General features: G+C 54.4%; 56 protein-coding genes (1 of these 56 running past the window's edge). 40 read left to right on the forward strand and 16 right to left on the reverse strand.

The window, feature by feature from the left end; translation table 11 throughout:
- Together PLD04_09800 and PLD04_09805 are read left to right on the forward strand one after the other, a co-directional pair.
- Positions 1 to 3,167, forward strand: a 3,167-nt coding sequence (locus PLD04_09800) for a type I restriction endonuclease subunit R (protein ID HXK68625.1), incomplete at its 5' end; no start/stop codon positions are given.
- A gap of 111 nt (positions 3,168 to 3,278) precedes the next feature.
- Complete coding sequence (locus PLD04_09805; GenBank protein HXK68626.1) at positions 3,279 to 4,997, forward strand: hypothetical protein; 1,719 nt, start codon at positions 3,279 to 3,281, stop codon at positions 4,995 to 4,997.
- 103 nt (positions 4,998 to 5,100) lie between these two features.
- Here PLD04_09805 and PLD04_09810 read toward each other — a convergent pair whose 3' ends face one another.
- Positions 5,101 to 5,463, reverse strand: a complete 363-nt coding sequence (locus PLD04_09810; protein HXK68627.1) for a helix-turn-helix transcriptional regulator — start codon at positions 5,461 to 5,463, stop codon at positions 5,101 to 5,103.
- Positions 5,464 to 5,611: 148 nt separating this feature from the next.
- Positions 5,612 to 6,709 (reverse strand): FtsX-like permease family protein, encoded by a 1,098-nt coding sequence (locus PLD04_09815; protein ID HXK68628.1) that lies wholly within the window; start codon positions 6,707 to 6,709, stop codon positions 5,612 to 5,614.
- 38 nt (positions 6,710 to 6,747) lie between these two features.
- Between PLD04_09815 and PLD04_09820 the strand changes: the two genes are divergently transcribed.
- Together PLD04_09820 and PLD04_09825 are read left to right on the forward strand one after the other, a co-directional pair.
- A complete protein-coding gene (locus PLD04_09820; GenBank protein HXK68629.1) occupies positions 6,748 to 7,491 on the forward strand; it encodes a hypothetical protein in 744 nt (247 codons plus the stop codon).
- Positions 7,491 to 8,150, forward strand: a complete 660-nt coding sequence (locus PLD04_09825) for a hypothetical protein (GenBank protein ID HXK68630.1) — start codon at positions 7,491 to 7,493, stop codon at positions 8,148 to 8,150. The genes PLD04_09820 and PLD04_09825 overlap by 1 nt, the downstream gene beginning before the upstream one ends.
- Before the next feature lie 7 nt (positions 8,151 to 8,157).
- Here PLD04_09825 and PLD04_09830 read toward each other — a convergent pair whose 3' ends face one another.
- The 6 genes from PLD04_09830 to PLD04_09855 are packed head-to-tail and all read right to left on the reverse strand — an operon-like array spanning position 8,158 to position 12,477.
- The gene (locus PLD04_09830) at positions 8,158 to 8,793 is read right to left on the reverse strand and encodes a DUF3108 domain-containing protein (GenBank protein HXK68631.1); all 636 of its coding nucleotides are present in this window, start codon (positions 8,791 to 8,793) and stop codon (positions 8,158 to 8,160) included.
- An 11-nt stretch (positions 8,794 to 8,804) separates the two neighbouring features.
- On the reverse strand, positions 8,805 to 9,689 hold the full coding sequence (locus PLD04_09835; protein HXK68632.1) for a glycosyltransferase family 9 protein: 885 nt from the start codon (positions 9,687 to 9,689) through the stop codon (positions 8,805 to 8,807).
- Entirely contained in the window at positions 9,686 to 10,159 is a 474-nt protein-coding gene (locus PLD04_09840) for an adenylyltransferase/cytidyltransferase family protein (GenBank protein ID HXK68633.1), read from the reverse strand. The genes PLD04_09835 and PLD04_09840 overlap by 4 nt, the downstream gene beginning before the upstream one ends.
- Positions 10,149 to 11,123, reverse strand: coding sequence for a PfkB family carbohydrate kinase (locus PLD04_09845; GenBank protein HXK68634.1), 975 nt, complete (start codon positions 11,121 to 11,123; stop codon positions 10,149 to 10,151). The genes PLD04_09840 and PLD04_09845 overlap by 11 nt, the downstream gene beginning before the upstream one ends.
- Positions 11,124 to 11,127: 4 nt before the next feature.
- On the reverse strand, positions 11,128 to 12,279 hold the full coding sequence (locus tag PLD04_09850; protein HXK68635.1) for a hypothetical protein: 1,152 nt from the start codon (positions 12,277 to 12,279) through the stop codon (positions 11,128 to 11,130).
- A 6-nt stretch (positions 12,280 to 12,285) separates the two neighbouring features.
- On the reverse strand, positions 12,286 to 12,477 hold the full coding sequence (locus PLD04_09855) for a hypothetical protein (protein HXK68636.1): 192 nt from the start codon (positions 12,475 to 12,477) through the stop codon (positions 12,286 to 12,288).
- 19 nt (positions 12,478 to 12,496) lie between these two features.
- On the opposite strand from PLD04_09855, the gene tatA reads away from it, so the two are divergent.
- From tatA to PLD04_09910, 11 genes are all read left to right on the forward strand, one after another.
- On the forward strand, positions 12,497 to 12,712 hold the full coding sequence (gene tatA / locus PLD04_09860) for a twin-arginine translocase TatA/TatE family subunit (GenBank protein HXK68637.1): 216 nt from the start codon (positions 12,497 to 12,499) through the stop codon (positions 12,710 to 12,712).
- Positions 12,713 to 12,731: 19 nt separating this feature from the next.
- Positions 12,732 to 13,460: a twin-arginine translocase subunit TatC gene (gene tatC / locus PLD04_09865; GenBank protein ID HXK68638.1), complete on the forward strand. Its 729-nt coding sequence runs from the start codon at positions 12,732 to 12,734 to the stop codon at positions 13,458 to 13,460.
- 269 nt (positions 13,461 to 13,729) lie between these two features.
- Positions 13,730 to 17,653: an FG-GAP-like repeat-containing protein gene (locus tag PLD04_09870; protein ID HXK68639.1), complete on the forward strand. Its 3,924-nt coding sequence runs from the start codon at positions 13,730 to 13,732 to the stop codon at positions 17,651 to 17,653.
- Between the two features lie 141 nt (positions 17,654 to 17,794).
- Positions 17,795 to 19,504, forward strand: coding sequence for an HD domain-containing protein (locus PLD04_09875; GenBank protein HXK68640.1), 1,710 nt, complete (start codon positions 17,795 to 17,797; stop codon positions 19,502 to 19,504).
- Positions 19,482 to 20,255, forward strand: coding sequence for a tetratricopeptide repeat protein (locus PLD04_09880; GenBank protein ID HXK68641.1), 774 nt, complete (start codon positions 19,482 to 19,484; stop codon positions 20,253 to 20,255). The genes PLD04_09875 and PLD04_09880 overlap by 23 nt, the downstream gene beginning before the upstream one ends.
- Before the next feature lies 1 nt (position 20,256).
- Positions 20,257 to 20,607 (forward strand): hypothetical protein, encoded by a 351-nt coding sequence (locus tag PLD04_09885; GenBank protein HXK68642.1) that lies wholly within the window; start codon positions 20,257 to 20,259, stop codon positions 20,605 to 20,607.
- Positions 20,604 to 21,500 carry a signal recognition particle-docking protein FtsY gene (gene ftsY / locus PLD04_09890; GenBank protein ID HXK68643.1) on the forward strand — a complete coding sequence of 299 codons (897 nt, stop codon included), beginning with the start codon at positions 20,604 to 20,606 and terminating at the stop codon, positions 21,498 to 21,500. The genes PLD04_09885 and ftsY overlap by 4 nt, the downstream gene beginning before the upstream one ends.
- Positions 21,478 to 22,581 carry a bifunctional diaminohydroxyphosphoribosylaminopyrimidine deaminase/5-amino-6-(5-phosphoribosylamino)uracil reductase RibD gene (gene ribD, locus PLD04_09895; protein ID HXK68644.1) on the forward strand — a complete coding sequence of 368 codons (1,104 nt, stop codon included), beginning with the start codon at positions 21,478 to 21,480 and terminating at the stop codon, positions 22,579 to 22,581. Before ftsY ends, ribD begins: the two co-directional genes overlap by 23 nt.
- The gene (locus tag PLD04_09900) at positions 22,566 to 23,156 is read left to right on the forward strand and encodes a riboflavin synthase (GenBank protein HXK68645.1); all 591 of its coding nucleotides are present in this window, start codon (positions 22,566 to 22,568) and stop codon (positions 23,154 to 23,156) included. Before ribD ends, PLD04_09900 begins: the two co-directional genes overlap by 16 nt.
- The gene (locus PLD04_09905; protein HXK68646.1) at positions 23,143 to 24,180 is read left to right on the forward strand and encodes a hypothetical protein; all 1,038 of its coding nucleotides are present in this window, start codon (positions 23,143 to 23,145) and stop codon (positions 24,178 to 24,180) included. The genes PLD04_09900 and PLD04_09905 overlap by 14 nt, the downstream gene beginning before the upstream one ends.
- Positions 24,168 to 25,277, forward strand: a complete 1,110-nt coding sequence (locus PLD04_09910) for a coproporphyrinogen-III oxidase family protein (protein HXK68647.1) — start codon at positions 24,168 to 24,170, stop codon at positions 25,275 to 25,277. Before PLD04_09905 ends, PLD04_09910 begins: the two co-directional genes overlap by 13 nt.
- On the opposite strand, the gene PLD04_09915 is transcribed toward PLD04_09910, so the two are convergent.
- On the reverse strand, positions 25,186 to 25,812 hold the full coding sequence (locus tag PLD04_09915) for a dual specificity protein phosphatase family protein (GenBank protein HXK68648.1): 627 nt from the start codon (positions 25,810 to 25,812) through the stop codon (positions 25,186 to 25,188). The genes PLD04_09910 and PLD04_09915 overlap by 92 nt on opposite strands.
- A gap of 69 nt (positions 25,813 to 25,881) precedes the next feature.
- On the opposite strand from PLD04_09915, the gene PLD04_09920 reads away from it, so the two are divergent.
- Complete coding sequence (locus PLD04_09920; GenBank protein ID HXK68649.1) at positions 25,882 to 26,706, forward strand: hypothetical protein; 825 nt, start codon at positions 25,882 to 25,884, stop codon at positions 26,704 to 26,706.
- 21 nt (positions 26,707 to 26,727) lie between these two features.
- Here PLD04_09920 and PLD04_09925 read toward each other — a convergent pair whose 3' ends face one another.
- Positions 26,728 to 27,024: a DUF3467 domain-containing protein gene (locus PLD04_09925; GenBank protein ID HXK68650.1), complete on the reverse strand. Its 297-nt coding sequence runs from the start codon at positions 27,022 to 27,024 to the stop codon at positions 26,728 to 26,730.
- A 30-nt stretch (positions 27,025 to 27,054) separates the two neighbouring features.
- On the opposite strand from PLD04_09925, the gene PLD04_09930 reads away from it, so the two are divergent.
- Positions 27,055 to 27,891, forward strand: a complete 837-nt coding sequence (locus PLD04_09930; protein HXK68651.1) for a tetratricopeptide repeat protein — start codon at positions 27,055 to 27,057, stop codon at positions 27,889 to 27,891.
- A gap of 14 nt (positions 27,892 to 27,905) precedes the next feature.
- On the opposite strand, the gene folK is transcribed toward PLD04_09930, so the two are convergent.
- Both folK and PLD04_09940 read right to left on the reverse strand, forming a co-directional pair.
- Positions 27,906 to 28,430 (reverse strand): 2-amino-4-hydroxy-6-hydroxymethyldihydropteridine diphosphokinase, encoded by a 525-nt coding sequence (gene folK, locus PLD04_09935; protein ID HXK68652.1) that lies wholly within the window; start codon positions 28,428 to 28,430, stop codon positions 27,906 to 27,908.
- 2 nt (positions 28,431 to 28,432) lie between these two features.
- The gene (locus PLD04_09940; GenBank protein ID HXK68653.1) at positions 28,433 to 28,699 is read right to left on the reverse strand and encodes an FYDLN acid domain-containing protein; all 267 of its coding nucleotides are present in this window, start codon (positions 28,697 to 28,699) and stop codon (positions 28,433 to 28,435) included.
- Positions 28,700 to 28,784: 85 nt separating this feature from the next.
- Here PLD04_09940 and PLD04_09945 point away from each other — a divergent pair, with 85 nt between their 5' ends.
- From PLD04_09945 to PLD04_09970, 6 genes are all read left to right on the forward strand, one after another.
- Positions 28,785 to 29,441: an outer membrane lipoprotein carrier protein LolA gene (locus PLD04_09945; protein ID HXK68654.1), complete on the forward strand. Its 657-nt coding sequence runs from the start codon at positions 28,785 to 28,787 to the stop codon at positions 29,439 to 29,441.
- Positions 29,438 to 30,658: a tRNA guanosine(34) transglycosylase Tgt gene (gene tgt, locus PLD04_09950; protein HXK68655.1), complete on the forward strand. Its 1,221-nt coding sequence runs from the start codon at positions 29,438 to 29,440 to the stop codon at positions 30,656 to 30,658. Before PLD04_09945 ends, tgt begins: the two co-directional genes overlap by 4 nt.
- Entirely contained in the window at positions 30,552 to 30,809 is a 258-nt protein-coding gene (gene yajC / locus PLD04_09955; GenBank protein HXK68656.1) for a preprotein translocase subunit YajC, read from the forward strand. Before tgt ends, yajC begins: the two co-directional genes overlap by 107 nt.
- Positions 30,802 to 32,364: a protein translocase subunit SecD gene (secD, locus tag PLD04_09960; GenBank protein ID HXK68657.1), complete on the forward strand. Its 1,563-nt coding sequence runs from the start codon at positions 30,802 to 30,804 to the stop codon at positions 32,362 to 32,364. Before yajC ends, secD begins: the two co-directional genes overlap by 8 nt.
- Before the next feature lie 10 nt (positions 32,365 to 32,374).
- Positions 32,375 to 33,517, forward strand: coding sequence for a protein translocase subunit SecF (secF, locus tag PLD04_09965; protein ID HXK68658.1), 1,143 nt, complete (start codon positions 32,375 to 32,377; stop codon positions 33,515 to 33,517).
- Positions 33,518 to 33,591: 74 nt separating this feature from the next.
- On the forward strand, positions 33,592 to 35,661 hold the full coding sequence (locus PLD04_09970) for a RelA/SpoT family protein (protein HXK68659.1): 2,070 nt from the start codon (positions 33,592 to 33,594) through the stop codon (positions 35,659 to 35,661).
- Here PLD04_09970 and rpmB read toward each other — a convergent pair.
- On the reverse strand, positions 35,642 to 35,836 hold the full coding sequence (gene rpmB, locus PLD04_09975; GenBank protein ID HXK68660.1) for a 50S ribosomal protein L28: 195 nt from the start codon (positions 35,834 to 35,836) through the stop codon (positions 35,642 to 35,644). The two genes, PLD04_09970 and rpmB, sit on opposite strands and share 20 nt — an antisense overlap.
- Before the next feature lie 513 nt (positions 35,837 to 36,349).
- Between rpmB and pilM the strand changes: the two genes are divergently transcribed.
- From pilM to PLD04_10060, 17 genes are all read left to right on the forward strand, one after another.
- Positions 36,350 to 37,405 carry a type IV pilus assembly protein PilM gene (gene pilM, locus PLD04_09980; protein HXK68661.1) on the forward strand — a complete coding sequence of 352 codons (1,056 nt, stop codon included), beginning with the start codon at positions 36,350 to 36,352 and terminating at the stop codon, positions 37,403 to 37,405.
- Between the two features lie 3 nt (positions 37,406 to 37,408).
- Positions 37,409 to 38,008 carry a PilN domain-containing protein gene (locus tag PLD04_09985; GenBank protein HXK68662.1) on the forward strand — a complete coding sequence of 200 codons (600 nt, stop codon included), beginning with the start codon at positions 37,409 to 37,411 and terminating at the stop codon, positions 38,006 to 38,008.
- Positions 37,998 to 38,612, forward strand: a complete 615-nt coding sequence (pilO, locus tag PLD04_09990; GenBank protein ID HXK68663.1) for a type 4a pilus biogenesis protein PilO — start codon at positions 37,998 to 38,000, stop codon at positions 38,610 to 38,612. Before PLD04_09985 ends, pilO begins: the two co-directional genes overlap by 11 nt.
- Positions 38,609 to 39,082, forward strand: coding sequence for a hypothetical protein (locus PLD04_09995; GenBank protein HXK68664.1), 474 nt, complete (start codon positions 38,609 to 38,611; stop codon positions 39,080 to 39,082). The genes pilO and PLD04_09995 overlap by 4 nt, the downstream gene beginning before the upstream one ends.
- The gene (pilQ, locus tag PLD04_10000; protein HXK68665.1) at positions 39,079 to 41,079 is read left to right on the forward strand and encodes a type IV pilus secretin PilQ; all 2,001 of its coding nucleotides are present in this window, start codon (positions 39,079 to 39,081) and stop codon (positions 41,077 to 41,079) included. Before PLD04_09995 ends, pilQ begins: the two co-directional genes overlap by 4 nt.
- A 9-nt stretch (positions 41,080 to 41,088) precedes the next feature.
- Positions 41,089 to 41,646 (forward strand): hypothetical protein, encoded by a 558-nt coding sequence (locus PLD04_10005; GenBank protein ID HXK68666.1) that lies wholly within the window; start codon positions 41,089 to 41,091, stop codon positions 41,644 to 41,646.
- Positions 41,647 to 41,655: 9 nt separating this feature from the next.
- Positions 41,656 to 43,473 carry an IPT/TIG domain-containing protein gene (locus PLD04_10010; GenBank protein HXK68667.1) on the forward strand — a complete coding sequence of 606 codons (1,818 nt, stop codon included), beginning with the start codon at positions 41,656 to 41,658 and terminating at the stop codon, positions 43,471 to 43,473.
- A gap of 68 nt (positions 43,474 to 43,541) precedes the next feature.
- Positions 43,542 to 44,018: a tetratricopeptide repeat protein gene (locus PLD04_10015; protein HXK68668.1), complete on the forward strand. Its 477-nt coding sequence runs from the start codon at positions 43,542 to 43,544 to the stop codon at positions 44,016 to 44,018.
- Between the two features lie 3 nt (positions 44,019 to 44,021).
- Positions 44,022 to 44,381, forward strand: a complete 360-nt coding sequence (locus tag PLD04_10020) for a roadblock/LC7 domain-containing protein (protein HXK68669.1) — start codon at positions 44,022 to 44,024, stop codon at positions 44,379 to 44,381.
- Complete coding sequence (accB, locus tag PLD04_10025; protein ID HXK68670.1) at positions 44,378 to 44,827, forward strand: acetyl-CoA carboxylase biotin carboxyl carrier protein; 450 nt, start codon at positions 44,378 to 44,380, stop codon at positions 44,825 to 44,827. Before PLD04_10020 ends, accB begins: the two co-directional genes overlap by 4 nt.
- Positions 44,828 to 46,162, forward strand: a complete 1,335-nt coding sequence (gene accC / locus PLD04_10030) for an acetyl-CoA carboxylase biotin carboxylase subunit (GenBank protein ID HXK68671.1) — start codon at positions 44,828 to 44,830, stop codon at positions 46,160 to 46,162.
- A complete protein-coding gene (thiE, locus tag PLD04_10035; GenBank protein ID HXK68672.1) occupies positions 46,110 to 46,721 on the forward strand; it encodes a thiamine phosphate synthase in 612 nt (203 codons plus the stop codon). The genes accC and thiE overlap by 53 nt, the downstream gene beginning before the upstream one ends.
- The gene (locus PLD04_10040) at positions 46,718 to 48,163 is read left to right on the forward strand and encodes a sodium-dependent transporter (protein HXK68673.1); all 1,446 of its coding nucleotides are present in this window, start codon (positions 46,718 to 46,720) and stop codon (positions 48,161 to 48,163) included. Before thiE ends, PLD04_10040 begins: the two co-directional genes overlap by 4 nt.
- A gap of 99 nt (positions 48,164 to 48,262) precedes the next feature.
- On the forward strand, positions 48,263 to 49,006 hold the full coding sequence (locus PLD04_10045) for a metallophosphoesterase family protein (protein HXK68674.1): 744 nt from the start codon (positions 48,263 to 48,265) through the stop codon (positions 49,004 to 49,006).
- Positions 49,006 to 49,494: a hypothetical protein gene (locus PLD04_10050; GenBank protein ID HXK68675.1), complete on the forward strand. Its 489-nt coding sequence runs from the start codon at positions 49,006 to 49,008 to the stop codon at positions 49,492 to 49,494. Before PLD04_10045 ends, PLD04_10050 begins: the two co-directional genes overlap by 1 nt.
- Entirely contained in the window at positions 49,422 to 50,384 is a 963-nt protein-coding gene (locus PLD04_10055) for a D-glycerate dehydrogenase (GenBank protein HXK68676.1), read from the forward strand. The genes PLD04_10050 and PLD04_10055 overlap by 73 nt, the downstream gene beginning before the upstream one ends.
- A 53-nt stretch (positions 50,385 to 50,437) precedes the next feature.
- Positions 50,438 to 51,754: a hypothetical protein gene (locus tag PLD04_10060; GenBank protein HXK68677.1), complete on the forward strand. Its 1,317-nt coding sequence runs from the start codon at positions 50,438 to 50,440 to the stop codon at positions 51,752 to 51,754.
- Between the two features lie 97 nt (positions 51,755 to 51,851).
- On the opposite strand, the gene PLD04_10065 is transcribed toward PLD04_10060, so the two are convergent.
- The 3 genes from PLD04_10065 to PLD04_10075 all read right to left on the reverse strand — a co-directional run.
- Complete coding sequence (locus PLD04_10065; GenBank protein ID HXK68678.1) at positions 51,852 to 54,155, reverse strand: TIGR03960 family B12-binding radical SAM protein; 2,304 nt, start codon at positions 54,153 to 54,155, stop codon at positions 51,852 to 51,854.
- Between the two features lie 79 nt (positions 54,156 to 54,234).
- Positions 54,235 to 56,058, reverse strand: coding sequence for a phosphoenolpyruvate carboxykinase (ATP) (locus PLD04_10070; GenBank protein HXK68679.1), 1,824 nt, complete (start codon positions 56,056 to 56,058; stop codon positions 54,235 to 54,237).
- A gap of 2 nt (positions 56,059 to 56,060) precedes the next feature.
- Positions 56,061 to 57,671: the 3' portion of a pyridoxal phosphate-dependent aminotransferase gene (locus PLD04_10075; GenBank protein HXK68680.1), read on the reverse strand. It continues 744 nt past the right edge of the window; 1,611 of the gene's 2,355 nt are visible here — the last part of the coding sequence; the start codon falls outside the window, past its right edge; its stop codon occupies positions 56,061 to 56,063.

Consider the following 57,671-nt stretch of genomic DNA (forward strand, 5'->3'; position numbering starts at 1 on the left):
CACACTCCGAATCCGCCCTGGAGGAACAGACGATCCGGCTCTTTGAGTCGCTGGGTTGGGAGTCGTACCACACCCAGAACGAGTTCGAGACGGCCGGGGGGAGCCCCCTGGGCCGGGAGAATATGGGCGAAGTGGTTCTCACTGCCCGGCTCCGCCCTGCCATGGAGCGCCTGAACCCGAACCATCCTCCGGAGGCCTTTGACCGGGCGATCGAGGAACTGCTCCGGGACCGGAGCGCCATGAGCCTTGCGGCGGCGAACCGGGAAGTCTATTCCCTTTTGAAGAACGGGATCAAGGTTCCGGTGGGGGATCCGGTGGACGGCGGAGAGCGGATCGAGACGGTGAAGGTGATGGACTGGGACGATCCTTCCTCGAACGACTTTCTCCTCTGCTCCCAGCTCTGGGTGGTCGGGGAGATGTACAAGCGGCGGGCGGACCTCGTGGGGTTCGTCAACGGCATTCCGCTGGTTTTTGTGGAGCTCAAGGCGTCCCACAAGCAGATGAAGGATGCCTATACCGGGAACTTCACGGACTACAAGGACACGATCCCCCACCTGTTCCGCTACAACGGTCTGGTGATCTTAAGCAACGGGAGCGAAAGCAGGGCCGGGACGATCACGGCCTCCTGGGGCCACTTTGTGACCTGGCCGAAGATCTCCGATGAGGAGGAGCCGGGAGTCATTTCCCTTGAAACGATGATCCGGGGAACCTGCGAACCTGCCCGGCTCCTCGACCTGGTGGAAAACTACTCGCTCTTCATGGAAGTGGGAAGCCGGGAGGATGAAAAGGGCCTGATCAAGATCCTGGCCAAGAATCATCAGTACCTTGGGGTGCGGAATGCCATGGAGGCCCTGTCGAACCTGCGGGACCGGAAGGGCAGGCTCGGTGTCTTCTGGCATACCCAGGGGAGCGGAAAATCCCTCTCGATGATCTTCTTCGCCCAGAAGGTCCTGCGGAAGGTGCCGGGGAACTGGACCTTCGTGATCGTGACCGACCGGATCGAGCTGGATAAGCAGATCTATAACAATTTCGCCAATGTCGGGGCCGTGACGGAGGGGGAGGCCCATGCGGAGAGCTCGGCCCATCTGCGCCAGCTTCTCCGGGAGGACCACCGGTACGTCTTCACGCTCATCCACAAGTTCCGTACTGAACCGGGGCAGGCGCACCCCGTCCTGTCGGAGAGGGATGACATCATCGTCATCACGGACGAGGCCCATCGCTCCCAGTACGACACCCTGGCCCTGAACATGCGGACCGCGCTTCCCAACGCCTCGTTCCTTGCGTTCACCGGGACGCCGCTCATCGTCGGGGAAGAGAAGACGCGGGAGGTGTTCGGCGAGTACATCAGCGTCTACAATTTCCGGCAGTCGGTGGAGGAGAAGGCCACCGTGCCCCTCTACTACGAGAACCGGATTCCTGAGCTTCAGCTCACCAATGCCGAGCTGAACGACGATATGGCCCGCCTGCTGGAAGACGCGGAGCTGGATGAAGACCAGGAGAAGAAGCTGGAGCGGGAGTTCGCCCGGCAGTACCATCTCATCACACGGGAGGACCGCCTGGAGGCCGTGGCGGAGGACATTGTCCGGCACTTCACGGCCCGGGGGTTCAGGGGAAAGGGGATGGTGGTCTGCATCGACAAGGCCACGACGGTGCGGATGTACGACAAGGTGAGGTCGCACTGGGAAAGGGAGCTGGCGGTTCTCCGGGAGCAGGTGAAGGTTTCCATGGAGGACTACAAGCCCGCCCTGGAGGAAAAGATCCAGTACATGGAGGCAACGGACATGGCCGTCGTTGTCTCCCAGGGTCAGAACGAGATCAGGGAAATGAAAGAGAAGGGCCTGGACATCGCTCCCCACCGGAAGAGGATGGTGGAGGAGGACCTGGAGAAGAAGTTCAAGGATGAGAACGATCCCTTCCGCCTGGTCTTCGTCTGCGCGATGTGGATGGTGGGGTTTGACGTGCCTTCGTGCTCCACGATCTACCTGGACAAGCCGATGCGGAACCATACCCTAATGCAGACGATCGCCCGGGCCAACCGGGTGTTCAAGGAGAAGAAGAACGGGCTTATCGTGGATTATGTGGGCGTGTTCCGGGACCTGAAGAAGGCCCTGGCCATCTACGGAACCGGGCCGGACGGCAGGGCGAGGGAAGGGGACATGCCGGTGAAGGACAAGTCCGCCCTGGTGGAGGAACTGCGCAGTGCCGCGGATGCGGTCCTGACCTTCTGCACCGACCGGGAGATCGACCTGAGAAGCCTGCAGGGTGTTGATACGTTCCACTTCATCGCCGAGCGGGACAAAATCGCGGACAGGATCCTGGAAACCGAAGAGTCAAAGAAGGAATATCTCTCCCTTGCCGGGAATGTCCATACCCTGTTCAAGGCCGTGGCACCGGACCCCGTGCTGAAAGAGATGGGCCCGGTCTGTTCCCTGATCTATAACGTGGAGATGAAAATCCGTTCACTGACGCCGCAGGCAGATATTTCCGATGTGATGCAGGACGTGGAGAACCTCCTGGACCGCTCGATTCACCCGGATGAAGGGTACCTGATCCGGACGCCCATTGAACCCTGGGGCGGGGACCACATGGTGGATCTGAGCAAGGTGGATTTTGAGGCCCTGAAAGCGAAGCTCAGGACCGGGCAGAAGCATATCGAGGCGGAGAAGCTCAAGGGGCAGGTGAATGCGAAGCTGAACAAGATGGTCCGGGAAAACAGGACCCGGATGGATTTCTACGAGCAGTTCCTGAAGATGATCGAGGATTACAACACGGGCCGGAACATCGACCATTATCTGGAAGAGCTGATTAAATTTATCGAGAAGCTGAACAGGGAGGAGAAGCGGGCGGTCGCGGAGGAACTGACGGAAGAGGAGCTGACAGTCTTTGACCTGCTGACCCGGCCGGACATGATGCTCACAAGGGAAGAGGAAAAGCAGGTGAAACGGACGGCCAGGGATCTGCTGAAGACTCTGAAAACCGAGAAGCTGGTCCTGGACTGGCGGAAGCATCAGCAGTCCCGTGCCCAGGTGCGTGTGGCCATTGAGACGGTCCTGGACGAAGGGCTTCCCCGCACCTACACACCCGAGATCTACGAACAGAAGTGCGAAGCCATCTATCAGCACGTTTACGAGTCATACTACAGTGGGGAAAAGAGTGTGTATGGGTGATTACTCGACCATGTTTTTATTCTCAAAGAGTGATATCTTCCTCTCCATGGATGGTAACAATCTCAGTCGCGAAAGCAGATGTGGAAGGAACTTTCTATTTAGGAGGGGAGTATGAGAACAAACGGTAATTATCGTAGAGGTTTATTCATTCTTGTTTTCACTTTCATTGTCTGCACTTCGTCTTTCGCAGATGAAGCTGGGTGGATCAAAGCAAACAATAATAAGAAATGCAAAATATGGAATCCCAATCCAGTTCCAAATGAATACGTAACATGGGACGGTGCCTGCGAGGATGGCTACGCTCATGGAAAAGGAGTCGCGACCTGGTACAAGAATGGCAAAATAAACGAGATTTATGAGGGTGAGATGTTCAAAGGTATGTACCGTGGACAAGGTAAATGCACATATTTAAGTGGTAACTCGTACACAGGGGAATGGCTGAATTCAGAGAAACATGGTCATGGGGAGTATCGCTGGGCTAATGGTACTATTTACGTTGGCAATTTTTTGGATAGCCATAGTGCTGGTAACGGGGTGTATTTCTATAAGGATGGCAGTATAACAATAGGTGGATGGTATAAGGGCAAACTTGACGGAATCTGCATTGCTTACGATAAAGAGGGAAAAGTCATAAGATCTGGAAAGTGGGAAAAAGGTACCTTTCGAGAAAAGTTTGATATTGATCCATTTGATGTGCGTCTTGGACCGCCTGAGGTACTTAAAGAAGTCAACGTAAAAGTCTTGCAATTAAATGAGAAAGCAGCACAAGAGGAACAAGAAAGACAACAGAAGGAAGAGGAAAGTCATTGGATTACGGATCCAAACACAGGATGCAGGGCTTGGAATCCTTATCCCGCACCAGATAAGAGTATTATCTGGTCAGGTGATTGTGTTAATGGGCTCATGGAGGGAGAGGGGACCCTTGTCTGGTACAACAAACTTGGATTACCAACTGATAAGTATATTGGATCGATGAAAACGGGCAGATATGAGGGAAAGGGGAGTTATCATTATGAAAGTGGTATTGTCTACGAAGGTGAATTCTTAAACGGAAAATATCATGGAAAAGGTATTCATCATTTCCCCAATGGACATAGGTACGAAGGTGAGTTTCAAAAAGGTAAACGCCATGGGAAAGGCACATATTATTATGAGGAAGGTAGATATCACAAAGGGCAATATGTCGATGGTGACCTCAATGGATATGGTGTCTATGTGAAATTCGGTACTATTGTTAAATCCGGTCGTTGGAAAAACGACGAACTGGTTGAATCATTCCCTCTGGATCTTCATGACCCAAGAATCACATCTGAGGAAGAGTACCAGGCGTACCGGAAGCAACAAGAGAGAGAGCATCAGGCATACCTGAAGCAACAGGAGGAAGCTGAAAAGGCCAGGGCGGCCAATATTAAAAAAGTCAAAGCGACCAACAACGCGAATCAACTCTATATTCTTGGCTACAGATTTGAAGAGACGGATTTGGAGAGCGCGAAACTGGCATATAACAAGATCTTAGACAATTATCCCAGTTCAGACTTAATCGCAAAAGTGATTGACCGGCTGGAGGCATTGACTGATTCACCATCAACATCCACAGCAGCCTCTTCTGCCAAATTTAGAGCCGGGGATACTGTCTGTATGGATGCAGAAACTCTTTTATCATCGCAGACCATTAAAGGGTTTGTTGAGAATGTCTCCGGCGACAGAATACAAATTCGGATCGGAAGCATTAGTGGTGGTCTATGGAGTACCTTGAACTATAAGGGTGTGGTGATAGAGGAAGGTACAGTAATCTGGGATGAGGATGTCAATTGGTATAGTTGCAATTAAACAGCTGGGATCCCACCTTCGCCGAAGGCTAAGGAGGACAAGCAGGTCTTGAATTGCAACATTTGGACACGTCAATCCTGCAACAGGGTTTATCGCACTTCAGCTACTTTTTCTCTCCCCCGCTCAAATCTGTCAGAAGTTCTTCACGGAAGACAAACGCTTTCAAAAAACGTTTGACGAGATCTCTGGATTCCCCTCCCAGGGTGCAGAGGGCTTCAAAGAGCCTCAATAGCTCCAGATCGGGGACGTCGACCCTGCCGTCGCGGGGGACATTGTCGAAGAGGAGATAATCCGAGGTTACTTCGAAGGTCTTTGCCAGGTTGATGATATCGTCGGAGTCGGGTTTGGACTTCTGCCGCTCCCACCGGCCCAGTGTCTGGATGTGAACCCCGATTTTGTCCGCCAGTTCGCCCTGTGTCCAGCCCCGTTCGTCCCGCAGTTCCGCAATTCTCGTGTGAATGGCCATGGGACATCCTAGCATGAATTCTATCAGTTGTGGTGTGTAACGCATAGCATTGTTGATATATTTTGTCGGGAATAGATGCCTTTTTTTATGGAAACACTTTACTGATTTGTTGTTTTTATCTGCGCGGGGTTGATCCTGGCTGAACCGGTTATTCGTACCGGATGGCGGTGAGGACGGGGACCCTGCGTGCTCTCAGGGCGGGGAGGAGGCTGGCTACGGTCACGATGATCCCGGCATAGAGGGCGATCCCGAGGATATGAATCCAGGTGGGGGAAATGGGAATCGAATCCACGCCGTAGACTTCTGAAAGGGCTCCCGTGAAGTGAAGGATCGGCGTGGCGTTGATGAGAATTCCCAGCGAGGCTCCCAGGAAGAGCCCGAAGAGAATCCCGAAAATGCCGACGACCAGGCCATAGATGAAAAATACACCGGTTACCTGGCGGGTCGTAAACCCCAGGGCACGGAGAATTCCGACCGTTTTTCTTCTTTCTTCCGTATCCATGAGGAGGCGGGCCAGAAGGAAGAGTCCGGCTACGGCAGTAATCAGCCCCAGGACGACGGCCATGATCCATTCCTGAAATTTCAAGGTGCCGAAAAGGTCCCGGTTGGCTTCCTCAAGGGTGATCAGGCTGGCTTCACGGGGTAGATGAGCGCGGATATCCTGAAGGAGCTGAGGGTCACCGAGACCCTTCACGGGATAGATCTCGAAGGTCTTTCGCGTGGTGAGACCTTCCATCCCGGCCAGGGGAAGAAAGGCCCATCCATCGTCCAGAGACGTCATGCCAAAGGTGCGGATTTCTGAAACGGTAAAGGTCTTTACCCTGGGAAGGCCGGATGTGGACTGCACGACGAGACGGACACACCCTCCTCTCTCCGTGCCCAGAGACCGCGCGGCTCCCGATCCCAGGATGAGCCCCTGTTCATCCTCCGAAGCCTTGATGGAGAGAAATTGTCCGGTGGATGCCGTGCAGGCGAGAAAAAGTCCCTGGCTGTATTGCACTTCCCGGATCTCGACCCGCTTTTCAATGTGCGACGGCAGATCCAGGCGTGGAGCATCGAGAATGACCTGGTAGGGTGCGAAGGTCATCCGGAGAATTCGTTCCAGCTGTCCCCTGTATCCATCCATGATGCCGAGGGTCACGTAGAGAACGGCTACGCCGAGCGCGATACCGGAAACGGAAAGGAGGACGCGGGACTGGATTTTTTTCCCACGGAGCAATAAGCGACTTGCTATGAAGAAGTACATCGACACGTGAGGTATAATGTACCATGAAAGGAGGCGTTATGAAGCAGTTGACACTGCTTGTGCTGGTCTTTTTCTTCTGCGTGTCCCTCTTCGGTTATGTGGTCTATCTGAAGGATGGTTCGACCTACATGGCCCGGGAAAAGTACATGGTGGAGGGAGATTACGCCATCATCACTCTGCAGAACGGCAGTGTGATCAAGGTGAAGATGAATCTGATCGACGTGAAAAAGACCGACGATTATAACGCGAAGGGTCTCACATCCGGTGAGGTCATCGAACTGGGGACATCCGGTTCCTCCTCGACCACGACAGACAAGCCCCGCGTGTCACCCTTGAGCGATCTGGCAAAGAGGAAACCCGCCAAGGACATGTTCGGTTCCGGATCCTCCGATTCCGTGGATATCCGGGAGGGCTCGGGACAGGCCGAAGGTTCCAAAGTTCCCTTCCGCGATGAAGGGATCAGCCGGTCTTTTGTGGTTCTTTTCGAAAACCAGAACCTCTTCCAGTACCGGATCTACCAGGGACGAAAGTCCACCAGCATGCGGGTGGAGATGACCACGGACAATGAAAACGAAGTTTTTCGAACGGTCTCCTCGGTGGCGAAAAAGCTGAACGAATATGTCAAAACCAGCAACAAAAAGCTCGATCAGGTCGAACTCTTCATGGCCACAAGCGCGGGTGCACCGGCCGGCCGGTTTATCATTACCCCGGAAAGTGCGTCGGAGCTCGCAAATGGAAAGGTTACTGTCGAAGCCTTCTTCGTTCAGAACGTCATTTTTTAATGCGGATTCTCTTTAAGGCCACCCTCCCCATGGCGTGGCATGAGGTCAGTCCCGGACTTCCGACCTGTGCCGCCATCGTCCACAATTTGTCCCTTCAGGGCTTATGGGGCGTCTGTCTGACGATGAATGACCGCCTCCAGGAGGAGACCGGCCTGATCCGTCAGCTGGCTCCGGTCCATATCAACTACATGGTGAATGCCATACCCGAGCAGATCCGTTCCGCCCTCGACGGGAAGCCCGATTCTGTGACCATCTGGAACGACAAGCGGGAAGATCGATGCTACGACCCTCAGCTCTTCGCACGTCAGCTGGACGATGCGGTACAGCCTCTGAAGCTGGAACGTACGCGGGTCCGTCTCTATATCGAACCGGAGCCCGATCTGGTGAAAGAGACGCACCGCCAGGGAATCGGAAGCATCTTTCTCCATTTCACAAAGGATACGGACAAAATCACCCGATCGATTCAGACGGGTCAGAAGCTGGGTATGTCCATCTACATCGCCGGGATTGAGGACTGGGAATCTCTCCACATCATCAGCCGGTTCGATTCCCTGACCGGTATCGTCCTGGATGTTTCGATTCTGCGCTATATCATGGAACTGGGTTCACGGGAGGCGCTTTCTTCTTTGACTGCCGTCTTTCCCTGGATGGGAGCCTGATTCCTGTCTACTCGCAGTAGGGATCAAGGGTCGCCGTAAGACTGCCCAGGGCGGCCGAAAACTTCATTTTCAACGGCACATGAGCCTCCGATGTGGAAAACCATATCGTCATGTCGGCATCCCTGTCCCGGGATGGATCGATGGCCCGTGGCTCCACGCGCAGGGCCCGGACTTCTCTCCCTGCGATGGAGATCTTTTCCGGAACCGCCCGGCTCACCAGAATTTCATAGGATTTTCCTCGATCGTGAACGGTGAGCTTGCGAGGGAGGCGGTCCAGAGAGGCCCGTAGGACGTAGATGGACGCCAGGGTATCAACCGCTCCTGCAGGGAGGGGATAGAACTTTCCCCGGGACCAGCTGACCCCCTCTTCCCACCAGAAAAAGGTGGTCGTAATTTCATTTTTCTTCTTTTCACGGATGTGCTTCACAAAGAGCAGGGAACGCTCCTCTTTGACATCCAGGTAGGAGAGAAAGACATCCTCCATGGGAAAGATGGCCTTTACGAATCCCGTGCTCCAGGTCTTTTGTTCGATCAGGACGTTGTCTCCCAGGTTTTCTGTCCTGAGGATCATCTCCCCGGCTTTGATTCCGGACCACCGGACTTCGTAGTGCAGAGATTCACCCGATGTAAAGGGAGCCTGAATGAGTCCCAGGATCAGGAGCAGTGACGGGAGACCCAGTTGTCCACCTCCTCAAGGTCGGGTGTTCGGTCCGTGTAGATCAGGGATGGGGAAAAGTAGGGGCCGTTTCGATCCGGGTGCCACCGGGTAAAGGTACCCATGACCGGGATTCCCAGCTGATCGGCGAGGTGGGTCGGCCCGGTATCGCCTCCCAGGTAGAGGCGGCATCGTGTCAGGATTGCAGCCAGTTCACCGAAGGAGAGGACGGGAAGCACAAATGCGGAGGGAAGGGCGCGGACCCAGGGTGAGAGGCGATCTTCTTCTCCGGGACCACAGCTCAGGACCACGGACCATTTTCGTTTGAGAAACCGAAGGAGGATAGGGGACCATTCTTCTTCCCGCAGATCCTTTTCCGGATCGGATGTTGTGGGGTGGACCAGCAGGCAGGGGTGGGTAAGGGATGGCAGGACTTCGTCCACGGCGGGAGTGTGAACCACAAGGTCGGTAGCCCGGTATTCCGGGGAGATCGTGATGGAAGACCCCAGGGCTGCCGACAGAAGGAAGGCGTGGCGATCCATGATATGGGTCCGGCCTGTGGTCACCCTTCTCTGGTACGCGATGGACGCCATGGGTTCCCGGGCTTCGGACCAGCTGTATCCGACCCGGAGCCAGGCCCCGCATCGCAGAGAGAGCCAGGCCGTCCGCATCAGACCCTGGGCGTCGACGACGATATCGGTGTCCCCCGGGGGGCTTGAAACGAGCCGATCCAGAAAGGAGACCCGTTCAAAGACGGAATGGTATCCGGGGCGGGTGAGAAGGGTTATGTGCACTTTCGGGTGCGTCGATTTCAGAGCCTGAAGTGCCGGAAGGATGTGAAGAATGTCCCCAAAGGCTGAGGTGCGAAGGACGAGAAGGTTCAAGGTCTCTTCCAGGTCTTCAGGATATCGGTGGTCGAATGGTCCTTCGGATCGCCCACGATCAGCACCCTTCCCCCGATCGATTCCATAACCTCGCGTTCCGGTACGTTCTCCTCGGTGTAATCGGTGCCTTTGCACTGGATATGGGGTCTCAGCTCCAGGATCAGCTCGCGGGGTGAATCTTCCTCGAAGGGGATCAGAAAGTCCACGGGCTCCAGGTGGGACAGGACTTCCATTCTCTCCATCAGGGGCATGACCGGACGCCCTTCCCCTTTGAGACGGCGAACCGATTCATCGGAATTCATACCCACGACGAGCACATCACCCGCAGCGCGTGCCGCGGCAAGATAACGGATATGGCCTACATGAAGCACGTCGAAACAGCCGTTGGCAAAGACGATCGTCAGGTTTTGATTTCGGAGACGGGCTCCCAGGTTTGTGGCCTCGCTACGATCCAGAATTTCAGCCGGCATGGATTCCCAGGGCCTTCCGTATTTCCGCGGGAGTGCAGACCGCCGTGCCAAGCTTCATGACGACGATTCCTCCTGCAATGTTGGCGAGGGTTGCGGCTTCCAGGGGAGTCGCTCCTGATGCCATGGCTGCAGCGAAGGCGGCCAGGACGGTATCGCCCGCCCCGGTCACATCGGCCGGTTGATCACTTCCGAAAACGGGGATGGCAAGGTTCAGGCCGTCCACGGAGAGGACCATGCCTTCGGAGCCCCGGGTCAGGAGAACGACCGCTGCTTCCAGTCGCCCGCGAATCTCTTCCGCTCCCTCCAGGGCTTCTTCCGGGGTGCGGAATTCCCTTCCCAGGAAGGCGCAGGCCTCTTCTTCGTTCGGTGTCACGGCAAAGACCCCGGGGAACTGGGCGAGGCGATACCGGGAGTCCACAATGACTCGAATGCCCCGATCTCTCAATTTCAGGATGGCATCGGGGCAGACCGTGTTGTAGCCGTAGTCGGAGACAGCGAGCAGGTCTCCCTCGGACAGGGCGGGGAGGGTGACCGTTCCACTTTCAAAGCTCCGTTCCATATCCATCCGGACCACCTGCTGTTTGACCCCCGAACGGGGGCCGGCCAGGATTCGCATCTTGGTCAGGGTTTCCGCATCGGACAGGACCCGGAGGTGGGAGAGGTCCATGCCGTGGTCTCCAAAGGTGTCCAGGAGAAAACGGCCCGGCGGATCGTCGCCTATGATGCCGGCGGGAACCGGTTTCGCTCCCAGGGCCTGCAGGTTGGATATCGTATTGGCCCCTCCGCCGGGAACCATCCAGTCCCGGTCAAAGGAAAGGATAAGAACGGGAGCTTCGCGGGATATCCTTTTCGGCACACCGTAGAGATACCGGTCGACGACAAGGTCGGCCAGTACGGGAATGGACCGTCCCTTTATCGCCGAAAGAATGGTGGAAAGCCTCTCCGGGGTCGGTGCAGTGTGCATGGCGTTATTGTAACACCGGGGAGACCTCGCCGGCATGGAGAACCGCCCCGATTTCCATGTGTGCGGTTTCGGGAAACTGGTCAAAGAGCTCCACGGTATGAAGAACATAATGGCCGGGTGTCACCAGCTGTTTCAGGTCACGTACGAGAGTTGCCGCATCACAGCTGAAGAGGATCAGCGTGGTCGCCTTGAGAGCGAGAATGGCCTCCAAAACGGCAGGGTCCAGACCTTCCCGGGGCGGATCGGCCAACAGAAGATCAACCGGACCGTTCCACGAAGATAGAAAGGTTTCCACGGAGTCTTCTTCAACGTGGATATGGTTTCGTCCCCCGGAGTTGAATCGCAGGTCTTTACAGGCGGATGCCGACCGCTCCACGGCCACGACACGATCCGCACAATCCGAGAGGGGGAGTGTGAAAAAACCGACGCCGGCATAGAGATCCAGTGCCGTTTTCAGGCCGCTGTCGGGAAGGGCCCTTCGAAGAAAGTCGTGATAGGCGGGAAGAAGAAAGCGGTTGGTCTGGAAAAAACCTCCCACGTGGACACGGAACGAATAGGGTTCCACCTGAATGTGCAGATGGGGTCGGGATCGGGACCGATCCAGTGCGTGGAGGACTGTCTCGCCATCCGGTGCTTCGAGGGTCCAGAGCGAGCCGCTCGCCGTCGGAAGGGTGCGAATGAGATCAAGGCAGGACGGCGTGATCAGCCTGCACGTTTCCAGGGGGACGACGCTGCGGCCTTTCCAGGTATGGAATCCCCATCCCTCCGGTGAAGGTGCAAAGCGGTTCCGGAGCCGATAGTGGAGGGGGGACGGGTGGGTTTTCAGATCTGACCCGTTCCACCCCAGAGCGTGGCCGAGCATCTCCCCAAGCCACGCCTGCTTCCAGGTGAGCTGGATGTCGGATTTCAGCCCGGACAGAGCGCAGCCTCCACAGAGGGGAAAATGGGGGCATGCCGGTCCTCGATGGATTGAAGGATCGGCAATGTCTTCCAAAACGGCAATGTCATGACGTTTGTAGCGTCGTACCCGCCGTGCTGAAACCCTCTCCCCGGGGAAGGCACCCCGAACGAGAATCACCTTCCCTTCTGCATCCCTTGCCAGGCCGAACCCTCCCGGGACAAGACGCTCAACCGCAAGATCAGGTATAAGATCCATCCGCGGTCACCCTAGCAGGGAAAATCCTCCGCTGTCAATCACCGGATGTCGCTGTTTCGGTCGGGATGAGCAGAGCGTAAATTTCGGAACGGGGGTTTGGAGGAACGAGCTTTCAGCCGGAATGACGACTGCGCCATACAGGGCAATCGCCTGCATTTCAAAGAATACGGTCGGCTGTGTGGTAGTTTCTTCCTCCATTTTCTGGGATAATACCTGCATGTTTGGTTCACTCGGATTTCCCGAAATTCTGCTGATCCTCGCCCTGGCCCTGATCATCTTTGGCCCGAAAAAACTGCCGCAGATGGGAAGGAGTCTCGGCCGTGCCATGGCTGAATTCCGGCGCGCATCCAATGAAATTAAGCGCACGCTGGAAGAGGAAGTCGATCTGGAGGAGCGGGAAAAACGGGAAGACGAAAGCCCCCATGCCGGATGAATCTTCCAGCCTCCCCAGAATGACCGTATTAGAGCATCTTCAGGAGCTGAGGAGTTGTCTCCTTCGTTCCCTGATTGCCGTTTTTTTGGGGTTCCTTGTCTGCTGGGCCATGGCCTCCAGGCTCTTTGCCTTTCTGGCACAGCCTGCCTATGAAGCTCTGAATGGCGGAAAGCTTGCCTTTACCGGACTGACGGATCCCTTCATGCTTTACATGAAGGTGGCCTTTATCGCGGGGCTTTTCCTTACTTCTCCCTATATTCTTCTTCAGATCTGGAACTTTATTGCTCCGGGCCTCTACCCGAAGGAACGGCGCCTGATCGTTCCTTTTGTTTTCTTTACCACGGTCTTTTTCCTGGCGGGCGGATACTTCGGATACCGGGTCGTGCTTCCCCTGATGTGTGATTTCTTCATTACGCTGGGAAAGGATTTTCAGCCCGTCATCACCATTCGCGATTATATGGGGCTTGCGACGAAGCTGCTTCTGGGGATGGGGCTGATTTTTGAACTCCCGATCCTGATCTTCTTTCTGGCCAGGCTGGGTCTGGTGACGGCCGGTTTCATGATGCGCAAGTTCAAGTACGCATTCCTGGGCATTTTTATTATCGCGGCCGTCATTACGCCCACACCCGACGTGGTGACCCAGACGGCCCTGGCGATCCCCATGCTGGTCCTCTACCTCCTGGGCGTGCTGGTCGCGGCTCTCTTCGGCTCCCCACGGGAAAAACCCGACGAGGAAGATCAGGACTGATCTTTTTTCATTCACGTTTCCAGCCATATGAATAAGGCAGACAAAAAAATGGGTATAGTGTCCCCCTAAATAAAACCCCCTAAAATGAGGGCTTATCCCGTCATAGCGGGAAGAGCGGCAATGGATGGGATGATTCTGTGCCTGTTTGTTCGAAAGCGTTTCGTATGATAGGGTTACCATAGATTTATTTACATTCGGACCTTAGCCGCGGATTCAGTGAAGGGCGGCCGTTGCGTCGAGCATAATTCGATTCCGGAGGGCGAATCCAGATGAAATCATTCCATCGCATCGTGCTTTTGCTGTCCTTATCATGTCTGATCGTTCCACCGGTTTCAGCTTCTGAGCCAATTGCAGTGAAGGTGGTGAATCCGCAGGAGCCGGCGGGCCATCTTCCTGATGGAGTGTCGAACGACTGGTGGGAGGCGGTCAAAGAGCAGATCCTGGAGGAGGAGTACGGCCTGGTTCCTTCGGAGGACGACCCGCATCGCGGTCCGGGTGACTCCTTCACCGCATTCAACCGGGTTCATGGGTTTGCAGTCCGATTCAGCGAAGGGAGCGTCAGAATCGAACCCGCACCGGAATCGGAACATTCGTGGATGTGGGAGATGAAACTGGCGGGTGTCGGGCGGGAGGCCGCCCGCCCGGTTCCGTTCATTGGGATGGGCGTCCAGGGCAACCGGATCGACTATGATCGGGGAGGCGTAAAGGAGTGGTACCGGAACAGCGAACGGGGCGTGCTGCAGGTATTTGAAATCCCGGTTCGCCCGGAAGGGGAGTCTGAGACCCTCCACCTTGACCTGGCCCTCTCCACCGCTCTACGCCCTTCCATCAGCGCAGACGGGCAGGTGATAGACTTTTACACCAATGAAAGTACCGTGGCCGTCTTACGGTACACACAGGTAAAGGTGACCGATGCGGAGGGGGTCGAACTCTCCGCACGCCTGGAAGGGGTCTTCGGCGGGATCCGTACCATCGTGGAGGATTCGGCCGCATCCTACCCGATCACGGTCACATCCCTTTCCACCTCAGCCGCCTGGAGCGCCACGGGCGGGGCGGTGAACGAAAGCTTCGGTTACTCTGTCTCGACGGCAGGGGACGTCAACGGCGACGGCTATGCCGACGTGATCATCGGGGCGCGTACGTACGGTGGTGGTACGGGGAAAGCCTACCTCTACACGGGCGGCCCCGCCGGGCTTTCCGCCTCGGCCTCCTGGACCGGCACGGGTGAAGCGGTGGGAGATGAGTTCGGAGCCTCCGTCTCGACGGCCGGCGACGTCAACGGCGACGGCTATGCCGATGTGATCATCGGAGCTAATAATTACAACAGCTTAATGGGAAAGACCTATCTTTTCATTGGCGGGCCGTCCGGCCTGTCCATTTCCCCCGCGTGGAGCGTTACTGGAGAAGCGACGAACGACTACTTCGGCAAGTCTGCTGTTACCGCCGGAGATGTTAATGGTGACGGGTATAGCGATGTTATCGTCGGAGCTTATGGGTACGGTGGTGTTATGAGTACGGGTAAAGCCTACCTCTACACGGGCGGCCCATCAGGGCTTTCCACCTCGTCTACATGGAATTCTACGGGTGAGGGGACGGGCAACTTCGGTTACTCCGTCTCGACGGCCGGCGACGTCAACGGCGACGGCTATGCCGATGTGATCATCGGGGCGCGTACGTACGGTGGTACGGGTAAAGCCTACCTCTACACGGGCGGCCCCTCGGGGCTTTCCGCCGCGGCTGCCTGGAGCGCTGTGGGCGAAGGGATGATCCATTTCTTCGGTGTCTCCGTCGCAACGGCCGGTGACGTCAACGGAGACGGCTATGCCGACGTCCTTGTCGGGGCCATGGGTTACAGCAGTAATAGGGGCAAAGCCTACCTTTACACGGGCGGCCCCGCCGGGCTTTCCGCCTCGGCTGTCTGGAGCGCCACGGGTGGAGCAGCTGGAGACGACTTTGGCTACTCCGTCTCGACGGCCGGCGACGTCAACGGGGATGGCTACGCCGACGTCATCGTCGGTGCCTATGCATACAGTAGCGGAACAGGGAAGGCCTATCTCTACACGGGCGGTTCCTCGGGACTTTCCGCCTCGGCAGTCTGGAGTGCCTCGGGCGAAGCGACGGACAACTACTTCGGCCTCTCCGTCGCAACGGCAGGCGACGTCAACGGGGATGGCTACGCCGACGTCATCGTCGGTGCCTATGCATACAGTAGCGGAACAGGGAAGGCCTATCTCTACACGGGCGGACCGTCTGGCCTTACTACTGCGTCCGCCTGGAGCGCCGAGGGCGAAGCGACGAGCAATTACTTCGGCTACTCCGTCTCGACGGCCGGTGACGTCAACGGCGACGGTTATACCGACGTCCTCGTCGGGGCGCGTGAGTACGGCGGTTCCACGGGCAAAGCCTATCTCTTCATGGGCGGCCCATCGGGACTTTCCGCGACACCCTCCTGGAGCGCTGTGGGCGAAGGGATGATCCATTTCTTCGGTGTCTCCGTCGCAACGGCCGGTGACGTCAACGGCGACGGCTATGCCGACGTCCTTGTCGGGGCCTTTGGGTACAACAGTAATAGGGGCAAAGCCTACCTCTACACGGGCGGCCCCGCCGGGCTTTCCGCCTCGGCCTCCTGGACCGGCACGGGCGAAGCGGCGGACGACGACTTCGGTACCTCCGTCTCGACGGCAGGAGATGTCAATGGTGACGGGTACAGTGATGTAATCGTCGGGGCGAGTGGGTACGGCGGTACGGGGAAAGCTTACCTCTACACGGGCGGCCCCTCGGGGCTTTCCACCACGTCCGCATGGAGCGCCACGGGTGAAACGGCGGACGACGACTTCGGTACCTCCGTCTCGACGGCAGGAGATGTCAATGGTGACGGGTACAGTGATGTAATCGTCGGGGCGAGTGGGTACGGCGGTACGGGGAAAGCTTACCTCTACACGGGCGGCCCCTCGGGACTTTCCGCCTCGGCCGCCTGGAGCGCCGTGGGTGAAGGGACGCAACACTCCTTCGGCGGATCCGTCTCCACGGCGGGCGACGTCAACGGCGACAGCTATGCCGACGTCCTTGTCGGGGCGTATGGGTACAGCGATGATACGGGCAAAGCCTACCTTTACACGGGCGGCCCCTCAGGGCTTTCCGTCTCGGCCGCCTGGAGTGCCACGGGCGAAGCGATCTCTGACAACTTCGGCATCTCCGTCGCCACGGCGGGGGACATTAATGGCGACGGCTATTCAGATGCTATGGTTGGAGCCGATGGGTACAACAGCAACACAGGAAAGGCGTACCTCTACACCGGCGGTCCAACAGGCCTTGCAACCAGCTCCACATGGACCGCAACGGGCGAAGGGACGGACGACTACTTCGGCTTCTCCATCTCGACGGCAGGAGATGTCAATGGTGACGATTACAGTGATGTAATCGTCGGGGCGAGTGGGTACAGCAGCTCAACAGGAAAGACCTTATTCTATTACGGTGGAGGCGGGCCAGGCGTAACTCTTCTTCCCCGCCAGATGCGAGCGGACCTGACCGCGCCGATTGCGCCACTGGGATTGGCTGTTGATCGGCAGTTCTATCTCCAATTGCTATTACGGACACCTTTCGGCCGGGGGGGAGCGAAGACGGAGTGGCAGGCGGTTCCTCTGGGAACATCTTTCAATCCCGTATGGAACCCAATCCAGTCAAGTCCCTTATGGCAGGATACCCGGATCGACGGTTCACAGGGTTATGGTCTTGTGGACACAACCCCTTTCGTGGGCCCCTACAAGTGGCGGGTCCGCGTCCGCTATCACCCGGTCACCTCACCCTTCCAGTCCTTCAGCAGGTGGATCACCATGGCGGACAACGCACTCCAGGAGACAGATCTTCGTAGTGTGATCTCGGTCGCATGTGTCGAACCGGATGAGCCGGTCTGGCTCTACCAGGTGGACAAAGTCGGGGAGGATACCACGATTAACTTCCAGGACCCCAACCAGTCCAACCAGCGCACGGGCTGGAACGTGAGGCGCTCGAACACCGATTCCCTGCCCAAGAGTGAATGGCCGGTTGAAGCCTCCAACGTTGTGGACATGGACCAGGCGGCGCCGAACTACCAGTGGACCGATACCTCGGGAGACGACCCGGGGACAGGGGGGATCTGGTACTACCAGGTCACCGCCTACAACGACTACTGTCCCGCGGAGGGGCCGTTCTGATCAGGGTTTAGAACGTGGAAGTCTGAAGGCCAGCCCTGTTAAAATTCTGCAACGGGACACTGTACCTGTTTCTTCCCGCTACAAAGCCCGGCTCACGTCAGGGGTTCCATCAGGGCGGGTAAGTTAGGGTATAATAGCATCGTGCGGAATATTCGAATCCTGACGGCGATTTTGCTCCTGCTTTTCGTGGTTGTTGTCATTCCCGGTGTGATTTCCAACTACTTCTCTTTAAGTTATGTGAACGAGACTCTGGAGACAAAGGAAAAGAAGCTTCAAAGCCGGATGACGATCCACCTTTCGCAGGAAATTCGCAGTTATATTAATGGCTACCTCAAGCAGCTGGACCTGATCGGACGAACCGTATCCCTCATGGCGAAATCGTCGCCGGGATCCGATCCCTTTCAGCTTCTGAACACGAGCGGAATGGTTCAGAAGTACGTCAATGCAGACGCGAACTTTCGCGCTTTATACGTTCTGAACGCATCGGGGAAGGGGACGGTCATCCAGCCCCCCGGCCTTACCGAGGATGTCCTTCGGGATCTGCAGCAGGGATTTCAGGCGGGGTCGGGTGGCGATTCCTTTATCGGACATCATCACTACCTGGAGGTATTTCCCGACACCGTTGTTACCATAGCCCAGCCTCTGCTTAATGATAGCGGGGAGACCATGGGGGTTGTGGAAGCTCTGATTTCCCTTACGCCCGTCCAGGAGAGCCTTCCCAAGCCCGAAGAGGGAATGCTGGTCTATGTGATCAATACCGACGGTCAGGTTGTTCTCCACGGAAATCCCGGCCTTTCCATGACCCGTCCCGATTACAGCGATGTCCCCATCGTAGCTGATTTCATGCGCTCACCCTTTGCAACGGTCACGCGACGCTACGATTTCAACAAGAACATAGGTACGGAAACCGTGCTGGGAACGGTGGCACCGGTCGGGTCTCCCGACTGGGGCGTGGTGGTCCAGCGAGACATCTCCGTCGCCCTGCGTGAAGGCTGGGCCTCGATCAAACGTGCCCTATTTATCGGGATCGTAACAATTCTTGTTGCCTTTTTCCTGGGTTATCTGCTTGCCATGATGATCTCTTCCCCGTTACGCCATCTTGCAGAACACACCAAAAAGATGGCGGAGGGAGATTTTTCTTCACGGACTTCCGTTTCGGGAACGCAGGAGATTGTCACCCTTTCAAATAATTTTAACCACATGGCGGAACAGATTGAAGGATACATTGACCAGCTCAAAGTGGCCGCACGTGAAAACCGTGATCTCTTCATCAATTCCATTCAAATGATTTCCTCCGCCATTGATGCCAAGGATCCTTATACCAAGGGCCATTCGGACCGGGTTCGAAACTACAGCCTGGCGGTTGCCCGCGAGCTGGGTTTTTCTCCCATCGAACTGGAAGAGCTGAACATTGCCGCCCTCCTGCACGATGTGGGGAAGATCGGGATCGATGACCGCGTTCTTCGAAAACCCTCCGCCCTGAACGACGATGAGTTTGCCCTGATGAAGACCCATGCGGCCGTTGGAGCCTCCATCATGGAACGGGTACCCAAGCTGGATCGTATCATTCCAGGGATCAAGCACCACCATGAAAACTGGGGAGGCGGCGGCTATCCCGACGGTCTGAAGGGGGAGCAGATCCCTGTGATTGCGCGGGTCATTGCCGTGGCAGACACCTTTGATGCCATGACCACGGATCGCCCCTACCAGAAAGCCATGAGCTATAAATACGCAGCAGAAAAGATCCGGTCCATGACAGGAAAACGATTTGAGCCGTCTGTTGTGGAAGCGTTTTTGCGTGCCTTTGAGAAAGGAGCGTTGTTGTCCGATGATCAAGTTCACGTGGCGTAGTGCCCTTTCGGTCAGTCTTCTCCTTGTCTGTGCATGTGCAACGACTCCGAGCCAGCGGGGTGTTTTTGTGGAAAGCAAGGATATGGACCCCGTTCAGCTTTTTCAGGTCGGCGTCATGCACCTGAACGAGGGACATCTCTCAGAGGCCCAGGGCGCCTTTCGTCAGATTGTCCAGGAAACCCCCGATAACGCTCCGGCCTGGAACAATCTTGGAAAGGCTTATCTGCTTGATAAGAAGTTCCTCGATGCCGAGTCGGCTTTTCAACAGGCCGTGAAGCTGATTCCCTCCTATGCGGACGCCCATAACAACCTGGGGGTTGTGTTCATGGAACAGGGTGACTTCGAAGGGGCGGAGAAGGAGTTTGTGCTGGCACAGCAGGACTCCACCTATCGCCTGAGCCCCATGCTCTGGTACAACATGGGCATCCTGGCCCGCAAGCGTGAGAATCCGGGAAAAGCCGTTCAATACTTCACTGAGAGCCTGAATCGAAGTGAACGGTATTTCCCATCCCTGATTGAACGGGGAGAGTGCTACGAAGAGCTCGGCAGACCCGCGCTTTCCGTGGAGGATTACCGGGCGGCGGAAGAGTTTTCACCCAGCGATGTCGATCTTCTCTTCCGGTTCGGTCGATCCCTGGTCAAGGTTGGGGAGTATGCCGAGGCCCGAAAAAAGCTTGAGCGGGTTTGCGTGCTGGCTCCCATTGATCCGATCTGCGACGAGGCGACGTCCATACTGAATACCCTGCCCTGACATGCCGTTTCAATACGTCCTGGCCAACCTCCTTTCCGATATTCCCACCGCGAGCGCCGTTGCGTTCCTGGATGAGGAGGGAGAGACCGTTTCCTTAATCAGTTCTCAACAATCCCATGATGACGTGAGGATTTTTGGCGCCTACCAGGGGATCTTTTTAAATCACCTGAGCCGTATTCTCAAGGACAGGGTCGATTTTTTCTCCTACAGAACTGAGTCCATGTGTTGTTATAACCTCTGTGTGGGGAAAGAATACCTGATGGTACTCCAGACGGAGACCTTTCAACCGATTGAATTCGTACGAAGACAGATGGAAAAGGCCAAGAAGGAGATCGAGGAACACGCGTTGTGAGCCGATTCTGGAACAAGATTAAAAAGGGTCTTCTCATGACCCACGATGAGATGTGGGATCGGTTGGCCACCGCGGTTCGATCCAGGGATGGGGGACCCATTCTGGAATCCCTGGAAGAGGCTCTGATCGGAGCCGATATCGGGGTTGAGCTCACCCAGACCCTTCTTGAGGGACTGGAGGAGAATCATGGAGAATGGGAAATCATGAGAACCCGGCTGCAGGATCGAATTACGGCGATCCTGACGGGTGCGCCCTTTCCCGATCCTGGATCTGTTGCGCCGAGAATCACCCTTCTTGTGGGTGTGAACGGAAGCGGAAAGACGACTACCGCCGCGAAGCTGGCAAGCCGGGAAATGATCCAAGGCTATAAACCTCTTCTCGTGGCCGCGGACACATTTCGGGCCGGTGCCATCGATCAGCTGAAAATCTGGGGTGAACGACTGAACGTTCCCGTGATTGCTCATCAGCCCGGGGGAGATCCCGCTGCCGTAGTCTATGATGCCCTGAATGCATCCGCGTCCCGGGAAGCCAATTCCATCATCATCGATACGGCCGGTCGTCTCCACACCAAAGCCCCCCTCATGGCCGAGCTCTCGAAAATATACCGGATCATCGAACGGTACGATCCGGATGCCCCGCACCTGTCTCTGCTCGTTCTCGATGCTACGTCGGGTCAGAACGGTCTTGTGCAGGCGAAAGAGTTTCTGAATGCCGTCCATGTGAACGGCGTGATACTCACCAAGCTCGATGGAACGGCGAAGGGCGGCGTCGTGGTGCGAATCGTGAATGAGCTGGGTCTTCCCGTCCTCTTTGTCGGTGTAGGAGAGGGTACCGATGACCTGATCCCGTTTGATCCGGAGGATTTTTCCCGTGCCCTCTTTGCGGAAGAATGATCGGGATTACATGGCCCGGGCACTGAACCTGGCCCGGCGCGGAATCTACACCACGACGCCGAATCCGATGGTCGGGGCGGTGATCGTGAAAAACAATCGGATTATCGGGGAGGGATATCACGTCCGGGCCGGTGAAGCCCATGCGGAAGTCCGGGCTCTGGATCGGGCGGGCCGGAAAGCCCGGGGAGCTACTCTTTACTGCTCCCTGGAACCCTGCTGTACGCACGGCCGCACTCCTCCCTGTACGGAAGCCATCGTGGCGGGAGGAATTCGAAAGGTCGTGGTCGCCTCCGAAGATCCGAACCCCGATATTCGGGGGCGAGGATTGGATCTCCTTCGAAGGGCCGGCCTGGAGGTTGAGTCCGGGCTTATGGAACGGGAGGCCCGTTTCCTTAACCGCCGGTTTTTCTATGTTATGACTCGCGGAAGACCCTACGTCTATCTCAAATGGGCGGCCACCCTGGATGGTTATCTGGCCGAGCCGGAGGGGAAGGCGAAATGGATTTCGGGAGAAAAAGCGCGGAAAGCGGGAAAACGGATCCGACATCTGGTTGATGCCATTATCGTTGGTGTTCAAACCGTCCTTCACGACGATCCCGTCCTGGACCGTCTTCCTTTCGCGGGCCCATCCGTGCCGCTGAAGAGAATCATCATGGATCCCGATTTGAGGGTTCCACCCGATGCCGCGCTCTTTCGCCAGGGCAGGGGGCCGGTCATCCTGATCCACGCCTCAACGTCGCCTCGCCAGAAAGCATTGCAGGATGCGGGAGCCAGGCTGATGCGGCTTCCCCTTCAAGAGGGGCGCTTTTCCATGGATGATCTCATGCAGACCTTTCGCACGCTTGGAATTACCTCCATCCTGGTGGAAGGGGGCGGACAGACTCTGGGTACCTTTCTCTCCGGAGGAGAGGTTCAGGAAGGATTTACCTTCGTTGCCCCCCTCATTCTCGGTCAGGGCCGACCTCTGGCCGGGCCGAAGCAGGTGCCTTTGGAAGAGTCGAAACGTTACACCCTTCTGAATCAAAGACGAATCGGTAACGATACGATGATTCACTGGATCTCGCCGTGTTTACGGGACTGATCAAGGATCTTGGAACGATTGTGTCTTCCCGCTCCCGGGGGGGAGGACTGGAAATTGAGGTGCTCCCCACAGGTCTCCGTGCGGTGGCTGAGGGAGAAAGCATTGCGGTAAATGGAGTCTGCCTGACCCTGGATACCATGCACGGCGCCCGGATGGTCTTTTCCGTCTCACCGGAGACGATCTCCCGTTCCCATCGATCCAAATGGCAAAAAGGCCGAAGGGTTAATCTTGAACCGGCCCTTTCCCCCACGGATCGGATGGGAGGTCATTTCGTCCAGGGGCATGTGGATGGAGTTGGAAACGTTACCGGCCTGAAACGGGGCCACTTCTGGACTCTCACGGTGGAAGTGCCGGATCCCCTATTGCGGTACACGGTTCCCAAGGGGAGTATTGCCGTGGACGGGATCAGCCTGACCATCGCCGCAATTGCCCGGAGCACCCTCACCTTTGCCCTGATTCCCCATTCGATCCAGGCCACGACGCTTTCCGACATGAAACCCACAACTCCTGTTCATCTTGAAGTGGATATTCTCGCGAAGTATGTGGAGCGTCTTCTGACTCATGCGTCAGATTGATCAGGCGGGGGTGACGGCCGGAACCCTGGTCCATCACCGTTCGGTGAAGGTTCCGCATTTTTTTCACACGGCCACGCTGAAGCCCTATGAGCTTGTCTCCCGTTCCATTCTCTCCTTCGACCCTCTGAAGAGGCAGGTATTGCCTCCTTCCTCCCAGGATGAGTACAGGGTCGTGAGCCGGGATGCGTTGAGGGAAAGCGCCAGAACGCTCTCGGAGGAAGTAATCCTGATCCCCCACCTTCCGCCGGAGGATCGTATTCTGGAACGGCTGGAGGATCTGTGTAATGCACTTTATTCGAGGGGAAATGCGATCCTGGTTCATGTCGAGGGGCCTCCCTTTCCATCTCTTCCGTCGATCGTCACTCCCCTTGTCTCCCTCTTTCCCGTCATGTCGGGCCAGACAGACCTCGATTCTTTTTTTACAGGACTGTCCGCACTGGCTCCCTGCGGGATACCTGTTCTTTTCTTTCCCCTCCTTCCCGGCATCAGTGATGGGCATAGAATGGCGGTGCTTCTTTCCACGATACGCATCTCCATTCCAACATCCTGCGTGGTCCCCATGGTGCCCCTCCTGGACCATGTTTCCACCACCCTGATCCTGGATCTGGTGGATCGCGGTCAGGGGGATGCGGGACGTGCCTATCACCTTCTCTTCCAGACGGCGCGAAGTGAAATCGACCGGCGTCTGATGGATGAGTTCTTCGAATCATTCAAGGGACCGGAATTCACGGGTCTGATTCCGCTTCAAACGGCAAATCCCCTCCGGAAAGAAAATCTGATGTGGGCGCAGCGATGCTACCTTCTCTGGCATTCTCTCCTCGAAAGGGGAGATGACGATGTTGCCTGGGCCTGGTACCGTGCCGCCCGGAAGATCTGGGGCCTGAACCTGTCCCTTTCGACCATGTTCAACGAAGGAAACCTCTCCCTGCTGGAGCTGGATGGCCGGATCATGCGTTCTCTGTCCGCCGTATTTCAGGGTGAAGAGAGCCGTCTTGATCCGGTAGAAGTCCAATGGATGCCGTAAGCCTCTACATTCATATCCCCTATTGCCTGTCCCGATGCGTTTACTGTGATTTCAAGACCTCTACCGACCTGCACACTCTGTGTAAGTATCCGGGTGCTGTCGCGCATGAAATCGCACGGAGAGGGGGAATTCACGGTTGTGGGGCCACTCTCTATTTTGGAGGGGGGACACCCTCCCTCGTGGATCCCGAGGATCTGTACACGCTTGTGACGCTTGCGGGGCTGTCGGGAGATGGAGAAGTAACCCTGGAGGTCAACCCGGATGATGTGACGCCGGAACGCATGTCGGCCTGGAAATCCGCCGGAATCAATCGAATCTCGCTTGGGGTTCAGACCATGAACGAAGAAGAGCTGGTCCTGGTCCGGCGGCGCCATCGTGCCGAAGAGAGCCGACGGGCCATGAAGCTTGCGTCGGACCGCTTCGCAAACTGGAGCGTTGATCTTATTGCAGGGTTTCCAGGCCAGAGCTGGGACTCGCTGATGACAACTCTCCGGGAGATCGTTCTCTATGCGCCGCCCCACCTTTCTCTTTACGCGCTGGAGTTTGATTCGGACAATCCCCTCACCGTCGATCCGGATCATCAGGCTTCCCTTCTCCGCCGGGCATGGGAATGGCTTGGAAACCAGGGCTACAGGCACTATGAGGTTTCCAATTTTTGCAGGGGACAGGCACGGTGCCTCCACAACCTCACCTATTGGAGACGGGGAGAATATCTGGGGTTTGGCGCTGCAGCCCACTCCTTTTTTCGAGGGGTCCGCAGATGGAACCTCTATCCTGTGGATCGGTACCTGGACGCACTATCCAGAGATGAAGATCCGGTTGAGGGCATGGAGGTAATAGATCCCCGGCAGTCCTTGTGGGAAAGGATCATGCTGGGACTTCGCCTGGATGAAGGAATTCCCGATACCTGGCTTTCCGCCGGGACGCTGGACGCCTGGTTGACGCAGGGGTACTGCGACCTGATCCGCAATAGAGTCTGTATGCAGGAAGCCGGATGGATGGTTCTCAGCGAACTTCTGGCTTCAGCAGAGGAAGACGATAGGTGGACCACCAGCGCAGGAAGAGGAGAAAGTGGTCGTTCGAGCGAGACTCAATAAAGTGACATAGTTCCATTTCGCGGATGGATCGATCCAGGGGCCATCGGTAGGTCAGCATCCGATAAGCCGCGATCACCAGGCCTGTCCTCTCTCTGCCGTTGTTGCAATGAACAAAGACGGGGGGGGGGGACTCCAGGACCGCACGCAGAATCAGGTTGAGCTGGGAATTGAGGTAGTTGATATCGGTCTTCGACGTACTCAACGGGATGTGAACATAATAGATGCGCTTGTTTTTATCCCGAGTCTTTGTGTTCATTTCAAGGATATTTTGCCCTTCGCGTCCCCCGAGAGCCCGCAGGTTGATGATCGTTTTAATGCCCATGGACTGGAGAGTTTCATATCCGTTGATATTTCCACGGATAAAGGGCTGGCCCCCCCGGTATACCTGATTGTCCACGCGGGCCCAGTTGATCAGACCGTCTCCACGGTCGGAAAGGGAAGTGAGGTCCTTTGTGCAGGGAGCACATCCCGGACAGTCCGATGCCAGGCACAGAGAAGCCTGAATTGCCAGGAGAAACAAAACTGTTCGGAACATGTTTGTCCATTATCCCATAGAGAAAGGGGGGCTTCAAGGAGACATGGTGATGCGATTATAATGTGCATCATGTCGAATCACTCTCAGTGGTGGAATCTTCTCCGGCCTCCCGAAGCCGCTCTTGCAGCCCTTTTTCCCCTGGCGGGATTCTGGTTGAATCATGGCGGAGGGATCCCACCTTTTTTCCTCGCCGGGACCGCAGTTCTTTTCGGGTTCGGACTTGTTGTCGATAATGGAATCGAGGGCTACCTCTTCCATGAAAAGGATGCCGTCGGCGGGGATTATCCCGTTCATCTCTTCTCGTCCCATCTGGAATGGGCGAGAAATCTCAGGACCCTCTTTTATGTATCCTTTCTTCTTCTATCCTTCCTGAACGGCGGAACTGTCTTTGCCGCAGGTGCGGTGAGCTATTTCTGTGCGCGTCTCTATAACGACCACAGGGTCTCCGCAAAGGCCCATCCGCCCCTAGGTCTGATCTGTCACTTTCTGGGTGGTTTTTCCTTCTTTCTCTACGGTGGATTCTGGGATGGACTGATCCTTCCCCCCATCACCCTTCCCGGTCTCGCTCTTTCCGCGATCTGTTCGGGCGGGTATCTTAACCATCTCGACCTTGATCGAGATCGTGACTTTCATCAGGGAATATCCACCCTGGCGCACCGTTTTTCAAAAAAGGTCCTGGCCTGGATGGCCTGTTCCTTTATTGTGGCCGGAGACGGACTCCTGGCCTTCTGGTTTTTTCCTCAAAGGATCGGAATGTCATGGATCATGGTAGCGACAGGGGTTTTCGTTCTGGCGGCACGGATCCTTCTTGTTTCTCCCAGATCTTTTCGCACGTTGTACCGGGCGATTCATGGAGTTTCCCTTGCAGGGCTTATGGTTCTTCTATGGGTCTGATGTTTCAGGGTACACCCTGGATCAGGAGGGTTTTTCCCCCTTGTCGGAAGGGCCGCCATATTCAGTGCGAATAGGCCCGAACGATTGTTCATATTGAGCGATGTTCATTTTTAGGGTTTCGAGAATTCGCTTGGCGTGAAAGGGCGTGGTAATCAGCCTTGCATGGATTTTGACTTCGGGCTTTCCCGGAACCACACGGCCCAGATCCAGGACAAATTCGGTAGGATTGTGAAAAATATTTGCAAAATTCACATAAATACCCTGATCAACATCGTCGCCTACGATTACTTTCAGCTGAACCTGTTTTGTTTCGTCCATGACGGTATAATACCAGAATAAGGAGGTGCCATGAGATACCTGACTATGTTCTTCATCATTTTTATTACGGCTTCACTGCTCTTCCCCATGACCGTGGAAGAGGCGGATCAGCTCTGGCTCAGTCGGGATCAGGGCTCCGAAGGCCCTGTGGCTTCCGCGGAAACGGCTCAGAACATCGTTGACGCGTACCGGGGTCTTCTTCAGACGTCCCCTAAGGATCTTTCCCTTCGCTGGAAACTCATGCGCGCCCTCTATTTTCAGGGGCGATATACGGGCCAATCGGTTGAAGAGCAGCAGGCCACCTTTTCGGATGCCATTGCACTGGGAGAGAAGGGATTTGAGCTGATTCAGAAGGAGTTTCAGGCGGACCCGGACGATAAGCCGGAGAAGATTGCGGCAAAACTGAAGGGAAACGAGGATGCTCTGCATCTGTACTTTTATCAGTCTGTCGCCTGGGGTCAATGGGCGCTTGCCTTCGGGAAAATGAAGGCGGTACGGAAAGGGGCAGCATCCAAGATCCGCGATTATTCCACCGTTTGTGTTCTGGCGGATAAGACCATGGAAAGTGCAGGACCGTTACGGGTTCTGGGCCGTCTTCACCATCAGACACCCCGGGTCCCCTTTATCACGGGCTGGGCCTCCAATAAAGATGCGATGAAATATTTGAAAGAGGCCGTGTCGCTGGGTCCGGAGAATCCGATGAACAAGCTATTCCTCGCGGAACTCCTCCTGGATGAAGACGAACCGCAGCAGGCGAAGGAGCTTCTTACAGAGATTGCATCCATTTCCCCGCGACTCGAGTATCAGGTGGAAGATGCGGACACATCCATGGAAGCCGCCAGACTGTTGAAGACAATCAAGAAATAACGGACCCGGATATCTTATTTCGATTCGGTAACCGGACCGACCGGCCAGTTCTGATGGTCGATCCTGTGTGAAAAAGTTACGAAGGTCAATTCCTGCATTAGTTTGTGGAGCGGGACCTGACGTTCGGGATGGACCCAGAGAGGATCCAGCTCAACCGCAGGGTACAGGGCAAAGGAACGGGCCAGGAGGTGAGCGTGGGGAATGGTGAGATCGGGTTCTTTTATGATCCGGTCCCCGTAATAGAGAATATCAAGATCGATCTCACGGGGGCCCCAGCGGGATGAGGAAATTCGTCCGGTTTTCCTTTCAATCTCTTTCAGCAGATGAAGAAGCTCCCGGGGCGGAATGTCGGTGGAAATCAGGAGAGCTGAATTGAGAAAGAGGGGTTGGTCCGGATTTCCCCAGGGCTCACTTTCATAGAGCGAAGCAGCACGAAGGACTCTGATCCCATGCTGATGGGAGATCCAGTTCCGTGCAGTTGAAAGGAAAGAAATTCGCGGATGGATGTTTCCACCCAGGCCAAGACAGGCACGAGTCAATGCTAGTCTTCTTCGTCGAGCTCGTCCTCTTCTTCCTCGTCGTAGCCCAAATCTTCATCTATTTCGTCCGTGTCATCATCTTTAAACAGATCCGTCTTGTCTTCAATGACTTCTTCAAGGGCGCGGACATCCGAAATTTCGTGTCGCTTTTCCTCTTCCTCGTCGACCATTCGGCCGCAGCGAGGACAGGCCGGTTCTGGCTTTTCCAGGTCGTAGAACTTGGTTCCACATTCGATGCACAGGTGCTTCTTACCCAATCCTTGGTTCATGGTGTCTCCTCAAAAACATGAAATGTGTTGATATCAAACCTGGTACGGCTTGTCAAGAGGCACGATTGGCCGTACAATGGTCGCCATGCAAATTTTCCGCATCCTTCTGATCCTGATCATGGGTTCCCTTTGCTTCGGAGAGGCCGACCTTGAATCCGTTCTGGACAGGGTTTCCCAGGCTCAGAGTAAAATCGAAACACTGCGTGCTTCCTTCGTTCAGGAAAAGCAGAGTGATTTTTTTGCTGAAAATGTAACTTCTTCTGGAGTTCTTTACTATAAGGCACCGGATTCGATCCGGTGGGAATACGAATCCCCCTCGAAGATCATCATTCTTATCACCCATGAGACCGTAACCTTCTACGATGTGGAGCAGAAAAAGGCCGAACGTACGGTGGTTGGGAGGGTCAGAAAGAAGATTCAGCAATACATGATGGCGACCGAACCGCTTGAAAAGCTGAAGCGCTATTTCACCATATACTTCGCTGAAAAGGAGAAAGAGGGACGGTATTACCTGCGCCTTGTCCCTGCGGTTCGAAAAATTGAAAAGCACCTCAGTGAAGTGAATATCGAAGTCGATCGGGAATTGAATCTGCCCGTTTCCGTGGCCTACACCGATAGTGATGGAGACCTGACCCGTTATAAGTTGCACGGGATTGTCATCAACGAGCCGATCGATCCGGAAAAATTTAGACTGGATCTTCCTTCCGACGTGCAGATTCAGGAGTTCAGGCTGAAACCTTGAGTGCCATTACCTTCAAAGTCACCCATAGACACGGGAGTACCCGTGCCCGAGTCGGAGAACTCCGTACGCTCCACGGAGTGGTGCAGACGCCTGCATTCATGCCCGTTGGAACCTATGGAGTCGTCCGTGCCGTACCTGCGCATATCCTCAAAGAAATCGGTGCGGATATCATGCTGGTAAACGCCTATCACCTGATGCTGCGCCCGGGTCTCGACCTGCTTGGCCGGCATGACGGAATTCACGCCTTTATGGGGTGGAAGGGTCCCGTACTTGCGGACAGCGGAGGCTACCAGGTCTTTTCGTTAAAGGATCGAGTGACCATCTCTCCGGAGGGATGCACCTTTCGCGACACTCTTGCCGGAGATCTGCATACCCTGACTCCCGAGGCTGTCGTCACCTTCCTTCAGACGGCGGGACTGGATATCGGCATGGTACTGGATGTCTGCCCTCCTCCCGATGCGGGTGATCAGGATCAGCTGCGGGCCATGGATCTGACGAAGAACTGGGCGGAGAGATCCATAAATGTATGGGATCCCGAGCGCATGGGGCTCTTTGGCATTGTTCAGGGCGGAGGAGATTTGAGCCGGCGGGAGCGTTCCGCCTCGGAAATTGGTTCCCTCGGGTTTTCCGGCCACGCCATCGGAGGCCTGGGGATTGGAGAATCGCCCGAAACCACGTGGTCCTGTGTTGAGACCTGTACAGGAGTGCTTGATGAAGACCGCCCGCGGTATCTTATGGGTATGGGATACCCGGAGGATATTGAGAGAGCCGTGGCCCTGGGTGTGGATCTCTTTGACTGTGTCCTCCCCACGCGAAATGCGCGAAACGGTCAACTCTTCACTTCGAGCGGACGCATCAATCTGAAGCAGGCCCGGCATCTTGACCAGACCGGTCCTCCCGATCCTCAGTGTGCCTGTCCCACCTGCCGGCACTACTCTCTGGGGTATCTTTCTTATCTTTACCGGATCAAAGATATGGGTGCCTCTATCCTCTCTTCGATCCATAATCTCTGGTATTACCTTGACTTCATGAAGCGATTAAGGCACACTATTGCCTTCAATTTACCCATAGGGGGGAACTGTGAACCAGCCCAATGCCCTGGTACAACTGATGCCGCTGATTCTCATTCTTCTGGTCTTCTACTTCATTCTCATTCGACCCATGCAGAAGAAGCAGAAACAGCACCAGGTCTTTCTGAAAAATCTGAAAAAGGGTGATCGGGTCATTACCTCGGGAGGTCTATACGGAGTCGTTCAGTCTGTGGATGATCAGACGGTTTCGTTAAAGCTCTCCGAGCAGGTAAAGGTCAAAGTCGCCCTCTCAGCCATATCGGGATTGCAGCCCGATCAAGGAGGCGAAAATGGATAGGAGCCTGCTCTGGAGGCTTTCCCTCATCGTAGTGGTTATGGCGTTCTGCATTCTGTCTCTCTTTCCTCTGAATGAGAAAGTCAAGCTGGGGCTTGACCTGAAGGGGGGAATTCACCTTGTCCTTGAGGTTCATACGCTGGATGCCATCAAAGCCGATACGATCGATGCCATGGAGTCAGTCGAAAACCGGCTCTCCCGCGAGAGTATTGCCAAAACGGACAGCCGTCTTATTGGAGATGACGGGTTTGAAATGGTTTTCCCGCCTGAATCACTGGAACAGGCCTACAGCCTTGCAAAGGACTATTTGCCGGGCTGGGACCTGGAAACCCAGGAGCCCGATACCCTTCGGGGAACCATGCAGGCCGTTTTTAAGCGGGAGCGTGAAGACCTGGCCGTCCGGCAGGCTCTGGAAACCATTCGCAACCGCGTGGATGAACTGGGACTCGCCGAGCCCACCATTCAGCGGCAGGGAATGAACGATAATCGAATTCTGGTTCAGCTCCCCGGTCTGGATGATCCAACCCGGGTCAAAAATATCATTAAATCCACGGCTCTTCTTGAACTAAGCCTTGTGGAGTCCGGACCTGCGCCCGATCGGCAGACCATCATCGATGCATTGGGAGGAACGGTTCCCGAGGGTATTCGTATCCTGGACGGAAAAATCAAGAATGAAGCGGGTGATGTCATCGGCAGGAATGCCTATGCCGTAAAGGAACCTCCCGTCATCTCGGGAAGAGATCTGCGCAATGCCCGCCGGGGAATTGACAGCCAGGGACTCCCCGCCGTAAATTTCAGCCTGAATCCGACCGGTGCCAAAAAATTTGAAAAGGCCACTGCGGTCAATATAGGCAAACAGCTGGCTATTATCCTGGACGGCGTCGTCATGTCTGCTCCCCGCATCAATGCCACGATTTCCGATGAGGGCATTATCGAGGGGAATTTTTCCGTGAAAGAAGCGGAAGACCTGGCGCTGGTCCTCCGTTCCGGCGCCCTGCCGGCCAGCATTACCTATCTGGAAGAGCGGACCGTTGGACCTTCCCTGGGGCAGGACAGTATTCGCCGGGGCGTCAGAGCCGCGATTCTCGGACTCATCCTGGTCATGGTCTTTATGGTTTTTTACTACCGACTGAGCGGGATCAACGCCGTTGTTGCTCTTTTCTTTAATATCATCATTATCTTCGGTGTCATGGCGTACTTTGGTGCCGTCCTGACCCTGCCGGGGGTTGCCGGGATTATTCTGACGATCGGCATGGCTGTGGACGCAAACGTTTTGATCTTTGAGCGTGTCCGCGAAGAACTGGGCCTCGGGAAAAATGTCCGGGCGGCCCTTTCTGCCGGTTTTTCCCGTGCATTCGGGACGATCGTGGATGCCAACGTGACCACGCTGATCGCTGCTCTTTTCCTCTTTCAGTTTGGTACGGGCCCGATTCGGGGATTTGCGGTTACCCTTATGATCGGGATCCTGGGATCCATGTTCACCGCCGTCTTTGTCTCGCGGTATATCTTCGACCTAGTCCTTTCCCGAAAGGCCAGGGTCTCGTCCCTGAGTATTTAAGGGGGTTCCCATGTGGCAGATCTTTAAGCAGACGAACTATCAATTCATCAAGTACACCCGCATATGGGTTTCACTGTCCATTCTGGCCGCGGTGGTCAGTATCGGCGCCTATGTTGCGAAGGGTGGCTTCAACTATGGGATCGATTTTGCCGGCGGAACCCAGCTGACCCTGAAATTTTCCCAGAAGCCGAATCTGAATGAGATGCGGAAGCTGATGGGTGAACTGAATATGGGGGATGTCGTGATTCAGGAATTCGATGAGGAGGGTCTCAATGAGATCATGATCCGAATCGAAAATACCGGTGAAGAGGGGGATATTGCCGGTAGTGTCCTCTCCCATCTGCACCAGCAGCTTTCGCCCGGTGCCGGAGAAATGGACCTGAATTTTATGGGCCGGGATGCCCTCGCGCAGAATCTCGAATCCATTCTTCCCGGCAGGGATGAAGAAGCTGAGCAGGTTGCCGCTGCCGTGGCTTCCTTCAAGAAAAGCCATGGAATCATTACCTCCATGGATGATCTTTCCCGCGAGGAATCGATTCCGGATGACATGGCCTCGATCCTGAAAGAGAAATTTACACTGGGTTCCTTTGCTCTCATGGGAGCGGAGAATGTAGGGCCCAAAGTCGGAAAGGATCTTCGCAGTAAAGCGCAAAGTGCGATTATCTGGTCTCTTTTCGGGATGCTTTTCTATATCTGGATCCGGTTCCGGCACTTTGCCTATGGGTTCGGTGCCATCGTGGCAACCTTTCATGACGTTATCATTACGCTGGGTGTCTTTGTCGTACTGGGCCTTGAAATTAACCTTACCGTTGTGGCGGCACTCCTTACCCTTGTCGGATATTCGGTCAACGATACGGTCGTAGTCTTTGATCGAATCAGGGAAACGTTGAGAAAATCACGAAGACAGGACTTCCCGACACTGGTTAATCAGGCCATCAACGAAACACTCTCCCGGACGATTATCACTTCCGGCACAACCTTTCTTACCGTGCTCAGCCTTTACATTCTGGGAGGCGACGTGATTCGCAACTTTGCCTTTACCCTCGTGATCGGGATTTTTATCGGGACCTATTCCTCGATCTATATTGCTTCTCCGGTTGTGATCTTTATTCATAAGTTCGCAGAACGGAAGCGACAGGCGAAAAGAAAATAGTACAGGGATCCATACAACTCGACAGAGTACTCGAAACGTACCGTCAACATAATCAAGATGAAGGCGGCCTGGAAATGATCCGGGCCGCTTTTGATTTCTCGGCCCGGGCTCACTCGGGCCAGAAACGAAAGTCAGGGGAACCCTATATCACCCATCCGGTTCAGGTGGCTTCGACGCTTGCGTCCATGGGGCTGGACCATGAAACCGTTGCGGCAGGACTTCTTCACGACGTGATTGAGGATTGCGGGGTGACTGTCGAGGCACTGCAGGACCGGTTTGGCTCAACGGTAAGCGGCCTGGTGGAAGGGGTTACCAAAATCGGAATGTACAACCTGAGTCGTCCGGATCAGCAGCAGATTCTAAGCTTTCGAAAGATGATCCTGGCCATGGCGGAGGATCTCCGGGTCATGCTGGTCAAATTGAGTGACCGGCTTCACAACATGCGCACACTGGCATCCCTGGATTCTGAAAGTCGGAAAAGAATCGCGGAGGAGACGCTGCACATCTATGCTCCCATCGCCAACCGGCTGGGCATGTGGAGTGTGATGGCGGAACTTGAGGATTTATCTTTTGCAGAACTTCATCCAAAGGCATCGGCTCGCATTGCGTCGGATCTTGAACGTGCGAAGCCCAGGGCCCGTGCCTTTATCGTGCGTACGAGAAGAAAAATTCTCAAAAAGCTTGGAGGTGCGGGACTCGGTGTCACCGTCCAGGCCAGGATGAAACATCTCTACAGCATTTTTTCGAAAATGGAACGAAAGGGATACGACCTTCAGAGGCTCCATGATATCTTTGCCTTCCGGGTCGTCACACAGAGTGAGGACGAGTGTTACCGGTGCCTCTCTCTCCTTCATGATGCATGGAAGGCTGCACCGGGTAGGGTGAAGGACTATATTTCCCGGCCAAAACCCAATGGGTATCAGTCACTTCACACCATTCTGCTGTCGGAGGACAACCTCCCCTTTGAAGTCCAGATTCGTACGCAATCGATGCATCGGATCGCTGAATCGGGTGTGGCCGCTCACGCCCTCTACAAGACTGCCCGATCCGGATTGCGGGACGTGCAGAGGGAGCTTCTCTGGATCCAGAGGCTGAAGGAACTGGCCCAGGAAACCGATTCCATGGATGCGATCCGTACGTCTCTCCGGGAGGAAGAGATCTTCGTTCTTACGCCGGGGCGAGACATCATTGCGCTTCCCAGAGGTGCGACCATCCTTGATTTTGCCTACCGTATCCACACGGACGTCGGGCATCGGACATCGGGAGCCCTGGTCCATGACAGAATGGTGCCGCTTGCGACCGAATTGAAAACCGGGGATGTTGTCACCATCCTGACGCATCCGAAGCATCGGCCCTCACGTGACTGGCTTTCCATGGTGGTTACGGCTTCGGCAAGAGGGAAAATCCGAAAGGCGCTCCAGCAGGAAGAGCGAAAGAGGGCAGAAGAGACAGGTCAGAAGATCTTTGAACGATTTGTCCGTCTGCATGGCCTGGACAGCCGCCAGATTTTGAACAGTGAACCCTTTCTGGACGCACTCCGCCACAGAGGGTACTCCAGAGAGGTGGATCTCTTTATCGCGCTGGGGCAGGAGCGCGCCGACCTCGAGCGAATCCTTGAACCATGGCTCCCTGCCGAAGAAAGCCTGACAGAGGAGCTTCCCCCGGTTACGAGGATTCATGAAGACAACCGGGTCCTGGTTGGTGGCGAGGACGGTCTCGATGTCCGGTATGCCGGCTGCTGCTTTCCGTTGCCGGGGGATTCGATTCAGGCCCAGGTAACGCGGACACGAGGAATTGTTATCCATCGATCCTCATGCGCATCCCTGCGGAGCGACACACTGTATCCGGCCTCCTGGCTGCCGGGAAGGACGGGACGGTTCCGGGCCCGGATTATGGTCCAGGTCGAGGAGCCCTTCCTGTCCTCTCCGGATCTTACCCGGGAGTGTCTGGCTTTTGGTCTTGGGGTCAGTGAAATTCAGCGGAGACTGATTTCACCGGGACGTGCGCTGTTGTCCTTTATGCTGTTCGTGCGCCATATAAACGACTACCTGAGCCTTCGAGGAAGGCTGTTACAGATGAAAGGGGTCGTGGACGTATCGAGGGCGGGCGAAGGGAAGAGAAACCCTACGCAACGATCTTTTTAACCTTGCCCGAACGGAGGCAGCGCATACATACGTTCATGCGGCGCTTGCCGCCGTTCCATTCCACCCGGAGCTTCTGGATATTCGGTTTCCAGCGCCTTCGAGTCAGATTATGGGCGTGGCTGATCGCATTTCCCGCTACGGGACGTTTCCCGCAAATATCACAGACATGTGCCATAGGGCGCAGATTGTAGCACAGGTTGGTTCTCCCATCAAGCGAAAGACGGAGAAATGAGCGAGCCGGTTTTCATGCTCAATATATTGAGTTTCATTTTTTTGCAATGCCTACATATTGTGTGTGCCGCGCATATCGATCCAGTCAAAATCTATAATGAGTTTGTCAAGGTTTGGATCCAGGATCGCTATATTCGATTTTCAACGAAAAGGAATGAAGCACCTTCCAACTCTATTTACAAATCATGGATTCCCGATGTCGTCCCGATTGATAGTTTTTTCTCACTTTAACCTGATTCAATACGTGGAAATGAATCGGAAGCAAAAAAGCGATGTGGATCGTCACACCTTTGTTTATGCCGTCTTTTCTATCCTCAATCCAAGGGGATGCCGATTTCACATGGATGAAGCATTCGTCCCCCACTTGACAACCTTGATTTCTTGTGCTAACTTAAAGTTTAGCATTAAGTAATTATGGATAAACGCCTGGGAAACTTAGATTTATCTGGTGGTGACTATGATCTTTAAAAAGAAGAGCAAGGGTATTGTCGGTTTGGATCTGGGATCCTCCACGCTCAAACTGGTCGAGCTTAGACGAAAAGGGGACCGGTACCACCTGGATAAAGTTGGAATCGCCCCCCTGGCGCCGGAGGCCATCGTCGACGGCGCCATCATGGATTCTTCGCTTGTCGTAGATTCCATCTCTCAGCTCTTTAACCAGTTAGGTGTGAAAAACCAGAGTGTGGGGATCTCCATCTCGGGGCATGCCGTCATTATTAAGCGGATTACTCTGCCCATCATGTCTCCTGAGGAGCTGGCGGAATCAATTCAGTGGGAAGCCGAGCAATATATTCCCTTTGACATCAACGATGTCAACCTGAGTTATACGCCCCTCGGAGATGAACCGGATGGACAGAACATGGCGGTACTGCTGGTCGTCGCCAAGAAGGATAAGGTGACGGACTACACCGGATCTGCAATCCAGGCCGGAAAAACGGTTGTTCTGGTGGATGTCGACGCCTTCGCCCTCCAGAATTCCTTTGAGATGAATTATGGTCTTGGTCCCGATGCCAATATGGCGCTCGTAAATATCGGGGCCAACATCATGAATGTGAACATCATCATCTCCGGAGAGAGCGTGTTCTGGCGTGACATCAGTTTTGGTGGAAACCAGTATACCGAGGCAATCATGAGGGAGATGGGATTGAGCTGGGATCAGGCCGAAGCCCTGAAAAAGGGCGAGAAGATTGAAGGCTTTACCCACGAAAACGTGATTCCCATCTGTAACACGGTTACGGAGGAGCTCGTACAGGAGCTTCGAAAGACCCTCGACTTTTTCCAGCAGAGCCTCGGCCAGGGTGACATCAACCACCTCTACCTTGCGGGGGGAGCTTCCAAGACGGTGAATCTCGTGACGCTCATGCAGGAGAGACTTGGAATCGGCGTCGAGATCATGAATCCGCTCAAGGAAGTTTCCTACGATGAGAGCAAGTTCGATCCCGAATGGCTGAATGATCTCGCACCACACCTTGGGGTTTCCGTTGGCCTGGCCATTCGAGAAGTGGGGGATTAATCCATGATAAAAATCAACCTGCTCCCGGAAGCTCAACAACCGACTCGAAGGTTTGAGGCCGTTTCCGTCGGAAAGGGAGATAATCTGGCAAATATCGCTCTCATCTCTCTCATCGTCGTAGGCCTCCTGGTCTCGGGATTTCGCTGGTGGACGCTGAATTCGGAGAAGAAGAACCTGAACCTCAGAATTAAGGAAGCCGAAGCCGAACTCGAGCGTCTGAAACCGATTCTCGAGGAAGTGGAACGATTCAAGAAAAGGAAGGATCTCCTCCAGAAAAAGCTGGACCTTATTCAGGATCTCAAGGCCAACCAGAAGGGTCCCGTGCATATCATGGATGAAATTTCCCAGAAAGTTCCGGAATATCTCTGGTTTGACCAGCTTGAGCTGAAGAGTAACACCATAACCATAAGAGGAGGCGCCCTCAATCCGAATGAGGTCGCCGAATTTCTGAAAAACGTGGATGATTCTCCATACTTCTCTGAGCCCACATTGAAGGAAATCAGGGAGCAGAAGGAATACTACACCTTCTCCTGCAACTTTGGATTTACCTTCAACCCGGCGAAAGCATCTGAGGGTCAGAAGGAGGTCGGCAATGGGTCTTGAGTTCGATCTTAAGGGTAAACCCTGGTACATTGGAGCCGCCATCGGGCTTTTCATTGGAGTGGCCATCGTTGTTGCTCTCCAGATGATGGTCTTCAAAAATATGCAGAAGGACATACGAAGCCTTCAGAACAAGCTCCAGGACCGGCAGAAAAAATTATCTGAAGCCCAGGCTGCCCAGAGAGAACTTCCAAAGTTTCGTGAGGAAGTTGCAAAACTGGAGAAGCAGCTTGAACAGCTCGTTCAGATTCTTCCTTCGAGTAAGGAAACGCATAATATCATTAAGAAAATCAAGTCTCTCGCCGACCAGGGTGATTTTGACCTGAAGAGCTTTATCCCGAAGAACATCCAATCCAAGGGTTTTTATGCGGAATGGCCTATCGATGTGAACGTGGAAGGAACTTACCATAACCTGGCTCTATTCTTCGATAAGCTGAGGACCTTCCCGCGCATTGTCAATATCGCTTCCATGAATATCCGGTCGGTCAGCAACCAGACTGTGAACACGATTAATGCGACCTTTTCAATGGTGACCTATATCTACATGGAAGAAAAGGAAAGTTCAGCAGATAAACCCGCCAAGGGAAAAAAGGGAGGTAAGAAATGAGAACGCTCGTCACCCTTTTGACTCTTGTAATTCTCCTTGTCGGGCTGACGCCCGCGCTCCTGGCTCAGGAGGCCGAGGAAGAATCTATCGCCCCGCCTGCGGAAGAAGTGGATACCTATTCCTACGATCCGGGTGGACGTCGCGATCCCTTCCTGTCCCTTGTAAAAGGCAAGGTGGGAATTACCCATTCTGATTGCGAGGAAAACACCATCGGTTGCCTGATGATTGAAGAAATCGACATTCAGGGAATCTGGCAGATTAAGGGAGAATGGCTTGCCGAAGTTCAGGGTAAGGATGGAAGCGTGTACTGGATTAAAGAGGGGGATTCTCTTCGAGACGGAGAAGTCCTCAGCGTAGATGATAAAACTGTGATCTTTCGCCAGAAAGTTAATGATCCCACGCGGATTAAACCATTTCGAGAAGTGGTCAGATCCCTCTTTGAAGAAAAGTCTCAGGGGAGGTCCAAATGAGAAAGCCTACGCTTTTCACGATTATCGCCATTTTAGCGTTCTCGCTCGCGGCCTGGGCATCCGCCATTGAACTCCAGACGATCACGACACGGGAAACCTCGAAAGGGTTTGACCTTGTGATCCAGGCATCCGACACTCTTATTTACACGTCCTACCAGAAGGATCCTGCTCACTTTGTCGTGGAACTTCCGGATGTTCATGTCGGAACTGCACTTGGCGACACGGTCAGAGTGAATGGCCTCTCTGAACCTATCACCATTGAATCCCGATCCAGCAGCACGGTTCTCGAGATTCCCATTCCGGTTGGAACGGATTATCAGGTTCGAAGTGAGAAGAGTAACCTTGTGATTGCCTTTGACAGCCCGACCCGCTCGATCCTGACAGACCTGACATTGAGCTGGGCGGACGAGCCCGTTTTGAAAATCAGAGGGCAACATCTCCCCGAACCGGAGATCGAGTATCTTCAAAATCCTTCCAGAATCGTTATGGATTTCCCGGGAACGGTCAATGCCTGTCCGCATCCTTCGTATTTCATCAATCAGGATGAGGTTCAGAGGATTCGAATCGCACAGTTTAAAATGGATCCCGAACCGATTACACGGGTGGTCATTGAAACGGACCGCTCCTATCCTGTGGACCTGGATACTGACGGAGACCTGATGCTCGCATCTTTGCGGACTCACGGCGAAAGTGTTCCGGTGGAAGCGGCGCCTCTGCCCATTCCCGTTCCTGAACCCCAGGGATATTCCTCCGATATCTATCAGACTCAGGATATCCCGGCGGAAGAAGTCGTGTATGCCGGTGAGCCCATTACTCTGAGGCTGAAAGATGCGGACATCCGTGACGTCATCACGACTTTCAGTGAATACCTGGGCATCAACATTGTCATGGATCCCGAAGTGTCCGGGCGCGTGACTGTAAATCTCATTGATGTTCCCTGGGATCAGGCCCTCGATCTCATTCTGAAGATCAATGGCCTGTCAAGCGTTCTGGAAAACAATGTTCTTCGAATTGCCAAAGCTGCCAAACTGGCCCAGGAGGCTCAGGAAAAGCGCAGAATCAGGGAAGAGCAGGAGCTGAATAAACCTCTCCAGATGGTTCTGAAACGGCTCAGCTATGCAACGGCCCAGGAGATTCAGGGGAACCTTAACCCGCTTCTGTCCAAGCGGGGAACGATAAACGTGGATGACCGAACCAACATGCTCATCATCCGCGATCTTGAAGAATACATTCCCCCTGTTCTCAAGCTGATCGAAAAGTTGGATATTTCAACGCCTCAGGTTGTGATTGAGGCCAGAATCGTAGAAACCACAAAGAACTTCGTACAGAGACTGGGTATCGACTGGGGTTTTCAGGCGATTGCGGATCCCTATTACGGAAATACAACGGGAATCCGGTTCCCGAACACGTACGACATTGCCGGCAGTGTCGCCCTTCCCTCGGGTAATCCTCTTCTGTCCATGACGTTTGGAAATATCCTGGGATCCTTTAATCTGGATGTGGCCCTCACGGCTGCGGAAAGTGACGGTCTGGTCAAAATTGTCTCCGCTCCGCGCATCATGACCCAGGACAACCTTGCGGCCATGATTCAGAGCGGTGTTCAGATTCCCGTACAGACCACTGCCAACAACACCACAACGGTCCAGTACATTGACGCAACGCTTCGCCTGAATGTCACTCCGCAAATTACGGCTGAAGGCACAATCGTGATGAAAATCGATGTCCAGAAGCGTGAACCCCTAACGGGTTTGACCGTAACAGGCGGTCAGAATGCTCCCCTGTCCACACGTCAGGCCAATACTCAGGTCATGGTCCGGGATGGTGGAACCACCGTTCTGGGAGGTATTTACCAGATTACGGATAACATCAGTAAAAACAGGGTTCCCTTCCTCCATCGAATCCCCATCCTGGGCAACCTGTTCAAGAATCATGCCAACGAAAAGCGGCACGATGAGCTTCTGATTTTCATCTCGCCGCGAATCGTTAAGAACCTTTAGGAGGTTGATATGAGAAATCGCACCCTTATCTGGGCCTTATCCCTCATCGTCCTCTTGGGATTAGTCGGGTGCACCGATCAGGAGAAGACGGACACGGATGTCTACCTGCTGACTACGGTGACAAATGATGGTATGCACTATTATGTTGATATTGCCACGGACCTCCCTACCCTGATCAGCATTGATATTACATCCTACCCCAAGAACCCCGATGCAAGCCTCTCCAACCTCCAGGATGTTACCCTGACCAGGATGGTCGTAAACTGGAAACGTGCCGATGGTGGTACTGTGACTCCGGATCCATTCTCCATCTCCATCTATCATGTTGTGGAGGCCGGGCAGACGACCAGTATCGATAATATTCCCCTGATGTATCCGGACCAGCCATCCCTTCCTCCCTTTGATCAGCTCTTCCCCTGGAACGGCGGTCTGGACCCGGAAACTCTGAAGCCCTATGTCGATTGTGATGCCGAGATCACTTTCTACGGCCGTACGGCCAATGGAAAGGACATCACGGCAAAACATACCTTATCGTTCGTCCACTTTTTTTACGGTGGAACGAAGTAGGAGGAGTCCATGAGAACCAAGATATCCCTCGTCCTTCTTCTCTCGTTCATCCTCCTCACCTTTGGATGCACAGACGGTGAGAAGACGCCATCTTCGGGCAGCCCTACCACGCCGTCTGGAGATACGTATACCTTTACCAGCCTCTCGGCCGATCCCGATCCATCTATGGCGGGTGGCGCGACAGTCATTACGGCGGTAATCAGGAAAAACGGCAATCCGCTTAACGGTGAAACGATTCTGTTCAGCTCGAACCTGGGCCTTTTTCTTGAAAACGGACTGAGCAGTATCAATAAGATCGCTGAAAATGGTGTCGCGACCGTAACTCTTTATTCAGATACTGCCGGTGATGCCACGGTAACGGCCATGATCAAAACGGCAACGGCAAAAATAACCGTCACATTTGAAGAAGATGTCTTTTTTGTGACAAAGATTGTGCCCAATGCCGGATCACCGCAGACCGGTGAAGCCATTACCATTTCGGGAGTCGGATTTGTCGATCCCGTTACCGTGTCCTTTGGAGGCCGGTTTGGAGAAGTTGTAGAAAAGACCCTCACATCGATTACCGTCAACCTTCCGGTATTTGAGCTTCCGGCTCCCACTGCGGATCTGCTTGTGGACGTCTTTGTTACGCGCAGAGCCGGAACCGAGCTGGAAGAAGTTTTCACAGTTACGGGTGGTTTTACCTTCCTGCACACCATCGATGTACCCAGTATTACAGGAATCGATCCCGTGATGGGACCGAACGACGGGCAGACCCTTGTGACCATCTTCGGGGAGGGATTCGGCTGTCCAAACGTTCAGGTCTTTTTCAATAATGTTCCGGGCGCCGTTCAGGATTGTCAGGCTGGTTTTGTTACGGTACTTTCTCCAAACGCCTACGATATGGGAATCGAAAACTGTAACGATGACGTCAACATCAAGGTTCGCAACCTTGCCTGGGGCACGGAAGATAGCTACTGCTGTTTCCACTATGGTGAAGTACCGATCATAACGGCATTTGGTCCAGGGCAAGCCCTCTATGCAGGTGGTGACATTGTAACCATCTATGGCCATGGGTTTGACGAACCGGTCGCCGTATCTCTTGCCGAAGTTGCAGCTTTCCCCATATCGGTGACCGAGACGGAAGTGGTTGTCCGTGCGGGAACCTATGACCCGGCGGGTAAATGCAGCGATTTCGCAGGAAAAGTAAGTATCACAAATATTGAATGCGGTTTCAACGCAGATTCAAGCGGAGATTTTATCTACAAGGTACCCAAAGTCTATATCACATCGATTTCCCCGAGCGCAGGACAGGAAGGGGATGTGATTACGATCACGGGACAAAATTTCAACGATCCCATGCGCGTTACCTTTGGAGATGTCGAACGTCCCGCAATCTTTAATTCCTCTACCTCCATTCAGGCCGAAGTCCCCGTCTTCTCCGACAGCTACGATACTCAGGAATGCACGGTGGGAGCCTGCCAGGGAGAGCAGTACATCAATACGCCTGTAGACATCGGTGTTTATAACATCTTCACGGGATGTTCTGATGAACTGCAGAATGCATTCTTCTACATTCCCACCGATACAAGCTGCAGGATCGATGCTCCCACCTGTGGTTTCAACTTTACACCAGCAAGCCCGACTGCCGGTGGTGGCGTGTCCTTCCTGGATACCTCCAATGGCTGTGTAGATACCTGGAACTGGGATTTTGGAGATGGCAATACCTCCAATGTACAGAATCCCTCGAATATCTATGCTGCAGCTGGAACCTATACGGTTACACTGACCGTCACCAATGCTGGAGGAAGCAGTTCCTGCTCCAGGATCATTACGGTCAATCCGTGATCCATCGATGTTCGACCGAACCGCCCGCCCCTTACGGTGGGCGGTTTTTTTTCTGGTATAATTGAACCATGCAGGATCTGATTCAAGAACTGAAAGAAACCCTTGAAACTCAGCCCCAGCCGCGGGTCTTTCTGCAGCTCGCGGATCTATTTCGGCAGGGAAACCAGATTGAGGAGGCGGTTCAGACCCTGGATCGATGCCTGACCATGTTTCCCCGGTATCTTTCGGCGAAAATCGCTCTGGCGAAGATCCACCATTCCGGTGGGAACCATACGCGGGTGATTGAACTTTGTCAGGAAGTTATTCAATCTGATCCTGAAAATCTGGTGGCCATGCGGCTGGCTGCAAGCTCCTACCATGCCAGTGGCGACCTGGTGGAATCAATCAAGAACTACAAAAGATTGCGCGCAATGAACCCGGGTAACCCGGAAGTAGAGGATAAGATTCTGCTCCTTGAGGAAATGCTCAGACCCAAACTCTCCCCCAGGGAGAGAAAGGTGCAGGCTTTGAAGACGTACCTCTCAAAATACCAGCAGGGAGGGTGAACCATGGAATTTGAATCGATACTGCGCGATGCCTGCACTGGTCTTGAGGGAATCCTGGGGGTTTCCCTCGTAGGATTGGACGGAATCGCCATTGCCGCCGTCAATCTTGAGGGCACTCCTGACCTTGACAGCATGGCCGCAGAGTTGACCACCTTTTTAAAGACGATCCGCAGTACCTCAAGCACCATCGACGGGGACACTGTAAATCACATGGTGATTTATACACCCCATTCTGCTACAGTCCTGCACGGAGTCACCACGGAATACTTTATTCTGGCGATGATTCAGCGGCCTGCGATCCTGGGGAAGATCCGATTCAAGCTTCTGCGGGCTGCACTTCGTCTTAAAGAGGAAATGTCTTGAATTTCAAGGAAATTTGCGAGCTCATTCAGCTCGTGGCTGATAAGGGCATACCTCTGGTGGAAGTTGAACATGCTGGTGTCCGGGTTAAGGTACAGGGTACTCTCTCATCCCATAATACGGCAGGCGCGAGTCTTACCGTTCCGCAGGGGACCATTGAAGTTACCACGATGGCTCGCCCCCACCTCGAGGCAGAGGAGCCGGAAGGTCTGCACTATATTACCGCTCCCATGGTTGGAACCTTTTATCGCGCTCCCAAGCCGGGTGCCGATCCCTTTGTTGAAATTGGATCCCATGTGGAAGAAGGCTCAATTCTCTGCATCATTGAAGCCATGAAGCTGATGAACGAAATCGAGTGTGATTTCAAGGGTGAAATTGTGAATGTATTCCCGAAAAACGGGGAATCCGTCGAATTCGGCCAGAAACTTTTCGCCATTAAATCCGAATAAGTGTTTTCAAAAATCCTGATCGCCAACCGGGGTGAAATAGCTGTCCGCATCATACATGCGTGCAGGGAACTGGGTATTTCCACCGTGGCGGTCTACAGTGAAATCGATCGAGATGCACTCCACGTCAGACTCGCGGATGAATCGGTCTGCATCGGTCCCCCTCCTTCCCAGCAGAGTTACCTGAATTACACGGCGATCATTTCCGCCGCCGAGGTTAAAGGTGTCGATGCGATTCATCCCGGCTATGGATTTCTTGCTGAGAACCCCCATTTTGTAGAAATCTGCAATGACTGCAACATTATTTTTATCGGGCCAACCGTAGATGTCATGCACAAGATGGGGGACAAAATCTCAGCAAGAAACCTTGCCAAAAAGGCTGGTGTTCCGATTCTTCCGGGGACCCTGGATCCTGTCTCCAATATTCAGGAAGCGGGAAAAATTGCTCAGAAAATCGGTTATCCCATTATCCTGAAGGCCGCGGCCGGTGGCGGAGGTCGTGGAATGCGGATCGTACGGGATAAGACTGATCTCGCCACAACATTTGCCACTGCCTCCCAGGAAGCAGAGCTGGCATTTGGAGACGGCAGGATGTATATCGAAACATACCTGGAAGAACCCCGGCACATTGAGATCCAGATCCTGGCCGATCGAAACGGGAAGATCCTCCACCTGGGAGAAAGGGAATGTTCGATTCAGCGAAGACACCAGAAATTGATTGAGGAATCTCCATCTCCTGCGCTTACACCAGCAATTCGAAAGAAGATGGGGGATGCGGCCGTAAAGCTTGCTTCAGCCTGCAACTATATAGGAGCCGGTACGGTTGAATTTCTCCTCGACGCCAGGAAGAATTTCTACTTTATGGAAATGAATACCCGAATTCAGGTTGAACATCCGGTGACGGAAGAGGTGACGGGGTTTGATCTGGTGAAGGAACAGATCCAGATTGCTGCAGACATGCCTCTTTCCTTTTCACAGAATGATGTGATTATGAACGGTCATGCCATTGAGTTCAGGATCAATGCCGAAGATCCCGTTAAATTTACCCCCTGTCCCGGAACTGTTCAACAGGTGATTTTCCCGGGTGGACCGGGAGTGCGGGTGGACACCCACATCTATCCCGGCTATCGCATACCACCCACCTACGATTCTCTTATCGCAAAGTTAATTTTAAGGGGCAGAAACCGTGAAGAGAGTTTGCTCCGAGCCAGACGTGCGCTGACTTCTTTTATCCTTGAAGGCGTTTCCACAACCATTCCGCTCTATACGAAAATTCTGGATGACCGTGATTTCCAAAAGGGAAAACTTTCTACCCATTTCCTCCAGCGATACCTCTGAGGCTCTTCTCTACGCGATCACGACGCCTCTTACGTTAACGGATCGATCCCTTACCGATCAGATCCTCTATTTTTTGGAAATGGGAATTCAAAGGATTCAAATCAGAGAAAAGGAAATTCCGGTTTCCCGCTGGATTGACGATGCTGTGTGTGCATGCAGGGAAGCGCACCGGGCTGGCGCTCGGGTACTTATCAATGACCGGGCCGATGTGGCCCTGCTGGTCCAGGCCGATGGAGTCCATGTCGGTCAGGATGATCTGCCTCCCTGTGCCGTCCGCAAGCTGAATGAGGAATGGATCATCGGGCAATCCTGCAGTAGCCGAACGGAAGTCGATCATGCGCTTGCCGATCCCCATGTGGATTATGTTGCCATCGGTCCGGTTTTTGCTTCGCCGATTAAGAAAGATGAATCCCCGGTTGGTATGGATCTGCTCCGGTACGCAGCCGGACGAGGAAAGCCAATTATAGCCATTGGCGGTATCGATCGGTCCAACTTTGAAACTGTGATAGGGGCTGGCGCCAGTATGGCTGCAATGATAAGGGGAGTCTGGAACTGGTGAGTGAACGATTTTCCAATCGATGGGCGGTTATCATTGCTTCCCTGGGTATGGCGGTAGGAACGGGGAATATCTGGAGATTTCCCCGAATTGCCGCCAAGTACGGAGGCGGTACCTTTATCGTCGCCTGGCTCATTTTTCTCTTTACGTGGTCCATACCCCTCCTCCTGATGGAATTTGCCCTGGGAAAGGATGCCAGGAAAGCTCCGGCAGGAGCCTTTGGTGCGGTCCTGGGGAAGAAATATACCTGGATGGGAGGATTTGTCGCCCTCTGTACCACGCTGATCATGGCTTATTACAGTGTCATGTCCGGCTGGTGCCTGCGCTATACCGTCGGATCAATGTTTCAAAGTCCTTCCATCATGGCGGATCCAAGGGGTTTCTGGGAGCTTTTTGCAGATTCCGGATGGCCTCTCCTCTTTCATGCGGTCAGCCTTGTTTTTTGCGGATGGGTTGTGTCCCGGGGAATCCTTCACGGTGTGGAACGGCTGAACAAAATATTTGTACCCGGCCTTTTTATCCTGCTGGCGCTTCTGGCTCTTCGCTCGGTCACCCTGCCGGGTTCCGTCCAGGGTATTGCCTTTCTGGGACATATAGATCCGGGGCGTTTTCTCGATCACCGGGTCTGGCTGGAAGCACTCTCACAATCTGCATGGTCAACCGGGGCGGGCTGGGGGCTGATTTTAGTCTATGCCATCTATCTGCGGGAACGGGAAGATATCACCCTCACCACAATCCTTACCGGTCTGGGAAACAACTCTGCTTCGCTTCTCGCAGCGCTGGCCATCATTCCTGCGATCTTTGCCCTGGTTCCCCCGGCGCAGGTTGACGGCATGCTTGCCGAAGGGAATGTCGGTTTGACTTTTATTGTCCTCCCCCGAATCTTTGAGGTAATGCCCTTTGGGGCCTTGTTTATGATGCTCTTTTTTATCGCGCTGACTCTGGCGGCCTACTCCTCTCTGACGGCGATGATCCAACTTGGAGTCTCCAGCCTTTCCGATCTCGGCTATTCGCGCAGGACTGCAGTGATCGCAGTGGTTGGATTCGGCTTTCTGTTTGGACTCCCCTCCAGTCTTTCATTACAAATCTTTGATAATCAGGACTGGGTATGGGGGTTAGGTCTCATCCTGAGCGGCGGTTTCTTTATCTTTCTCCTCCTGAAGCGGGGTGTCGCTTTTATCCACAGTCTGATGGATCGTCATCCAGGAAATGATATCCATATCAAAAAGGGAATCTGGAAGCTGTGGGCGATTCTCCTTCCCGCACAATGGTTCTTACTGATTGGATGGTGGTTTTATCTGTCTATTACCGAATTTGAGCGAGAGACATGGTGGAATCCACTCCGGCCTTTTTCCCTGGGAACTTGCCTGCTACAATGGAGTGTAGTCCTCGCAGTCCTGGGATTATTAAATCGCACCCTTGCCCGGAGGCTTCGTGATCTTTGATTGCGTTATCTTTTTTATAATGGCAGGATTGGTCTGGATCGGATTCGCAGGTCTGATCCTTTTGGCCGTACGGGCAGAGCGTCGCAGAGAGCAGGAATCATGAGATATCTGATCCTGTCCGACATCCATTCCAATATCCCGGCACTGAATGCTGTTCTGGAAAGTACGCGCAGGCATTACTATAACCGCACCCTGATTCTTGGTGACCTCGTGGGGTATGGGGCAGACTGTAATGAAGTCGTGACAGCGGTTCGATTGCTGAAGGGGAAAAAACAGAGTGTGAGGGGAAATCACGACAAGGTTGCGGCTGGATTGGAACATGGGGCCTATTTTAATATTACCGCCCTTTCTGCCATAGCCTGGACACGACGCGCGTTATCCGCTGAAAACCTGACCTTTCTTAAGGCCGTTCCAAGGGGCCCTGCCTCCGTTTCCAAAGAGCTTCTCATCTGTCACGGAAGCCCCATGGATGAAGATGAGTATCTCTTTACCGATTATGATGCGTATCGTGTTTTTCAAGCCTTTCCGCAGAGAATTATTCTTTTTGGACATACGCACATACCCATGGTGTTCAACCTCAGCTCAGAGGGGATTTCCATTACGTTTCCCAGAGAGTCCACATTCCGGTTAAAGCTGGATCCCCATTCCCGTTACCTGATCAATCCCGGGAGTGTCGGACAGCCCAGGGATCGAAATCCAATGGCAGCCTTCGCGATTCTGGACGATAAGCGCAACAGCCTGATGATCCAGAGGGTTGCCTATCCTATTGCGACTGCCCAGAAGTCGATTCGCGATGCGGGCCTGCCCGATGTTCTGGCTCGAAGGCTCGAAGAGGGTGCCTGATGGTCCTCACTATCCTGATGGCAGCCACCATGATGACGTGGAGTACTTTTTCTGCAAGCTATCCGGAGTGGGCCCATTCCTGTCAATCCTATCAGCCGGAGCCCGAATCATGTGCCGCGCTTTCTCCTCTGGTCGAGAATCTTGAGGTGACCATCTACCTGGGCACCTGGTGCAGTGACTCGGAGCGGGAAGTTCCAAGAATCCTTGCGATTCTGTCCTGTGCCGGTTATCCGGTGGAGAATATCCCGATCCATCTTGTGGATCGGGACAAAGTCACCGAATCGGGGATGGTTCTGCCCAGAGTTCCTGTCGCAGATTTCATGAAAGATGGAGTTCTTTTTGCAAGGTTCATCGAACGGCCTGGAGGAAAACTGGACGAAGCCCTGCTCCAATTACTCAAAGAAGGAGGAGAACTATGGCCCGAATTCTCATCACCCACCCCCTTCCCGGAGCAGGAACCGAAACCCTCGCGCAAAACCACACCCTGACCATCCTGTCTCCTGCTGAACGTCAGCGTCTGGATTTTACAGGGTACCTCCTGGATGTGGACGCCCTTATCTGTCTCCTTGCGGACACCATCGATCGAGAGGTGATTGAGAGTGCGCCCTCTTTGAAAATTATTGCGAACTATGCGGTTGGCTATAACAACATTGATATTGAATTTGCCCGGGAAAGACGCATCTGGGTGACCAATACGCCCGATGTTCTCACAGAAGCCACGGCTGATCTCACCCTCGCGCTGATTCTTGCCTGTGCCCGGAGAATTGTGGAGGGGGACGGTATGGTGCGGGCCGGACAGTTTTCCGGATGGCTTCCGGATCTTCTCCTGGGAATGGAAATGAAGGGCAAAACCCTTGGAATCGCCGGCATGGGGCGGATCGGACAGGCGGTGGCTCGAAGGGCAAGGGGGTTTGGCCTGTCGATTGTCTATTTTAACCGGGCCCGTCTCGATCCTTCCGCGGAAAAAGAACTGCAGGTCCGCTACCTGCCTCTCCCCGAACTCCTGTCAACCTGCGATATTCTGTCCCTGCATCTCCCCCTGACACCGGAGACGTACCACCTCGTCGACGGTATGGCTCTGCGCAGGATGAAAGGGGGATCCATTCTGATTAACACATCACGGGGCCCCGTTGTGGATGAAGCCGAACTGGTCAGGGTACTGAATTCAGGTCACCTTCGAGCTGCGGGCCTGGATGTCTATGAAGAAGAGCCCCGGTTATTTCCGGGCCTGACAGGACTGGACAATGTTGTTCTGCTTCCCCATCTGGGGAGTGCAACACTGGAGACGAGAACCGCGATGGCCGACCTGGCCTGTGAAAATGTTCGGAGGGTGCTGGCGGGGAGCGAGCCCGTTACGCCCGTCTTCCCCTTGCATTAGAACCCAAAGTGTGGTACAAAACATAAACACTACAAACTTCAAGGAGGAGTTATATGAGGAAAGTTCTCTTTCTGGTCGCCATGATGGGGCTTGTGGCTGCAGTAGCATTGGCGGCGACCCCCTTTAGGACCGCCCCCGGTACCGAGGTATTTATTCCTTCGGCCGCCCACGCACCCGGTGCTGCCGGAACCTTCTGGCGGACCGATGTTCGCATCTTCAACAACGGCTCGGCTCTCGCCAATGTCACCGCCTATGACCTCGTAAGGAATGCGGACAACTCCGCAGCCCACACGGCTTCCTTTACAGTTCCCGCCGGTGGCTCGGTTAACTACGAAGACGTTTATGTTTCCCTGTTCGAGTACGATGATGCCGGCATCTTTGCTGGTGGCATCCGCTTCATGTCGGACCAGGCCATCGTGGTTGCCTCCAAAACATTTACCCCCAAGAATATTGAAGATCTTACAGAGGGAACCTACGGTCAGTACATCGCCGGTGTGCCGATTGAGAACTTTGTGGCTCCCTCCAGCCGCGCCATGGCCTATACGGACCTTCTCTTTGTGGACGACATCGCCAACACCTATCGCACGAACTTCGGTCTCGTGAATGGTGTGGGAACCACGACAAGCGTGACGATGGCCATGTATGATGAAAACAACAACATGGTGGGTTCCGCCGTGAATGTCGACCTTCTGCCGTACGAAGCGAAACAGTGGAATGTTACCGAACAGGGATGGGCCGGTGTGACCAATGGCCGCCTTCGCCTTACCGCGAACAGCGGCAAATTTGCCGGCTTTGTCACCAATGTCAACTACGGAACCGGCGACGGTATCTATGTGGATGGCACGAACACGACCGGTGGCGGCGGCACGACGCCTCCTCCGGTGACCGGACAGCCCTCCGGCTGGTACCAGGGCGGCGTACTCTATTACGATCCCGCCGATGATTACTGGTATCCGATGGGTCCCTGGGAATTCAATGTGAACGTGACGGACACTGCCGCCACGATCACCGACATCAACACCTTCAACTGGGTCTTCCGTACGGACGGCTATCTCTCCACCTGGGGCGTTGCCCTCCGCGGCGTCTCCACCGGCAACGAAGATGCCCTGATGTCACCGATCACCCTTCCCGATGTGGGTGCCACCGCCAACGCAACAGTGAAGTTCAGAGTGACTTCGACGACCGATGCGGCCAACTACTGTGACTATGCCCAGGTATGGGAGTTCACGGGTCTGGCTCCAATGGGATTCGAGTACTACCTGACCGAAACCCGTGTATGCAAGGGTGCCTGGTCCGTTCTCGGCGGCCTCCAGCAGGAATGGCTCGGCTGGGCCGGCGTGACCGACAGTCCCTTCCTCTGGGGCTATTAATCAACGCATTTGATGTCAATCGGGGAGCCGTGAGGCTCCCCGTTTTTTTTGTTTTTTTCAACAGAAAATCTTATTATGGAAGAGATTGGTTGTGGGATTATTGGTTCAGCAGGGTTCGAACTTTACGCAGGACCATATGTGCGGGCAGGGATTCCATGAAGCGCCGGAGAGCGGGTTGAGATTCGTGGAAGGTGATCCGGGTACGGCGAGAACCATGCAGAGTTGTGTAGCGTTCACATGAAACCAGGTCCGGGTGTGGGGGGGTGAGGGAAAAGACATACCCGGCGACCCTCCTGGAAAGGGGAGGCGATCCTGGAGACAGGGGGGTGATCGAGCGAATCTCTATTCCCTCTACAGCAGGTACGGATTCGAATCTCACTTCATCTACATATTCCGGGCAAAAAATTTCGAAACACTCATCCTTGCTTTCGACACCCACAGGAAGAGCCATCGTGCTTTGAACCCTGGGCATGGGATGGAATTTCCCGGCATAGATAAGAGGAATACCTGCTATGGTCAGGAGACGGAGGATAAAATTCTGATAGTCCCGATAAGGAAGGAGGGAGGCACGGCCTCGCCGTGTGATCCGGAGAAGGTATCGAAAGACTTCAGGATGGTTATGGATGGATTGGGTTGGACTGACTTCCTTTGTTTGCGTTTTAGGTTGGGGCTGTGTGTCTTCCGCGAGTACGTTGTCTTCCGGCATGCCGGGAATTCCGCAACCAAGACAGCCGAATCGGCAATCGTCGGAGACGATCGCCTCGGATGCCCTGCGAGCCTCACGAAGGAGAAACTCCCTGGAGATACCCGGATCGATCACCTCCTCCCATGGGAGTGGATCCCCGATCTGCCACCCTTCAAACCATTCCTTCTGCCGGTCGTCCATATACTGTGACCACAGATCTCCCCTGAAACGGTCACTCCATGCATCAAAGATCGCACCGGAACGATACGCCGACAGGAGCTGATTCCATACGGAGCGATCTCCTCGAGCCAGAAGAGCTTCCACCGCACTCAAGCGAGGGTCCACGGTCTTGACCTGAATTCTGGAGCCTCTACAGCTCTCTCGAAGAATCTGCTGTCTCTGCTGGATCAAGGATTCTCCCGCGAAGGGAAACCACTGGAAGGGTGTCCAGGGCTTTGGTATGAAATTCCCCGCATGGACGACAATTTCCTTGAGACCCAGGCGAGAGGCCCGGCGGACCAGGCCACCGATGGCGGCTATGTCATCCTCGGTCTCCGTGGGAAGTCCCAGCATGAAGTAGAGCTTGATCCTTCTCCACCCTCGACTTCGCGCAAGCTCCAGGGAGTTGAGAATCTGTTCATCGGTAAAGGGTTTGTTAATCACCCGTCGAAGTCGTTCACTCCCTGCTTCCGGAGCAAGGGTGAGACCCCCCCGGCGGCCGTCGGCCAGTGTGGTCAGAAGATCAAGATAGAGGGAGTCCAGACGGGAAGATGGGATCGAGAGGCCAATCGAAAGAGGTTGAAGATATTCCATGGCCTCTTTCGTGATCTCCCCGATTTTTGAATGGTCGGTAGTCGAAAGACTCAGCAGGCCCACCTCGGCCGATCCGGTGGATTTGACTCCCTTCACGATGGCATCCGAAATGGCGGAGACATTGCGCTCTCGGAGAGGGCGATACCAGTATCCGGCCTGGCAGTAACGACAACCCCGGGAACAGCCGCGCATGATTTCGACAGTGTACCGGTCGTGAATCAGGGAACTTGCGCTGACCAGAGTGGATGTGGGAACGGAAGATAGATTCAGATCCTTAAAAAAGACCCTGCGGACCGGTGTGCGGGAGATGCCGGGGACGTACCATCCATCAAGCTCGCTGATTCTTTTGAGCTGATCCTGTCGAGATGAAGGAGAGTTTTCCGTCAGGGAGGAGAGAAACCGGGGCCAGAGGATCTCACCATCCCCGATGGCAAATGCATCGATCGATGGTTCAAGGGGGAGGGGGTTGGCTGTACAGGCCCCACCGGCAACCACAAGAGGATGGCGGGAATTTCGTTCACGGGCCAGAATGGGGATTCCCGCGATCTCCAGGGTGAAGAGGACATTGGTGTAGGTAAGCTCGGACATGAGGGAAAAGGCCAGGACATCCATGGATGCCAGGGGTGTGCGGGATTCGATGGTGACAGGTGGATTCGAGGAGGACCGGAGGAGCTCTGCCATGTCTGGCCACGGTGTAAAGGCCCGTTCCACCCAGATGTCGGGGATACGGTTGCCCAGCTCGTAAAGAACCTGGAGTCCGTGATGGGACATTCCCATTTCGTAGGTGTCGGGAAAGAGAAGCGCTACACGCCGCATCGCAGGTGCAGGGGTTTTCATAATGGTATTTAATTCAACCGGAAGGTAGCGAAAGGGTTTTTCGACCTTCAGCAGGGTGCGCAGCATCTCCCGCTCCCGGACAGGTCGGGTATTTTTCCCTGGTTTACTGGATGTCATCGAGAGTGCTTCAGGTTCGGAACCTTCCTCAACGCCAGCGCCAGACGCCGGGTCTCCGGGGGCGGTTTGCCTGCTTTTCTGTCACATAGACGACTTCCCGATCACCGGAGGGTCCACCGGGAGCCACCATGCTCTTTTTGGCCTGATGCTCAATCCGGAAGGACTCTTCTGCGGCTCGAATCACTTCCGGCCGCAATCCTTCCCTGGCAATCTCTTCTGTCCAATCCCTTCGACCCTTGATGAGATCCACGATATAGTGTGCAATCTGCTCGTCGCTGTAGAGCTTGTGGACATCCCAATCCGAAAGCTCCCGTCCTTCACAGGCCACGATGGACCGGGTTCCAAGGATACCCGTTTCGTAACGGTTGGAACCGCGAAGGTCTCCCCTCTGGATGGCCGACATGAGGGACAGCGGAACACGCTCCGTCTTTCGAATCAGTCGTTTTCGCTTTTGCCCGCCCTCGTCGGTCATCTCTATGATTTCGCCCATCCCTCCGGTGTTGTACTGGAAAAATTTCACTTTTCCGGGGTGAGCCTGGGATAATCCCATGACAATATCGTAGAATCGGTTGACCTTGTGAGCGCGCGAACCGATGATAAAGTCATCGGTTCCGACGATCCGGACTGATTCTCCGGCCTTTGCCGGATTGGTGGCGAAGCTGTGGGTCGATTCACCCCAGAGATAGGCCAGAACGCCCTGCTCGGGTGTCAGTTCCTGAGCAAAGGACATGATCGTGTTCCTGCGGGTGATGAAGGCGAAGTAAAGTCCGTCCAGTTCGGAAAGAGGGGGCAGATTGACAGAATCTGCTGAAATGGAAACCAGCTTTCCGTCTCTCAACACCCTGAGCTTGTCCCGCATCACAATTCCGCGGCCGTTGGCGCAGAGTTCTTCGTCCAGAAAGTCCACCGAACCATCGGCTTTGATCATGACGTTTTCCAGGAGAGCCGACCGATCGGTTAGAGCGTAGTACATGGCTTCCTGCTGTTCTTTGCGTATGTCTGTCTTTACGTAGAAGCCATTTTCCGATCCCAGGGCCGAACCATCGGGTCTGAGAAAGACGATATCATCCTGAGCGACATCGACCTTTTCTCCCCTGTCAGGATCCAGACCCAGCTGGTGGCATGACCACGTCGATTTGCCCGTGGCCGTCAGTCCAAACAAAAAGACGCCGTACCGCTTCAGTTTTCCCGTCTCCGTGTCAACTACCGTACACATTTTGGTACCCGCGTGCAGACCCAGCATCCCCTGTTGCTCCGATAGCCACATGGCCTGGCGCAGAAAGCCCTTTTTATCTTCTCCCATATAGTCGGTACCCAGGGCAATATTGATGTTGTATTCGGGAATGGATAGAATCTGCTGACGGATCTGATGTTCTTCAGGGATGTGAATCATCGTGATCCGTGGGCCCGGTCTGCCGGCGGGCTTGAACATCGTGTGACCCCACATGTATCCGAGACGGTAATTTTTAGGGTCGGCGCAGCAGACATAGAGGTCGCAGGTGGGGTTGAAGTGATCGTTGTTTCCCATCTGTCTCTGCAGATGATAAAAGGGAAGGGTCTTCAGGAAGTGAAGCACCTTGGCCAGCTCTTCCGGAGCGCTTTCCACAAGGCGATTTTGAAAATCAGAGGGATTGGGAAGCTGCACCCGGTCACTTCCAAGATATACGGTCTTTGCCGCAAGTCGATTTGAAATAAAGGAACGCCATCCATAGGATCCAAAGGATGTCTTGTGTCCATATTCACGGGCCTTCGATTCCAATCCTCCCAGATCGAGGTGCCGAATCGTTGGGCTCTTGAGGTGGGCCTCAAGGTCTTCCGCAAACTTTTTGAGGTAGCTAGTGTCCTGGCTCATGGTTATTCTCCCTCCGCGATGATCTGACGGATTTTTCTGGCCACCTCCGTTGGTGTGAGACGGGTCGTGTTCACCCGGTAGCAGCGGGATGTGCGGAACAGTTTCTTGAAGGAACGGGTCTGATGATCAAGATGCTCGGAGTCGGAAAAGAAAAAGTATGGATTGTAAAAGGGTTGACTTCTCGTAGATTCAGGTTCCCGGCTCACTCCATAGGCCTGTCCTGTTTCCAGAATCCGCACGGCTTCCTCGGGCTGAAGGGGTTCGAACGGTGAACTCAGCGGGTCCGCCGTCAGGAGAAATGTATGGCGGATATCAATTCGCTTGACGTGTTTCTGCATGCCGCCCAGCCAGTATGGATCGAGCATGGCGTGTGCCCTAGATGAGGCTTTGTAACAATAGGGTGATCCCCGGTCCAGGCGGCAGTCTTCCAGGGCAAGGCAGGCGGAGTTTGAGCAGTCCTCCTTTTTCATGACCACGTTTTCACACTTTGAGCGGTCAAAGAGCCGGGGAAGGGGGGAGTAGAGCTCGGCCGAAGCCGTGGGCATATAGATTTTTCTTTCCGGGTTGTCGGCAAGGGCAAACCCGCCGCCGTACCGCACAAAAAGCATGTCGCTGGAGTGAAACAACGTTCCGGCATTTCCAAGGAGGTTAAAGAAGATTTCGGATTTATGGGTTCCCTTTGGCCCGATCAGGAGAACACCCCAGCCATCCATGTCCAGGGACATACCTCGAACCGCATGGGTGTCAAAGAGACGTTCGGAAACATCGGAAACCAGGCCGAGGGCCAGACGGCGAAGACTTCCATAATGGTCAGTATTAAAAAGGATTCCGGTCTTTGCATCGGAGCAGTAAAAGGCGTGGGGTTCTCTCCCCGTGACGCCGTCCACCGCATAGATGATACCGTGGGGTTCAATGTCGGCTTCCAGTTGAGCTGGATACCAGTTTTCCGTCCAGAAATCGACCAGATGCCCGATATTGGTTCGCAGCTGAACCAGCACGCCGTTGATGTTGGCATTCCATTCAAAGTATTGGTCGTGACTCAGGTGGGCTTCTGCTTCCGCCACCAGCGCATTTCTTCGCTCCCGCTCCACGCGGGTGTCGAGGGGAACCTGTTTTTGAACCCTGGTTCCCGTGTTGGCCAGGCGGAGTTTCTTTACCTTTCGCGGTGTTTTCAGGGCACCCAGTGCCTGAACCATGTGATCCATCCCGCGCTCGATATTCTCCATCGAGGTTGCATAGGAAATCCGGATAAACTCATCGGAGCCGAATGCGGCTCCGGGAACCAGGGCAATACCCGCGTGCTTCAACAGGTAATAGGCCATCCCGTAGGAGTTGCGGATGAGCGTGCCTTCGAATTCCCTGTCGAAGTAGGATGAAACATTGGGAAAACAGTAGAAGGCGCCGTCCGGTTTCGGGCAGGAAACCCCCGGAATGGTTCCCAGCCTGTAAAGGAGATAGTTCCGACGCTTCTGGAATTCCTGAAGCATCCGGGAAACCTCATGCTGGGGTCCCTTAAGAGCCTCAACCCCTGCCTTTTGAGCGATGGAGGTGGCATTTGAGGTACTGTGGCTCTGGATCTTGGCCATGGCACTGATCAGGTCGGCAGGGCCCAT

It is taken from the genome of Thermoanaerobaculia bacterium, assembly GCA_035593605.1.
GTDB lineage: Bacteria > Acidobacteriota > Thermoanaerobaculia > UBA2201 > DAOSWS01 > DAOSWS01.

What these genes read in the sequence shown, in the direction of transcription:
- PLD04_09920 (HXK68649.1), top strand. Translation starts at nt 25,882, where the DNA reads ATGTCGAATCACTCTCAGTGGTGGAATCTTCTCCGGCCTCCCGAAGCC.
- rpmB (HXK68660.1), bottom strand. Translation starts at nt 35,836, where the DNA reads ATGGCACATGTCTGTGATATTTGCGGGAAACGTCCCGTAGCGGGAAAT.
- PLD04_09945 (HXK68654.1), top strand. Translation starts at nt 28,785, where the DNA reads ATGCAAATTTTCCGCATCCTTCTGATCCTGATCATGGGTTCCCTTTGC.
- tatA (HXK68637.1), top strand. Translation starts at nt 12,497, where the DNA reads ATGTTTGGTTCACTCGGATTTCCCGAAATTCTGCTGATCCTCGCCCTG.
- pilO (HXK68663.1), top strand. Translation starts at nt 37,998, where the DNA reads ATGGGTCTTGAGTTCGATCTTAAGGGTAAACCCTGGTACATTGGAGCC.
- PLD04_10005 (HXK68666.1), top strand. Translation starts at nt 41,089, where the DNA reads ATGAGAAATCGCACCCTTATCTGGGCCTTATCCCTCATCGTCCTCTTG.
- PLD04_09930 (HXK68651.1), top strand. Translation starts at nt 27,055, where the DNA reads ATGAGATACCTGACTATGTTCTTCATCATTTTTATTACGGCTTCACTG.
- PLD04_09850 (HXK68635.1), bottom strand. Translation starts at nt 12,279, where the DNA reads ATGGATCTTATACCTGATCTTGCGGTTGAGCGTCTTGTCCCGGGAGGG.
- PLD04_09855 (HXK68636.1), bottom strand. Translation starts at nt 12,477, where the DNA reads ATGGAGGAAGAAACTACCACACAGCCGACCGTATTCTTTGAAATGCAG.
- tatC (HXK68638.1), top strand. Translation starts at nt 12,732, where the DNA reads ATGACCGTATTAGAGCATCTTCAGGAGCTGAGGAGTTGTCTCCTTCGT.
- PLD04_09810 (HXK68627.1), bottom strand. Translation starts at nt 5,463, where the DNA reads ATGGCCATTCACACGAGAATTGCGGAACTGCGGGACGAACGGGGCTGG.
- PLD04_10020 (HXK68669.1), top strand. Translation starts at nt 44,022, where the DNA reads ATGGAATTTGAATCGATACTGCGCGATGCCTGCACTGGTCTTGAGGGA.
- PLD04_09940 (HXK68653.1), bottom strand. Translation starts at nt 28,699, where the DNA reads ATGAACCAAGGATTGGGTAAGAAGCACCTGTGCATCGAATGTGGAACC.
- pilQ (HXK68665.1), top strand. Translation starts at nt 39,079, where the DNA reads ATGAGAAAGCCTACGCTTTTCACGATTATCGCCATTTTAGCGTTCTCG.
- PLD04_09870 (HXK68639.1), top strand. Translation starts at nt 13,730, where the DNA reads ATGAAATCATTCCATCGCATCGTGCTTTTGCTGTCCTTATCATGTCTG.
- PLD04_10070 (HXK68679.1), bottom strand. Translation starts at nt 56,058, where the DNA reads ATGAGCCAGGACACTAGCTACCTCAAAAAGTTTGCGGAAGACCTTGAG.
- PLD04_10010 (HXK68667.1), top strand. Translation starts at nt 41,656, where the DNA reads ATGAGAACCAAGATATCCCTCGTCCTTCTTCTCTCGTTCATCCTCCTC.
- PLD04_09915 (HXK68648.1), bottom strand. Translation starts at nt 25,812, where the DNA reads ATGTTCCGAACAGTTTTGTTTCTCCTGGCAATTCAGGCTTCTCTGTGC.
- PLD04_09905 (HXK68646.1), top strand. Translation starts at nt 23,143, where the DNA reads ATGCGTCAGATTGATCAGGCGGGGGTGACGGCCGGAACCCTGGTCCAT.
- PLD04_10015 (HXK68668.1), top strand. Translation starts at nt 43,542, where the DNA reads ATGCAGGATCTGATTCAAGAACTGAAAGAAACCCTTGAAACTCAGCCC.
- PLD04_09825 (HXK68630.1), top strand. Translation starts at nt 7,491, where the DNA reads ATGCGGATTCTCTTTAAGGCCACCCTCCCCATGGCGTGGCATGAGGTC.
- PLD04_09880 (HXK68641.1), top strand. Translation starts at nt 19,482, where the DNA reads ATGATCAAGTTCACGTGGCGTAGTGCCCTTTCGGTCAGTCTTCTCCTT.
- PLD04_10045 (HXK68674.1), top strand. Translation starts at nt 48,263, where the DNA reads ATGAGATATCTGATCCTGTCCGACATCCATTCCAATATCCCGGCACTG.
- PLD04_09925 (HXK68650.1), bottom strand. Translation starts at nt 27,024, where the DNA reads ATGGACGAAACAAAACAGGTTCAGCTGAAAGTAATCGTAGGCGACGAT.
- PLD04_09805 (HXK68626.1), top strand. Translation starts at nt 3,279, where the DNA reads ATGAGAACAAACGGTAATTATCGTAGAGGTTTATTCATTCTTGTTTTC.
- PLD04_09910 (HXK68647.1), top strand. Translation starts at nt 24,168, where the DNA reads ATGGATGCCGTAAGCCTCTACATTCATATCCCCTATTGCCTGTCCCGA.
- PLD04_09985 (HXK68662.1), top strand. Translation starts at nt 37,409, where the DNA reads ATGATAAAAATCAACCTGCTCCCGGAAGCTCAACAACCGACTCGAAGG.
- PLD04_10060 (HXK68677.1), top strand. Translation starts at nt 50,438, where the DNA reads ATGAGGAAAGTTCTCTTTCTGGTCGCCATGATGGGGCTTGTGGCTGCA.
- PLD04_09840 (HXK68633.1), bottom strand. Translation starts at nt 10,159, where the DNA reads ATGCCGGCTGAAATTCTGGATCGTAGCGAGGCCACAAACCTGGGAGCC.
- PLD04_09885 (HXK68642.1), top strand. Translation starts at nt 20,257, where the DNA reads ATGCCGTTTCAATACGTCCTGGCCAACCTCCTTTCCGATATTCCCACC.
- PLD04_09995 (HXK68664.1), top strand. Translation starts at nt 38,609, where the DNA reads ATGAGAACGCTCGTCACCCTTTTGACTCTTGTAATTCTCCTTGTCGGG.
- PLD04_09820 (HXK68629.1), top strand. Translation starts at nt 6,748, where the DNA reads ATGAAGCAGTTGACACTGCTTGTGCTGGTCTTTTTCTTCTGCGTGTCC.
- PLD04_10055 (HXK68676.1), top strand. Translation starts at nt 49,422, where the DNA reads ATGGCCCGAATTCTCATCACCCACCCCCTTCCCGGAGCAGGAACCGAA.
- secD (HXK68657.1), top strand. Translation starts at nt 30,802, where the DNA reads ATGGATAGGAGCCTGCTCTGGAGGCTTTCCCTCATCGTAGTGGTTATG.
- PLD04_09845 (HXK68634.1), bottom strand. Translation starts at nt 11,123, where the DNA reads ATGCACACTGCACCGACCCCGGAGAGGCTTTCCACCATTCTTTCGGCG.
- PLD04_10050 (HXK68675.1), top strand. Translation starts at nt 49,006, where the DNA reads ATGGTCCTCACTATCCTGATGGCAGCCACCATGATGACGTGGAGTACT.
- PLD04_09970 (HXK68659.1), top strand. Translation starts at nt 33,592, where the DNA reads ATGATCCGGGCCGCTTTTGATTTCTCGGCCCGGGCTCACTCGGGCCAG.
- secF (HXK68658.1), top strand. Translation starts at nt 32,375, where the DNA reads ATGTGGCAGATCTTTAAGCAGACGAACTATCAATTCATCAAGTACACC.
- PLD04_10065 (HXK68678.1), bottom strand. Translation starts at nt 54,155, where the DNA reads ATGCTGCGCACCCTGCTGAAGGTCGAAAAACCCTTTCGCTACCTTCCG.
- PLD04_09815 (HXK68628.1), bottom strand. Translation starts at nt 6,709, where the DNA reads ATGTACTTCTTCATAGCAAGTCGCTTATTGCTCCGTGGGAAAAAAATC.
- yajC (HXK68656.1), top strand. Translation starts at nt 30,552, where the DNA reads ATGCCGCTGATTCTCATTCTTCTGGTCTTCTACTTCATTCTCATTCGA.
- pilM (HXK68661.1), top strand. Translation starts at nt 36,350, where the DNA reads ATGATCTTTAAAAAGAAGAGCAAGGGTATTGTCGGTTTGGATCTGGGA.